Origin of the sequence: Marinifaba aquimaris, from assembly GCF_013328345.1 — a bacterium.
GTDB classification, from domain to species: Bacteria; Pseudomonadota; Gammaproteobacteria; order Enterobacterales; family Alteromonadaceae; genus Marinifaba; species Marinifaba aquimaris.
This window is the reverse complement of sequence record NZ_JABULX010000006.1, coordinates 1-57671: the sequence shown is the minus strand read 5'-3', so window position 1 is coordinate 57671 and position 57671 is coordinate 1. Positions and strand designations below refer to the sequence as shown.

Sequence of the window (57671 nt, the reverse complement as noted above, 5' to 3'; positions counted from 1 at the left end):
TTTGGGCGCTTAGCGGCTTAACCCATCCGTTAATGTCTTGGTTTGGCCCAAAGGCTAAAACCTTTTTTCCACCTCAAATGCAGGTAAACAGTCAGCAATTAGCTAACTTACCTCAGTTGTTAGAGCAGGATAAACTGCCTGATGGCGTTAAAGTTGCCAAACTCGTTCCGAGTGAACAGGGACCTTTATTACAGCTAACTTCAGGTGAGTTAAACCCTAGGCGCTACCTGAATGTGAATACAGGTGAAGAGGTCAAAGAGCAAGATCTTAATCAGGCTATTTGGTTAGGTCAGTACTACTTAGGTAAATCAGCTGATGAAGTGTCTGAAGTGAAGTTTCAGCGTGATTATGACGCTCATTATCCTTGGGTAAATCGCTTACTTCCTGTTTACCGAATTGATTATCAAGATGGCACTCGCGCCTTTTTTCATACAGAAACGATGGCATTAGCTAGCTTAACGAATGACAGTAAAAAAGTTTTACATGCGATATTTGTTCAGCTTCACACCTTTAAATTCTTAGATAATTTAGAATTTGGCCGAGTGATTTTAGTGGCTTTATTTATGCTTTGTCTTTTGGCGTTTTCCGCGACAGGCTTGGCATTGGTGATGACCATTAAAAATCGCAAAATTAAGCAAAAGCGTCGTCGTTACCATCGTATGATGGCTTATGCCCTATGGTTGCCACTACTGGGATGGTCGGTCAGCGGCTTTTATCATTTATTGCAAGCGAGTAATGTAGAGCCTGTATCAGGGATCCGCATTGGGGATGACTTACGTGTACCAACAGCGCTAAGTCGTGATTTCTCTTGGTTAAATCAGTTGCAAAACCAATCGATTAACCAAATGGCTTTAATCAATAGCCCACAGGGTTTGGTTTATCGTTTAAGTATTGCTGAACAAGCTAAAAACATTAGCCGTGAACAAAAATTTAAAGGTCAAGGTGTTGAGAAAAAAGCAATTTATATTAATGCTAACACTGGTCGTTTATTAAAAGAGACCGACTTTAATACCGATAAAAACCAAGCTATTTGGTTAGCGGAAAATTATTTAAAAGCGGATGATACAGTGAATGTTGGGGAGGTTACCCAAGCCAAATTACTAACCCGCTATGGCCCGACTTACGATTTTAGAAACAAACGTTTACCTATTTGGCAGGTTGATATCGATAATGCTGAAAAGAGCTTTTTGTTTATCGACCCCAGTACAGGCCAAGTTGTCGATCAAACCCGAAGAATTGATAGAGCGGAACGCTGGTCGTTTAGCTTATTGCATAAATGGAACCACTTAACGCCGTTTATCGGGCGATTTAATCGCGATGTGTTCATGGTGATATTTATTGTTTTACTGTCTTTTACGAGTGTGTTGGGTATTGCGATGATTAAACGCAAAAAACGCAAAGCTAGACAAGTCGAGCCTACTCCGGCAGTTGATGTAGGATCCGCTAATTAACGCAATTATGGGTTAGTGACCTTAAAAAGGATTTCTTTGTTTTTCTGTTGTCGTTATCATCTTGGTTAAATTAAGTGCCCAGAGGCACAACTATCAAGGATTTAGCCAAGATGATTTTAGATTTTGCCAACTTATCGCCAAATCAAATTTACCACACCTTAACTCAAACGATTGTACCTAGACCTATTGCTTGGGTTTTATCCAAAAACCAGCAAGGTACGTTAAACCTAGCACCGTTTTCTTATTTCACAGCAATTAGCTCAAGCCCAGCAATTTTAATGTATGCGGTCGGTAAAAAACCGACTGGCGAATATAAAGATTCAGCGGTGAACGTTGAAGACACTGACGATTTAGTTATTCATATTGCAGACAGCTCTCTTGCTGATGACGTGACCGAATCAGCGGCGACCTTACCAAATAATGAATCTGAATTAGATAATTTAAATTTAGACTTAGTTGATTTTGACGGCTCAGTTTTACCTCGCATTAAGCAGTGCAAAGTTGCATTTGCTTGTAAGCTACACAAAGTGGTTGAGATGGGCGAATTACCGATGAAGCTAATGTTTGTTGAAGTTAAACAAGCATATTTAGATGAAAGCATTGCTGTGGTCGATGATAAAAACCGCAGTAAAATTGATGCGCTTAAGCTTGATCCATTAGCGCGTTTAGGTGGGGCTGAATACGCCAACTTGGCTGAAGTATTTAAGGTGACAAGACCTGATTAATAAAAAGGGAATGGTCAAGGTTTAACTCGCTTTGAGTGACAGTTTGCCTTGGATAATAACAATAAATAAAAGGATTTAAGATGAAAGCACTTATTCTAATCGCTGCTCTGGGTTATTTAGTTTTTAGCTTTTCTTCGAAAATGAAAATAAAAGCGAACAACCTCAATACACGGTTATTCCTAAATACACTGAATTAAGAGTTCAATATAAAGTCAAATCGAGAGATTTAGATTTTGTCGCTTATATTGAACGAGATGCGGTTGATGGTTGCAATGACGCCAAAGCTTGGTTTGAACAAACTGCACTTCACTGTCTTGAGCAGGGTAATTGTAAAGTGTCGGTTGAGCTGTGTCGCGATGATTTACCGGCTAATTACTAAGCATTATTTGCTGAACAGCCTACTTCCATTTCGTATTTAAAAGTAAATAACCCTTCAATTAAACGCCAAGGTGTATTGGTGATGTGGGGGTAACTAGAGAAAAATCGAAAGACGTTTGTCAAATGATGAAAAGACACATAGATGCCGATATTCAGGGTGATAATGGAATATCCAGTCAATGCATCTAAATTACGCAGACAGGTTATACCTTAAACCAAATGGTTAATGATTCTTAAATAGAAGTTGGTAGAATATGCGCATTTTCAACGCCTATTTTCTTCTTATTACAAAGGAGTATCTAATGAAATTTATCCGTTGGTTTTTAGGTAATATCATTTTATTTTTCGATTTTATTACTACACCTCGTGCCAGAAAATTATCAATTGAGCAAAAATCAGCACAAGATGCTATCACGGCTAACTTCAGTCTTTACCAATTTAAAGCTTGTCCATTTTGTGTAAAAGTGCGCCGTGAAATTAAACGTCAGAACATGCAGATTGATTACAAAGACGCAAAAGGCGATGAAGTTGCGCGTAACGAATTGGCCGAGCATGGCGGAAAAGTGAAGGTGCCTTGTTTGCGAATAGAAAAAGGTGACAGTGTCGAATGGATGTACGAATCTAACGACATCATTGCTTTTTTACAAAAACAAGCCATTTAAAGCTATTCCATAAGGCAGCTAGGGCTGCCTTTTTGCATTTTCCTTCACGTTTATATCTTTGCAATTTGCTATAAAACACCTCCTTTTTTCTAAATCGCCTCGCATTATTAAAAAAAATTAATAATTTGGCGGTATAAGCTTCTAGGCACAGTTAATGCAATTTACCTAGTTCAACTAGCCGTAGAGGTAATGAGTATGACTGCAACGTTAAAACTATTAGACAGTGAGCAAATACAGGCATTTGATGTTGAGTATATCGATGAAAACTTTTTTAAGGTGGTTAAAGCGACCTTTAATCAAATTCATCATGGTTTACCCTTTGAGTTACTCGATATTGGTGGCGGTAATGGGATTTATGCTGATAAGGTGTTGGCCAATTACCCAAAAGCGCAGGTCACTTTAGTTGAACCGGATGATTATCTGCTCAGCCGCAACAGGCAAAGTTATCGAAAAATATTGGTAAAGTCGACTTTTCAGGATTATCGCGGTTTAGCTAATGAATTTGACTATATTCAGCTTAATTGGGTATTGCACCACTTTATTACCCAAGGGTATCAAAATACTGAGCAGCTCCAGCTTAAAGGACTTAAAAAAGCTTATCAGCTACTAAAACCTGGTGGGCATATCGTGATTTTTGAAAATTTATACGATGGCGGTGTGTTAGATGATTTACCTAGTCGGCTAATTTATTGGTTAACAGCTAATAAATCGTTAACTAAATTGACTAAAAAAATGGGGGCCAATACCGCGGGTGTGGGTGTGTGTTTTCACTCTGGCAAAGCTTGGGGGAAACTGTTGAGAAAAGCAGGTTTTCGCAATATTACCGTTAGGCATTGTTATGACTTTGGTAATTTATCGTTAGCGAAGAAGAAGTTACTGACCATCAAAAAACAACACGTTGCTTTTATCACGGCCAGTAAACAGTTGGACTATTCTGATAATTGAATATTTTTAATCGACAGCGACGCTTTGCCGCCTGTTTTATCTGTTAGGTCTGGTACAAAATAAATCGCATCGATGTTCTTTTTGATAATTCCAACATCTGAAGAGTGGTATGGCGTCCATTCTGGTCGAGAAAATTTACTTATATCAACTTCTATTGTTTGCCAGTCATTTGCTTGTGGTACCACTTTTTGATAGTGAGCATAAGACTGGTCACCTTCTTTTCCATAATCTTTTTGGGATAACTTTAAAATAAGATCAGCACTACTCTTATAATTAATTAGAACCTTATTAGTGCCTTCTAAATTACCTGATTCAAGTTGATAAATCAGTTCAACCCAAGAGTTTCTTTTTACATCGACACGTGGAACGCGATCAAATTCAATACTGACAATATCTGTATCTGTTTGTGGTAATTGTGCTTTTGCCGAACTACCGTAAGGGTCGGTAGCATAATGCCATAAGTCTTTGTAACTCATATTGTTATTGGCAGCGAAGCTCGGATTGATTAGCTGCAAAGCTAAACAAACAAAAAGCCCTTTTTTGATAAGGTTATTTTTCATTTTTATTGTCACCTTGTATTCCATTTGTCACAAATTGTAAGACATAATATGTCTTATGCCTAGTATTCTGTGAGTTGTTAGAAAATTAGGTGTATTTCAACAAGGAAAAAAATATGAAAAAAGTAATTTTACCAACGCTATTAGCGTTAACGGTATCTGCGTCTTTTGCTGCTTCTGCGGCACAAGTCTGCGAAAACTTCGGACCACAAACTCCGAGGGATATCGACAGTGTTAACGGAACCAACCCAGTCGTGTATTCAAAAGCTCCTTCGTTTGAAAACATGAATTTATGTAACATCCACTTCCATGAAAATGCCGAGCATAAAGCAAAAGACTTTGCGATTTTTGCAGGTGAAGGCAAAAAAGGTTACGGCACTGGCTATCAATGTAATATCAGTCAGTCCTTATCAAAAGCGGAATTAAAACCTACCAAAGAATCAATTTGTGCAGGTAAATATGGTGATTTACAGCCAGGAGATACGATTGAAGTGCATTGGGTACATACATCATGTGATGTAGAGCCAGGCCCAACATTAGGTGCTTGTGTATCTGATAGCTGTGCTAACCCTAACTTACGTGTTGAGACTCAGGTATTTACGCTAGTTAATGACAGTAGTGCACTGGATTTCAATGAACTACAAACGGCAGGTGCATTACCAAAAAATACGGGTAAGCCAGTGGAGTTTTTAGGTTCGACAACCGGCCCTAGCTTTGATGACCAAACCTGTTCTCCTTATCAGGTAACTTGGAGTGTTAGACCTAAGTGTGCCAAACTTGATATCAATACTGTAGGTCAATGGTGTAAAGACAATATATTTGATGAAGACCATGCGCACGGCGTTCGCAAATTAGTGACTAACCCTAAATTATTATCTGAAATTAAATAGTCACGCTGAAAATTAAAACGGCAGCCCTAGGCTGCCGTTTTTAATTACTCATCTAGAGTTTAGCCTAAATTGCTTGCCAAGGGCCCCATTGGCTTGCACCTGGTGTTTCATTTTTTGTCCACCATTTGGCTTGGTAAACAATACCTTGGTGAATGACTTGATCGCCTTTGGTGTATACCTGAGTACTATCCCAAGCTGGAATATCCGTACCGGCTTCTACAGTGATCACAGTGAATTTTTCTGCCACTGCACCTTGGCTATCCGTTATCCGAACGGTGATACCGTGCGAGCCTGCAACTAAACTAACGTTTACATCCGCTCCTTGAGCAATTTGTCCAGATACAGACGATAACCAAACGATTTGATCAGAAATATTACCGTCTTCATTATCGTATGCATCAGCGAGTAGTTGTACTGTTTCCCCTTGGCTTATTGTAATGGGAGTCGTTGGAGAAACTAACTCCAGCATTGGCAGGGTGTTTGGTTTGATCACATTGACAATTAAGCTGCTGGATGCCGTTCCTGCACCGTTAGTAATGCTTGCTGAGATGGTGTGCTCTCCGGCACTTAGAGCAACGTTATTAAGTTGACCACCCGTGCCCAAGTAACCACCAATACTTGAACTCCATTGAATAGCAGATGTTAAATCACCCGATAAATCAGACGCTTCTGCCACTAAACTCAAGCTGTTATTGCCGAATTTAATCTCCAAATTACCGCGAGGGTAGATGATGTTAATAGTGGGTGTTACAGCAGGAACAGCTGTACCAAAAACTGTCACGTCTTTAAGAGCAAAGAAAGTTGAACTGGCATTAGTAAGATTGATTCTGAAGTCTTTAGCATCGGTAGCTATATTTAGTTCAATATAATTGGCAGCAGGTGTGACAGGTGATAACGCGACCCATTGACCATCTACTAACGCTTCAACTTGGTAATCAGATAGATAGCTAGAATGAAAATCTAGCGCAATGCGATCGACTGTCGATAATTGAGCTAGGCTAAACTCAATATATTCACCTGCTGATGCTGGTGCTGCCCAGAAAGTTTGGTGGTTGTTATCTTTTACATTGTCTACATGCCATTTGTCCGGCGATGTTGGGTTTACATGAGTATTACTCGCTGAGACTGTTTGAATGTTTAAGACATCAGCAATTTGGCTTTTATCTTTGGCATTGACTTCAACACCAATTGCAACCGAACGAGGCTCGGCTATTTGTGTAGCGGTTGAGGCGCTAAACTCTAATTTGTGTAAACCTTTCGATTCACTTGACCATTTTACCGCATAGATACCGTCATTTGCGGCTACGTCATCGTGTTGACCATCATCATGCAACGTTATACTCACATTGGCAGGCGTTTTTGCTATGACAGTGGCTCCGGTCACTGGTTGACCACATGACTCTAAACGAACAACTAAATCAACAAGCTCAGAGCGATTAATCGTGACTTGCTCATTCGGCCATAAACGCAAAATATGGATTTCAGATGCATCACATTGCCCGTGCTGGCGGTATTGTGACACGCGTTGAGTAGAACCAACAAAATAACTCGCATTATCTGCTGAATCTTTAACGCCTTGTGCAATACCTAGCGGTGCAAATAAGTTCGTTTGGTATTCAAAGTCGTTTCTAGGGTTAGAGAACTGAGCAACATGTTGGCAAGGTTCACACCCATCTTGATAATACGCCATGATAGTTTTGAAGTTGTTCACTAAATCTATGTGACCTTTGTTATGGGTACTGTGAGCAGGATCGGTATTGGTATCGTGATTTGAGCCTAAATTATGGCCGATTTCATGTGCAAACGCGTGTAAATTGGGGGCTGCAGCCCATTTTCTTTCCACTGCTGAAAAGGCAGCAGTATCATCAGAGCCGTTGTAAGGGCCGGTAAAGGCTAAGCCGGCATTGGTACAGCCATCTGATAACCAAAGTGAAACTAAATCAGCATTGTAAATTTCACGAAAGCTGGCTGCGTTATCCATTACACCATCATTGCTATTTTGTAGTTCAAATAGAGGGATACTCATACCGTCACAAAATGCAGGATCTTCTTTATAGCTCGTTTTATAGCTGTGCACTAAGTTGAATCTTGCATCAACAGATGCAAGGTTAAAGCTATTGTTTAATTCATTGATGGCTAATTGAATTTCAGAATAGATATCACCATTTGCTTGTTGTAACGCTTCATCTGTATAGACGACTAATAAGTCAATTTCAGCGGTTCCTTGATTAGTTAAAAATGGCGTGAATGCTTGACGAGAAACCTGTAAGTTAGTGTCTGGCAGCGCTACATCAATACTATCATCGTGGTTGATATGTGAAGGTATTTCAGGAATAACCTCGGTAATTTTTACCTGGCCATTTTCTAGTGTAGTCAATGAGAAGCTCTTATTACCGAGTGCGATTTGACCTTTTAATTTGCCTTGGTAAATAACTAAGTTAACCAAACTCTGTTTGTCATCATTGATACGACCTAACCAGTTTATGCTGCCGTTGTTATTTTCACTTAATTGGTAACGCTTAGCGGTAACAATAAAATCGTCGAATAGATTTAATTCAATTTCTTCTACTTGTTGTGTCAGTAAATTTAAATCGATAGATGCTAAACGTTGTCGTTCACCTTTGGCGTTGAGCGACATGGGTGTTGCGTGGTTAAAAAGTGTCGTATTAGCGATTGCATGTGCGGGTAAAAAAGCGCACAAACACAAGAATATGATATTTCGTGTGATACCTTTCACATTACTGAAATTCAAAGTTATACCTCAATGTATCGTTATTTAATTTGTGATTGTTAAATGTGTTTTGACCTTTTGTCCGTCAAGCTTGTCCTGAGCCAAGGAAAAAACGGCCGCTAACATATCAGGAAAAAAATCAATTAAAACAGCTGTTTAATTAAATATTGATGAATATCAAAGTAACTGTTGGTCAGTAGTGAACAGTATATTAACTATGTGTAAAAAAATGAGTTAACTTGTTAATTTATAACGCTTTGCTATGAAGTGACTCTACTACTTTAAAGCAAGTAGTAGAGTAATTTTAGGTTAATTTTTAGTGGTGTACTGACGGTAGACGAGTAGGCCGAGCAAGATAAATAAACTCAATGTTGGTGGTGAAGGTACATCCGTCGTCGGTATTTGGTCGGCCAATGCTGCACCTACAGCATCAATTTCAATAATGAGTGAAAGGATTTCTCCAGCTGGCACGGTAAAGTCGAGTGAAATCATCTCGGTCATTGATCGGGTTTGTAAGCCAGTCCCTAAAGTAGTGGAGTCAATACTGGTTAATTCATCAAAATACACAGGCACGGATGAATCGTCATTGAAAATATAAACATAAGTTTCAGAAAATGCATACTCACTGGCATCGTTAGTAAATATTTCACTTAGCATATTGATACTGAATTTTAGGGTGCCGGATACATCATCGTTGCTGTCATTCATAAAATCAAAAAAGCCATCGATTAAAACCCCAGCATCAATGATTTCTCCAATGGTATTTACTTGGCCGGTAGAAGTTGTGGAGAATGTAAAACTAGAACCGAGTGTTGGTATGCTCACATCGCCTGAACTCGTATTCGTTACACTGGTATCGCCAACACTGTCATCGTAAATATCTAAAACAGCTGACTCAACAGAACCTGAAGTAAATTCTAATGAGGTCAGTTCTACTGATACATCTGAGTTATAACTGGCCAATAGTGGTAACGCTTGTAATTGAAAACACAATAAGCTCAACAATATTGTAAATAGTGATTGGTTTTTCAGTTTCTTAACTTGCTTCATGGTTTTCTCCTATGAACGACTTGGAAAGGTGCCAGTCACAGCAATAATGCAATTTATGTTTAACGAAGGTTGAATGTTAGTGATCTCATTTCCACCACCTTGGCTGGTGATAGAATTTGAGTGTAGAGCATCGAGCCCGTTTTGCACGTTAGAATCATAAACATTGACTCTGCGACGAGTTATGGCAATTGCATTTCCTTGTGGAGATGAAGTTCTTGCTCTCGTCTGTTCCGCATTGAGTGCGTGGCTATGAGAGGACATTTGTGCTGCCGTTAAGGTGCGATTCTCAACACCAAATTTTTCGCCTAAATTTCTGTCCGTCAATGTTGGGCCTTCACCAGCGTGTAGAGGAATTCGACCTCTCATATCTGGCAACGCGAAGGTAGTTCTACCATCACCTCCATAAGTGGTACCCAAAATAGAAAATAACGCTTGGTTCTGATTGATAGGTAATAGCTGGCCGTCACACAACGCCCAACCATCAGGGGCAAAGTTGCCAGCAAAAAAACGGATTTCGCCTATAAATGCTTGGCTAAAAACACTGCCACTTATCAGAGTTAATATAAGTGCTATAACTTTATTCATATTTCCTCCTAGCTCCTACTTGGATACGTGCCTTCAAGTGCAATGATGCAGTTAACAACTAGAGAGGGTTGAATATTATCAATAGGGGCGTTCTGACCCGACGGGCCGATAGATGATGGATGCATGGCAGCATCGGGTGTCTCTGAATTAAAAATGCGCTCAGAAGCGAGGCTATCACCTACTGGTGTTGTATTGTCACCTGAGTCTGTAGAAGCATTTAATGTATGTGAATGGCTGGGTAATTGAGCTGTTGTTAATACAACTTCTTCAACACCTAGCTCTTGTCCTAGCCTTCGAGATGTTAGATCTGGACCATTACCGGGGTGCATTGCGCTCCTGCCTCGCATGTCAGGTAAGCCAAATGTTGTTCTGCCATCCCCACCATAAGTGGTACCAAGAATAGAGAATAAAGCGGAATATTGGCTTATTTGTAGGAGTTGACCATCACATAATGCCCAGCCTCTTGGGGCAAAATTACCAGCAAAATAGCGTATTTCACCGATGAATGGTTCAAAAGCATGTACTTTGTTTACACCAAAGAGGCAGCTTGAGATAACGAGAAAACTACTTAAATATTTGAATAGCTGTTTCATTTTTACTTCCTTTTTCATCAATTTGACGTGAAAAGTAAGTCGCTCAAAACATCATAAACGAGGGATCTAAAATATTTGCATAATTAATGCCTCAAAATAATTATGTATATAAAGTAGTTAGTTAGGTTTTTAGTAACCCACCATAATTTAACTTGTGTAAAAACTATCGACAACTTTTGGATGAACAGCTGTTGCACCAATATAAGTTATTAATGGTTTTATTCCTGCTGCGCTCAGTTTAAAATGCGCGCAATTAAAAAGAACAAATGATTAACTAGGAATGGCTGTGAGCGAATCTATCAGTATCGGTATTTTTGGCGCCAATGGGCGTATGGGACGTGCTTTAATTGAAGCAGGTCATAATGAAGAGCAAGCAAATTTAACTCAAGCTTTAGTTCGTGATACATCTAGTTTCAAGGGTATTGATGCAGGTGAAATTGCTGGCATCGGCAAAATAGATTTAGCGACAGTGGCTCAATCTTCAGCAAATGCTGATGCCGATGTTTATATCGACTTCACTTTACCTGATGCATGTATGGCCAATCTTGGTTGGTGTGTGGCCAATAAAAAACCAATTGTTATTGGCACAACGGGTTTATCAAAAGAGCAATTAGCAAAAATTGATGACGCAGCTAAGCATATTCCAATTGTTTTCGCTTACAACATGAGTGTGGGGGTTAACTTATTGGTGAACTTATTAAAAACAGCTGCTCGTGTGATGGGTGATTACACAGATATTGAGATCTGGGAAGCACACCACAGATTCAAAAAAGATGCACCATCTGGTACAGCGCTTATGCTAGGCCAAGCGATTGCTGAAGAGTTAGATCGCGATTTAGACAAAGTCGCAGTGTGGGAGCGTAAAGGTGATACTGGCGAGCGTGATCGTGATTCAATCGGTTTTGCTACTGTCCGTGCGGGTGATATTGTCGGTGAGCATACCGCAATGTTTGCAGACATTGGTGAGCGTATTGAGATTACGCACAAAGCGTCAAGCCGCTTGACGTTTGCTAAAGGTGCAGTTCGTGCTGCGCTTTGGTTAAAAGGTAGAGATGTTAAGCTTTACGATATGCAAGATGTATTAGGCCTAAAAGGTTAAACAATAACCTGTCGTCTAGAGAGGGCGTTTTTTAGTCTTTTTTATGTTTAAGTCGATCAGTTTAGATCACTGAGCTAAGTTTAACGATCAACTATCTTCAACTAATTTTATTTTTAGGTAAGAGAGTTAAAAGCACTAACTTAAATTGTGACATTTTTATGTAATCGCTTATAGGTTAAAGACTTCATCGATGCTTAGTTTAACTTTGATTCATTAAAAGTATCGTTAAACTTAACGTAAGAAAGCTTAATCAATATTAGTAAAGCGTTATTTTTAAAGGTTTTATCGTGTTTTTCACGGTAAAACCTTTTTTTATGCATTTATGTAAATTTTTATGGCGTTAATCTGAATAATCAACTACAATGCGCAAGATTTACCTAAAGCAAAATTTTTTATCTTAATTTGAAACGGTGCGCCCTAGCAGAGGCCCCGTTTTTTAATGCTCAGGAGGCTGTTTTGGCTGAAACTGCCCTGTTAGTACTCGAAGATGGTACTGTATTTAAAGGCACTTCAATTGGTGCAAAAGGCGTATCTGTTGGTGAGGTGGTATTCAACACTTCAATGACAGGTTATCAAGAGATTCTTACTGATCCTTCATACGCAGAACAAATCGTTACTTTAACTTACCCACACATTGGTAACACAGGTACCAATGATGAAGATGAAGAATCTTCTCAAATCTGGGCTAAAGGCTTAGTGATTCGTGACCTTCCTTTATTAGCTTCAAACTTCCGTAACCAGCAAAGCCTAAGTGATTACTTAGCTCAACGTAATATCGTTGCTATCGCTGATATTGATACGCGTAAGTTAACACGTATTTTACGTGAGAAAGGTGCGCAAAACGGTTGTTTAATTACAGGCACTGAAGATGCGACGGAAGCACTAGGGAAAGCAAAAGCGTTCCCTGGCTTAAAAGGCATGGATTTAGCCAAAGAAGTAACAGTAAAAGAACAATACAACTGGACTGAAGGCTCTTGGCAGTTAGGTCAAGGCCATGTGACACCAGCAGAGGAAGGTCAATTCCACGTTGTTGCTTATGACTTCGGTATTAAACGCAACATCTCTCGTATGTTAGTGGACCGCGGTGTTAAGTTAACAGTTGTACCTGCTCAAACACCTGCCAAAGATGTTTTAGCTTTAAACCCAGATGGTATTTTCTTATCAAATGGTCCTGGTGACCCAGAGCCATGTGATTATGCAATTACAGCTATCAAAGAAATTTTAGAAACAGATATTCCAGTATTCGGTATTTGTTTAGGTCACCAATTACTTGCATTAGCAAGTGGTGCGCAAACTGTGAAAATGAAATTTGGTCATCACGGTGCTAACCACCCAGTTCAAGACATTGAAAAGGGTACGGTTATGATTACAAGCCAAAACCACGGTTTCGCAGTTGATGAAACAAGCTTGCCTGCGAACTTAAAAGCAACGCATAAGTCTTTATTCGATGGGTCACTTCAAGGTATCCACCGTACTGACAAGCCTGCATTTAGTTTCCAAGGTCACCCTGAAGCGAGTCCTGGTCCGCACGATGTTGCACCAGTTTTCGACCATTTCATCGAATTAATGCAAGCGCGTAAAGCCTAGCCCTAATATTGAAAGTTTTGAGAGACGATAATGCCAAAACGTACTGACATAAAAAGTATTTTGATTTTAGGCGCTGGCCCGATTGTAATCGGTCAGGCCTGTGAGTTTGATTACTCTGGTACTCAAGCTTGTAAAGCACTACGTGAAGAAGGTTACCGAGTTATCTTAGTTAACTCTAACCCTGCAACGATTATGACTGACCCAGAAATGGCGGATGCTACTTACATCGAGCCAATTCACTGGGAAGTGGTTGCTAAAATCATTGAAAAAGAAAAGCCAGATGCAATCTTACCGACTATGGGTGGTCAGACTGCACTTAACTGTGCTTTAGATTTAGATAAGCACGGTGTGTTAAAAGAGCACGGTGTTGAGATGATCGGTGCAACGGCTGATGCAATTGATAAAGCAGAAGACCGTGACCGCTTCGACAAAGCGATGAAGAACATTGGTTTAGAAACACCAAAAGCTGAAATCGCTCACTCTATGGAAGAAGCACTAGGCGCGGTTTCGCGTTTAGGTTACCCATGCATCATTCGCCCATCATTCACTATGGGGGGTACAGGTGGTGGTATCGCTTATAACCAAGAAGAGTTCGAAGAAATTTGTACACGTGGTTTAGACTTATCACCAACAAATGAATTATTAATCGATGCTTCATTAATCGGTTGGAAAGAATACGAGATGGAAGTGGTTCGTGATAAAAACGACAACTGTATCATCGTATGTTCTATCGAAAACTTCGACCCTATGGGTATTCACACGGGTGACTCAATCACAGTTGCACCAGCGCAAACATTAACGGATAAAGAATATCAGTTAATGCGTAACGCTTCTTTAGCGGTATTGCGTGAAATTGGTGTTGAAACAGGTGGTTCAAATGTACAGTTCGGTATCTGCCCAGATACAGGTCGTATGGTTATCATCGAAATGAACCCACGTGTATCGCGTTCATCTGCATTAGCTTCAAAAGCAACTGGTTTCCCAATTGCGAAAATCGCAGCTAAGTTAGCTGTTGGTTTCACGTTAGATGAACTACAAAACGATATCACTGGTGGTAAGACGCCGGCGTCATTCGAACCATCTATCGATTACGTTGTGACTAAGATCCCACGTTTTAACTTCGAAAAATTCGCAGGTTCTAACGATCGCTTAACGACTCAGATGAAGTCAGTAGGTGAGGTAATGGCGATTGGTCGTAACCAACAAGAATCTATGCAAAAAGCATTACGCGGTTTAGAAGTAGGCGTATCAGGTTTTGACCCTATTGTTGACTTAAACGATAGCGACGCTAAAACAAAAATTACACATGAGTTAACAGATGCCGGTGCTGAGCGTATCTGGTATATCGCTGATGCATTCCGTTTAGGCATGTCTGTAGAAGATATCTTCAAGTTAACTAAGATTGACCGTTGGTTCTTAGTTCAAATTGAAGACTTAATCTTAAGCGAAAAAGCCATCAGCGAAAAAGGCATGGCTGGCTTAACAAAAGACTTCTTATTTGGCTTAAAACGCAAAGGCTTTGCTGATAAGCGCATTGCAGAGTTAATTGGTGTTTCTGAAAGCGAAGTACGCAAGAAGCGTCAAGCATTAGAGATCTTACCGGTTTACAAGCGTGTTGATACTTGTGCGGCAGAATTCTCAACGTCTACTGCTTACATGTACTCTACTTATGATGAAGAGTGTGAAGCACAACCAACTGATAAAGATAAAATTATCGTATTAGGTGGTGGTCCTAACCGTATCGGTCAAGGTATCGAATTTGATTACTGTTGTGTACATGCTTCTATGGCATTACAAGAAGACGGTTATGAGACAATCATGGTTAACTGTAACCCTGAAACGGTTTCTACCGACTATGACACATCAGATCGCTTATACTTCGAACCGGTTACACTTGAAGACGTATTAGAAATCGTACGTTTAGAAAAGCCAAAAGGTGTGATTGTACAGTTTGGTGGTCAAACACCACTTAAATTAGCACGTGCTTTAGAAGCCGCTGGCGTACCTATTATTGGTACTTCACCTGATGCAATTGACCGTGCAGAAGACCGTGAGCGTTTCCAACAAGCGGTTGACCGTTTAGGTTTAAAACAGCCTGAAAATGCAACTGTAAGTAATATGGAACAAGCGCTATCAGAAGCTGAGAAGATTGGCTTTCCTATGGTTGTTCGTCCATCTTACGTATTAGGTGGTCGTGCGATGGAAATCGTATACGACATTGCTGACTTGAAACGCTACTTAAACGAAGCGGTACAAGTATCTAACGATTCACCAGTATTACTAGACCGTTTCTTAGACGATGCGGTTGAAGTTGATATCGATGCGGTATGTGACGGTGAGCAAGTCGTTATCGGCGGTATCATGGAGCATATCGAGCAGGCAGGTGTTCACTCAGGTGACTCAGCATGTTCATTACCTCCTTATACATTGAGCGCTGAAATCCAAGACCAAATGCGTGAGCAAGTGAAAAAGTTAGCTTTCGAACTTGGTGTAGTGGGTCTGATGAATACTCAGTTCGCGGTTAAAGATGGCGTTATCTACTTAATCGAAGTTAACCCTCGTGGCGCGCGTACTGTTCCTTTCGTATCGAAAGCGACAAGTGTTCCGTTAGCTAAAATTGCTGCACGTGTTATGGCTGGCCAGTCTCTTGAATCACAAGGTTTCACACAAGAAGTGATCCCACCTTTCTACTCGGTAAAAGAGGTGGTGATTCCATTTGCTAAATTCCCTGGTGTTGACCCTATCTTAGGCCCTGAAATGCGCTCTACAGGTGAGGTTATGGGTGTAGGTAATACATTCGCTGAAGCATCTGCTAAAGCAAGCCTTGGCGCAAATGACGTCATTCCTAAGTCAGGTCGTGCGTTATTATCTGTTCGTGATAGCGATAAGAAACGCGTTGTTGAATTAGCGAAGAACTTAGCAGATCTAGGCTATGAGCTAGATGCAACTGGTGGTACTGCTGACGTATTAGCTGATGCTGGTTTAGATGTCCGCAAAGTAAATAAAGTACTTGAAGGTCGTCCTCATATTGTTGATAACATCAAAAATAATGAGTACAGCTATATTGTGAATACGACTGAAGGTCGTCAGGCAATTACTGATTCAGTACAAATTCGTCGTAGCGCGTTGTTAAATAAAGTGGCTTATACAACCACTTTAAATGCAGCATTTGCAGCATGTATGGCACACAAAGCAGACGACAGAAATACAGTTACTTCAGTACAAGAGTTACACGCTCGCGTTAACTAAGGTTATTACGGATGAACCAAGTACCTATGACAGCAGCCGGAGCCGATGCGCTCCGAGCTGAATTAAACGAACTTAAGACGGTAAAGCGTCCTAAGATCATCGCTGATATTGCAGATGCTCGTGAACACGGTGATTTAAAAGAAAACGCTGAATACCACGCCGCTCGTGAACAGCAAGGTTTTTGTGAAGGTCGTATCCAAGAGATTGAAGCTAAGCTATCAAACTCTCAAATTATCGACGTAACTAAAATGCCAAATAATGGTCGTGTTATTTTCGGTGCTACGGTAACGATCTTAAATGTTGAAACAGACGAAGAAGTGACCTACCAAATCGTTGGTGATGACGAAGCTGACTTAAAAGCAAATAAAGTTTCAGTTAACTCACCAATTGCACGTGCCATGATAGGCAAAGAAGTCGATGATGAGTTCACATTACAGTCACCTAGTGGTCCAGTTGATTACGAAGTGTGTGAAGTGCAATACATCTAAGCTTTGATTGCTTTAATTTTTAAAACCCGATGTTAGCAATAACATCGGGTTTTTCTTTTTGTGGTCTAAAATCTAACTAGGTTCGTTAAAACATTCAGCACGATAACAACCTGAGGTGATGCCATGACTACTCCTAGCTACCCATGGGAGCATGATGCGCATAGAGTGTTTAAATATGTCATTCTCGCGCAGTTAGTTCTCGCAATACTTATCGGCTTCTTTACCGATACGCTCTTACAAGCCATATACATTGGATTACCGATCGCTTTATTTCCTTTATTACTACTTTTCAAACAGCCTAACTTGAAGTTGACTAAGCATGCCGTCGCGATTGCTGTGCAACTGATGACGACCCTTCACATTCAGCAAACGATGGGGCTGACAGAATTACACTTTGAAGTGTTTGTAATGTTGGCATTTCTCATTTTTTATCGCGATTGGCAAGTCATACTAACTGCAGTGGTTGTCGTTGCCCTACACCACATCAGCTTTTTTTGGTTGCAAACGCAAAATACAGGGGTTTTTATATTCGAACAAGGCCACTTGATGTTCTACATCTTGCTAATTCACGCCGGTTTTGCTACCGCTGAGGCTTTATTGCTGATGTACATGGCTAACATCAATCGCAAGCAAGCAATCGCTGCATTCCAACTTTCGCATGCCGTAGACTCCATTTTACAAAACCAGGATAAGCTGGATTTAAATATCGATCTTGATAAAGGTAATGAGGAACTAAATGATTTTGGTCGGCTCATTTGTGCATTTCGAGAATTAATTATCAACATTCAGGGTATTAGTCAAAATGTCCACGGTGCATCTGATAACGTCGACTCCATGTCCAATGGTTTACATGATTCGATTTATAATAGCTCTCAACAAATTGAAAATATTGCGCAAGCGATAGAAGAACTTTCGACAACGATTCAAGATGTAGCGGAGCGTTCGCTGCAAGCAAATGTCTATGCCAACCAAGCGTTAGAAAGCTCGTCTTCTGCGAAAGATATTGTGCTCAGTGCTGGCGATAATATTGGCGAGCTTCGCAGTAAATTGTCGACAACCAGTGAAAAACTAAATGAACTCAGTGAGCGTTGTGACTTTATTTCTAATGTAATGGATGCGATCACAGCGGTGTCTGATCAAACTAACTTACTCGCTCTAAATGCTGCTATTGAATCAGCAAGAGCGGGCGAGCACGGCAGAGGTTTTGCTGTGGTTGCAGATGAAGTTAGGCAATTGGCGCAAAAAACCAGAAATAACGCTGAAGAAATCAATGAAGTCAGTAATGTGTTACTGACAGATGCCAAAGCATCGGTTGAATTGATGGGGCAGTGTTTGGAATTGGTCAATGTCGCTGTGGCTAATTCAGATAAAGCGGCAGCCTGCATGCATGAAGTTGATAGCCATATTACCACCGTTAATGACAACATTGCTTCAGTAGCGACTGCTGCCGAACAACAGTCTGCAACCAGTGACAATATCAGTCAGGCAACCAGTTACCTAAATGAATTATCTAATGCGGAAAAAGGGCATATTCAAGATGCGAAAAAACAAATCGATTCATTAACAGAGTCGGCCAGCTCCCTTCGTCATCAATTAGCTCGATTCTCTGTTTAATATGTCCGTTAGGGTATTTTTACTACTGCTTTGTATTTGGCTCGTGTCGATTACACTGCTGCTTGTTAATGACATGAAAACCAAGCTCGTTTGGTTTGACCCTGAATCGGTATTAACTCAGGTGTCGAGTCAACCCGATTTTGATCGTAGGCTAGAACTGTCCTTTAAAGAAAAATTTGAACAGTTAGGCAACACCGTATTTCATATTCATGAGCAAGGGTGTATGTGTTCGCGTTTGACGCAAACTCAAAGAGGAAAAATTGACCAATTAGCGCAAGAGCAAGGAACAATCGTTCAGACATTATCTTTAAGTGAGCAGCCTTGGTTGCGATTTTGGCTACCATCGACACCAGCAATAGTGATGTTTGATGAAACAGAGAAGCTCGTTTATTTAGGTCCATATTCTGAAGGTTGGCTTTGTAATTCGGCCAATAGTTTGGTCGAATCCTTACTACCTAGGTTAAGTAAGACAGTAGGTTCTATCGCTATTGTCCATTCCCAAGCGAAAGGGTGTTATTGCAGTGCCAACTCAAGTTAACATTCCAGTAACGAAAAATTCATTCTCTGTGCTGGCATCCTGTTTTAATGACATCTATATTAAAGCCACGTTTATGTTTGTGATTTGTCACAGTTTTTATTTAAAAAGAGTTTTGCTATGAGCCAATTAACGGATGATATCCAAAAAAATCAGGATGTTTTTGTCAACCAAACCCAAAAAGGTAACCTTGTTTGGGCTTTATGTAATGAGCAAGGCGAGTTTTTATCAGTTGATTCAACCGAATTTGAAGAAACTGAGGTAATGCCGTTTTGGTCTGATGAACAAGACGCTGTGATTCACTGTGTTGAAGAATGGGCTGAGTTTAAACCGACTTCTTTCCCACTTGATGAGTTTGTTGAAGATTGGCTTGTCTCTTTAAATGACGAAAACGTGTTAGTTGGCATTAACTGGAATGCCGAGCTAGATGGTATTGAAATGGAACCTAAAACGGTTGTAGAACTTTACCTCTAATCTATTTTGGCGTTGTATGTTCAACGCCTTTCCCTTCTAGTGTATTGATTATCAATTCTTTTATTTTGGCATGTCCTTTGCTTTAACTTACATATCTTAACTTATTTGTAGACTCGACATTATTTTGACGCTCAATCGTTAATAAGGTCGAAGAAGGAGCAAAGCAATGAAAATTGGTCAATATGATATTGCAGGTAGTCAAAACCTTTTCAATGAAATGCAATCGCTATCAACTCAAGCGCAAAACCCTTTTGCTATCCCAGGACAAACAAATAAACAAATTAACAACACATCATCTGCTAATTTTGGTGATATGCTTAGTAATGCAATCAATAATGTCAATGACTTAGCTCACGATGCTCGCAACAAAACAAATGCTTTTGAGATGGGTGATCAAAGTGTCAGTTTAGCAGAAGTGATGATTACAAAAGAGAAAGCAGGTGTCGCATTTGAAGCAACCATGCACGTGCGAAACAAAGTATTAGAAGCATACGAAAAAATTATGCAAACACCTGTATAAGATTGAGTTTAGGGTAGTTAACTGTGGCAGAACAAGCTGAAACAACCGACATCGCTGTAGCAGACAATACAGCGACGACTGAGGCAGAGAATCAAGAACAAAAATCGGGTTTTTTAGGTGCACTCGGTAATGTTGATATCCTTCGTCAGGTTACCCTGATTTTAGCGTTAACAATTTGTCTGGCGATAGCCCTGTTTATTATCCTTTGGGCGCAAGAGCCTTCATTCAGACCCCTAGGTAAATACGAAACACAAGAGTTAATTGAAACGCTCGACTTCCTCGATCAAAACAAAATTGAATATAAAACCGAAGGCAATGCGGTTTTTGTTATTGAAGATGAATATCAAAAAATCAAACTAATGATGACTCGTGCCGGTATGGAATCTGGCCCTGCTAAAGGCGATGATATTCTTTTAACCGACATGGGATTTGGTGTAAGTCAACGCGTTGAGCGAGAGCGTTTGAAATACTCGCGAGAGCAAAGCTTAGCGCGGACAATAGAAGAATTACAAAACATCAAAAAAGCAAGGGTACTGCTTGCTATTCCAAAAGAAAATGTATTTGCTCGCCATGAAAAGAAACCCAGTGCGACCGTTCTACTTGGCTTGCAGGGTTTAAGACAATTATCTGAAGAAGAAGTCGATTCTGTCGTCGATATTGTTGCATCTGCGGTTCAAGGGTTAGAACCTTCTCGAGTGACTGTTACCGATCAAAATGGTCGCTTACTCAATTCAGGCTCACAAGACTCCCTGGCTTCTCGTTCACGAAAAGAATACGAAATAGAACAAAAACGCGAAGCTGAATACTTAGAAAAAATTGACTCAATTCTTATTCCCATCATTGGTGTGGGCAATTATACCGCTCAAGCTGATGTCACGATGGACTTTACTGCGGTAGAACAAACCCAGAAGCGCTTCAACCCTGATTTACCTGCAGTACGTTCTGAAATGACACTTGAAACAAACTCTGTTGGTGGTGTAAGCGCGGGTATTCCTGGAGCTCTAACTAATCAACCACCTCTTGAATCAGATATTCCAGAAGAAGCTAACGGGGGGCGTGGTAGCTCAGCGAGTCCTGGTAAAAGTCATCGTGAAGCGACACGCAACTATGAGTTAGATACAACGATTAGTCATACTCGTCAGCAAACAGGTACGGTTCGCCGAGTAACGGTATCGGTCGCTGTTGATTATACACAGCAGTTAAATGAAGACTCTGGTGAGATGGAAAGTGTACCGCGTAGTCAAGAAGCACTTTCTAATATCCGTCGAGCCTTGCAAGGTGCAATTGGTTTTAACGTCCAACGCGGCGACTCGTTGGACGTGATCACAATACCATTCAATAAAGAATTACTCGGCGATGTCACCGAAGTGCCTTTCTACATGCAAGAATGGTTTATCAAGATTGCACGTCTGCTGGCGGGCATGATCATCATTATTGTATTAATACTCGCCGTTGTCAGACCTATGCTTCGCAAGCTTATCTACCCAGAAGATACGCCTGAAGATTATGATGATGACACACTGGACTCTGGTGTAGACTTAGGCGATGAAACAATTGATATGCTTTCAAGTGAATTTGACAGCAGTGCAGTTGGCTTTGCCTCGGATGGTTCACTTATGCTACCTGACCTTCACCGAGACGAAGACGTATTAAAAGCGGTTCGTGCGCTAGTAGCTAACGAGCCAGAGTTATCATCTCAAGTTGTAAAAGCCTGGTTGAACGAAGATGCCTGATAATGAAATGCAAGCCATGCCTGGTGCCGAAGGCGTTGGTGGTGCTGAAATTTTTGATGTTAATCGACTCGACGGTGTAGAAAAAGCCGCGATATTACTTTTGAGTTTATCTGAAGAAGATGCGGCGCAAATTTTGAAGCACTTGGAACCGAAACAAGTCCAAAAAGTCGGTATGGCAATGGCTTCGCTTGAAGATTTTACTCAAGATAAAATCACCGCTGTTCACAACCTATTTATTGATGAGATTCAAAGTTTCTCAACGATTGGTTTCCAATCTGAAGAATTTGTTAAGAAGGCCCTTACCGCTGCACTTGGTGAAGAAAAAGCCGGTAATCTTATCGAACAGATTGTCATGGGATCTGGTGCTAAAGGCCTTGATTCACTGAAATGGATGGACTCAAAACAGGTTGCCAACATTATCCGTAACGAGCACCCACAGATCCAAACAATTGTATTGGCATATTTAGAACCAGAGCAATCTGCAGAGATTATGTCGCAGTTCTCCGAAAAGGTTCGACTCGACTTGATGATGCGTATCGCGAACTTAGAAGAAGTTCAACCTGCTGCATTACAAGAATTAAACGAAATTATGGAGAAACAGTTCGCTGGTCAAGCTGGTGCTCAGGCCGCGAAAATGGGTGGCCTCAAAGCTGCAGCTGACATCATGAACTATCTTGATACCAATATTGAAGGCCAGTTAATGGACTCAATCCGTGAACAAGACGAAGAAATGAGTCAGCAAATCCAAGACTTAATGTTTGTATTTGATAACTTGGCAGATGTTGATGATAAAGGTATTCAAGCTATTCTTCGCGAAGTTCAACAAGATGTGCTTATGCAAGCGATTAAAGGTGCTGATGATGGCCTTAAAGATAAGATCATGGGCAACATGTCTAAGCGTGCAGCTGAACTACTGGCAGACGATTTAGAAGCGATGGGCCCCATTCGAGTTAGTGAAGTTGAAGCCTCACAAAAAGAAATTCTATCGATTGCGCGTCGTTTAGCTGATGCTGGCGAGATCATGTTAGGTGGTGGTGGTGGTGAAGAGTTCTTGTAACCACACCTAGATAAGCCAAGTGAAAAGTGGTGAGATGGCGTTTGCTATCTCATACTTATCTTAACAAGCTGTAAAATAACTTTCGCTAAAATTGAAATACTATGTCTAATAAAGTTAAACAAAACCCGCTAGCGGAAGAATTAAAAGCTCACGCAAAAACGTGGGAGCTTCCTATCGTTGAAAATGAACAGACCACCCGCCCTGATGATTACACCAATGCTTTAGGTAAACCTGAAGGTTGGGTTTATGAACCACCAGAACCTGAACCTGAAGCGCCAAAACCGTTAACAGCCGAAGAGATAGAAGAAATTCGCGCTGCTGCGTATGAAGATGGGTTTAATGAAGGTAAACAAGAAGGGATTGAAAAAGGCATTCTTGAAGGTAATGAGAAAGGCTATTCACAAGGCTTGGAGCAGGGACAAGAAGAAGGTTTGGAACAAGGTTTAGAGCAGGCTAAAGGAATCATTGATGAGCGACTTGATGCGCTAAATAAGTTAGTTGAGGCCATGCATCAGCCTTTGCGTGAGTTTGATCAAGCTGCCGAACTTGCGCTTGTCGAATTAGCTGGCGATCTAGCGCGTGCTGTGATTAAAACTGAGCTGTCTCTTAATCAGGATATTCTTTTTAAAACGATAAAAGAAGCAGTCTCTGCTTTACCCTTGAATTCAGCTCAAATTGAAATTCATTTAAACCCTGATGATCTTGCCGTTGTGCAGCAAAGCTATAGCGAAGAAGAGCTGACTAAACGCGATTGGCACTTAATGGCCGAACCGACCATTGAACGCGGTGATTGTGAAGTGAAAACTAAAACGTCTAACATTAGTTACACAATGCAAGATAGAGTATCTGAAATATTGGATAGATTCTTGCAGGATGCTTCTTCAGTCGATTCAAATTCTGCGTAACGTCAAAAAGCTGGCGGCGCAAATGGAGTGTTGTCAGTTTGTTAAGCGAACGCCTTAAATCCTACCAAAAATATATACGTCAAACGTCTCCGAAAGTAGCGGGGCGACTTACCCGCGTGGTTGGTTTAACCCTCGAAGCTGTGGGGTGTCGAGCCTCAGTTGGTAGCTTGTGTGCCGTTGAAACAACCACAGGTTCAATCGATGCCGAAGTTGTGGGGTTTGAAGGTGAGAAAATTTACCTGATGCCAAGTGAAGAAATTCGCGGCATTGTACCGGGTGCTAAAGTGATTCCGCTTGCCGCTGATGAAGGGATTCCTGTTGGCATGATGTTATTGGGGCGTGTTATTGATGGCGCAGGACGGCCACTCGATGGCAAAGGTCCAATCGTTTCTGAGCATCGAACGGCACTTAGAAATACGGCGCCAAATCCACTTGCTCGTCGACAAATATCTGAACATATGGATGTAGGTGTCAGAGCGATTAATTCCATTCTTACCGTTGGTAAAGGCCAACGTATGGGGTTGTTTGCGGGCTCTGGTGTCGGTAAATCAGTATTACTTGGGATGATGACTCGAGGTACCACAGCTGATGTCATTGTGGTTGGTTTAGTCGGAGAGCGTGGTCGTGAAGTAAAAGAGTTCATCGAAGATATTTTAGGTGAAGAGGGCAGAGCGCGTTCTGTAGTGGTTGCAGCACCTGCTGATAACTCTCCTTTAATGCGCCTTAAAGGCTGTGAAACAGCGATGTCCGTTGCTGAATATTTCAGAGACCAGGGCTTAGATGTGCTGCTATTGATGGACTCTGTCACACGATATGCGCAAGCACAGAGGGAAATTGCCTTAGCCGTTGGTGAGCCACCTGCGACTAAGGGTTACCCGCCATCTGTTTTTGCAAAACTGCCCGCTTTAATTGAAAGAGCGGGTAATGGTGGGGCTGGGCAAGGCTCAATCACGGCATTTTTTACCGTTTTATCTGAAGGTGACGACTTGCAAGACCCGATAGCCGATGCTTCACGTGCTATTTTAGATGGACACATCGTACTTTCTCGTGATCTCGCTGATGGCGGCCATTACCCTGCTATTGATATTGGCAAATCTATTTCGCGTGTTATGCCTGCTGTAACGAGCGAATTGCATCAAGAGCAAGCGCGTATTATCAAAGTATTGACGTCTTCATATGACAAGAATAAAGACTTAATCACAATCGGAGCATACAACAAAGGCAGTGATCCAATCGTTGATACTGCTATCGCCCTCAAGCCAACTTTAGACTCTTTTCTTCAACAAAAGATGACCGAAGTGCTGCCATATGATGAATGCTTGAATTCACTTGATCAAATTACAGCACAATTTAAGAGTGATTAGTGATGGCCGTGAATAGACAACTGCAGCTCGTCGCTGAGATGGAGCAAAGAAAAGAAGATAAATTAGCGGCCGATTATGGCCAAGCTCAGCAAGATCTTGCTGAACAAAGTGAACGTCTAGATATATTGCAGACTCACAAAAAAGACTATATCGATAATGTTTTGGCTGAAGGTAAGCAAGGGGTTGTCAGCCAACAGATGATGCGCTTTCAATCTTTTATTTCACAATTAGATAAAGCTTGTAGCCAGCAACAAAACAAAGTTCATACCGCTAATAAGGTTGTCGAGCAAAGACGAGCATTGTGGTTGAACCAACAACGCAAAAGAAAAGCGATTGAGGCTTTACTAGACAAACAAAAACAACAAGCAATTGCTTTTGAACAAAAACAAGAGCAGAAAATGTTTGATGAGTTTGCCATACAGCAGTTTGTTAGGAGAAAGCTGGCTTAAATTTTGCTTTAAATTTTATCAGCGAGCTTAAAAGCCAAAAAAGCGGCAATCTTTGCCAGTCATTAATTTAAGCATCAACTCAAATTTACACAGGGTAGGAACATGCAATCAAGTGTTATTAATCTGCAAGATTTCAATAAGCCAAAAGCGCCTGTTATCGAACGTCCAGAACCCAAAATAGATAACCGCTTAAGAGATGATAGAGCGGATTATGAATTTGAACAATTGATGCGAGAAAAGCAGGCTGAACAGAACCGAACGAATCAAGCTAAGCCACAGAAAAAAACTGAAAACCTTACTCGAACGAACCCTGTATCAGCCTCGAGAAATAATGAACAGGTTGAAGAAAAAAAGATAGAAGATACTTCAATCAAAGGTGCTTCTGAGGTTGAGCAAAGTGAGCAAAGTGAGCAATCTCAATCATCAACTGATGTGGATAAGGCTAATACTGACAATAAAGCTAAAGCGCCAGCAGATAAATCAGTTAAAGCTGAGCCTAATGATAAGCCAGATACACTTGATGAAAATGCTGATAAACATATTGACATTGAAGATGGCGCTAAATCAGTTAGTAAGAAAAAAGATTTAGCGGAGGAGATTTATCAACTATTACATCAGGCCAAAGCAGATAAAAAAGACAACACAGACAGTGAATTAGTTAAAAAAGGCGGTGAGGAAGAAAAACCGACTGCAGATGTGTTGAAACTCAAAGCGGCTAAAAAAGAACAGGTAGAGCCAGATAAACAAAGTGACAAAGAGGTTAAAGCAAATAAGGCTTCTGGTGTAATTGAGAAAATTGATAAGACAGAACAAGACAAAGGCGAAGTGAGGGTAAATGCTCAGTTGGAAGCAAAACCAACTGAGGGGAAAGCGCTAGATAAATCGACTGATAACAACGAGAAAACGATAGTTGTTGATAATAAATCAGCAAAGGCTAGCACTGATGATGAAACAAATGAAAAGTCGGTAAAAACAAAGCTTGATTTAACAGATAAAGCAAAAGAAAGTCGGGCCGAAAAAAACAGCGACGCTGAAACGAAAGCTAAAAAAAGTGAAGTGACAGAACAAGCAGTCAAAACTGAAGCGGTTAACCAGACTCCTAAAACATTAAAAAGTGACTCTGATACTAAGCTAGATGAAAAAAGCGATAACAAGTTAACCGAAAAAACGGAAAAATTAGATAAAGCTGAGCAAAAAGAGACGCTAGTAAATGAAAAGATAGCAGCCAAAGAAGCAAAATTTGCAGAAGTTGATAGTGAGCAAAGTACTACTCGAATTGAAGCGAGTGTTAGTAGCAAGTTTGATGCTAAAGCAGATGATAAACCTGTGGTTAATAAAAAAGCGGAGACGACTGACATCAAACGTGATTTTTCAAAAACTGACACACAAAATGAATTAGCTGATAAAGCGCAAGTCAATTCGCAGATAGAGCAAGCCCAACATCAATCTAAAGCTGAATTAGAAAAAATGGCTCAAGGCGCTGAAAAGTCCCTCGCTAACCCTATGCTAGAAGCCAATCAGAAAAAAGATAAATCTATTAATGAAAATCTGACAGCTGATAAAGATAGCAAATTAGCAGCGAATAAGGACTCGGCTAAAGACAGTGTTGTTAACCAACAGTTTGATACGTTAGTGCAAGATGCTAGGGGAGCTGAACAGTTAAGTGCAGCTGTTTCAGAGCGAAGTAACGGCCAAGAAAGAGTTAATTCTGCTGTTACTCTAAATCAACTTAACAGTAGTGCGGCCAAAGTTGAAACTATGTCTCAAGCAGAGAAGGCTGAACAAAAACAAACACTTGCTCAGCAGTTAAAAGAGGTTGCGATTCCTCTAAATAAGCCTGAAGCCCCAATTGCTATAGCTAATGCAGTTAGGTTTATGACCAACCAAAGAATTCAAGCGGCTGAAATCAGACTCGATCCGCCTGAATTAGGCAGCATGCAAATTAAAGTGAGCATGAATGGCGAGCAGGCAAGTGTGAGTATGATTGTTCAGAATCCACAAGCTAAAGAAATGTTAGATCAAGCTATCCCCAAATTAAAAGAGATGCTCGAAGAAGCGGGTATTGAATTAGGTGAATCTAATATTGAACAACAAGCTCAACACCAAGATGAGCAATCATCGGGAGAAGGGTATAACCGTGCGAACCACGCAAATGCTGGTGAATCTTTACCCGAAGAGGACGTAATTCATACAAATGAAAATAAAATTGTAAATGGTCATGTCGGCGAGGTTGATTATTATGCTTAGGCTTTGTAATCATTAGCAAAATGAAAGGTTAAATTAATGACTTTTTTCATTATTCGTTATACTCAAGGGTATCTGATAATGAAAGTCAGTAAATAATAAAAAGGTCAGACATGGCAGCAGAAGAAGAGTTAAAAGTTGAAGAAGGTGGCGGTGGTAAGGGCAAACTTATCATTGTTATTGCCGCTGTAGTGGTTATCTTAGGTGGTGCAGCCGCATTTTTCATGATGGGTGGGTCAGATGAGCCCGTACCTGAAGAAGGTGCACAGGAATTAACCCTTGATGAAGAACCGGCTGCAGAGAGTGCACCTGCTTCATCAGGTAGCAAAGCGGACATGGGAACGGCCTTGTATGTTGCTATGCCTAGACCCTTTGTTTTTAATGTGCCAGGTGCTTCACGCGATAGACTTGTCCAGATTAAGGTACAGCTTTTAGTTAGAGGTGCCGAACGTGAAGAGCTTGCCAAAAAACATATTCCACTAATTGAAGGTGGTTTATTACGAGTATTTAGTGGCGCTAATGCGGACGACCTTGCGACAGTCGCTGGTAAAGAAGCACTGAAAGTAAGAGCGCTACAAACGGTTCAAGAAGAATTAAACACAATCGTAGGGCAAAAAGTAGTAGAAAATGTCCTATTCACTGGCTTTGTAATGCAGTAACTAATTTATGGCTAACGACTTACTCTCACAAGACGAAATTGATGCCCTCTTACACGGTGTCGATGACGTAGAAGAAGACCCCGTCGGCGGTGGCGAAGACGTAGAAGGTGGCTCCACCTCTGAATACGATTTTTCATCGCAAGATAGGATTGTACGTGGTCGGATGCCAACGTTGGAAATCGTTAACGAACGTTTTGCTCGGCATATGCGCATCAGTTTATTCAATATGATGCGTCGAACTGCTGAAGTGTCGATTAACGGTGTACAAATGATTAAGTTTGGTGAATACGTACACACACTTTTTGTACCAACCAGCCTTAATATGGTTCGATTTAGACCGTTAAAAGGTACTGGCCTTATCACGATGGAAGCCCGCTTAGTTTTTATTCTAGTGGATAACTTCTTTGGTGGTGATGGCCGATATCACGCTAAAATTGAAGGCCGTGAATTTACACCTACCGAACGCCGAATCATTCAAATGCTTTTGAAGCTGGTCTTTGAGGATTACAAAGAAGCTTGGGCCCCCGTCATGGATACCTCTTTCGAATATTTAGATTCTGAAGTTAACCCTGCGATGGCCAACATTGTAAGCCCCACGGAAGTTGTGGTGATCTCATCTTTTCATATCGAACTAGATGGTGGTGGGGGAGATTTCCATATCTGCTTGCCTTATTCGATGTTAGAGCCAATTAGAGAACTACTTGATGCTGGTGTGCAAAGCGATAAGGAAGATACCGATTTACGCTGGAGTAAAGCATTACGTGATGAAATCATGGATGTTAAAGTCGATATGATGGCTAAGTTACTCGATGTCGATTTACCATTGAATGAAATTATGGAATTAAAGGCAGGTGATGTTATTCCGGTAGAAATGCCTGAACATCTGACTGTTTTTGTTGAAGAGTTACCAACTTATCACGCGAAGATGGGGCAATCTCGTGACAATGTAGCGATTCAAATCACAGAGAAGATCAAGCGACCAGCCTCAGTTAAATCTGAATTACAAATGGTCACACGTGGTGGTCGTCGTATCGACGCTGAAGCTGAATTAAGAGAATTAGAAGATTTTGATTAAGTCATTAAAGACTTAATATCCGGAGAGAGATTATGAGTGATGATGCAATGGACGACTGGGCAGCAGCAATGGCTGAACAGGCTGAATCAGAAGCCGAAGATGCCGCTGGTGATGTTCAAGTCGCAGAGTTAGAAGAATTACAAGAACCCGCTGATATCTCTAAAGAAGAAAAGCGTCGACTTGATACAATTTTAGATATACCAGTTACTATATCGATGGAAGTAGGGCGAAGTAAAATTAGTATTCGTAACTTACTTCAGTTGAACCAGGGTTCAGTTGTTGAGCTTGATCGCGTTGCTGGTGAAGCGCTTGATGTATTGGTTAATGGCACCTTAATTGCCCATGGTGAAGTTGTCGTGGTAAATGACAAGTTTGGTATCCGATTGACTGATGTCATTAGCCAGGTCGAGCGAATTAAAAAGCTTAGATAATTCACAAGGCCCACAGGTGAAAATACATCGATTACTATTAGGCATGACTTTTATTGGTTTTGCCTTTCCCTCATTTGCTGAAGTTCCAACCTTAGCCTCTACCATTCCCTCATTATTATTTTCACTTGTTGTGGTAATAGCCATCGTCGTGGCATTGGCAACTATCCTGAAAAAAACGAGTTTAGTGGCTAATAAAAGCAATGGTATGAAAGTTGTGAGTATGTTGCCTCTGAGCACAAAAGAACGACTTATCGTTGTTGAGGTTGAAGGCGAACAGTTGTTACTAGGGGTAACTAATAACCAAATTAACTTGCTAAAAAAGCTCGATTCTCCAATTGCAGAAAAAGCGGGCTTTGCCGAGCAAGGGTTTAAGAATTTGCTACAACAAACAATAAAAAAGAATGCAAATCATGATTAGATATCTGCTTGTTGCGCTACTTGCTATTTTTAGTTTATTTGCTGAACCTGTTTTTGCAGCCGACGGTGGTATAACTGCGTTTACATTAAAAGAAAATGCAGACGGTGAAAAAGAATACACTATAAGATTACAAGTCCTCGCGATTATGACCATGCTGAGTTTTATACCAGCCTTGGTCATTATGATGACTTCATTTACCCGAATCGTAATTGTTTTAGGGATCTTAAGGCAGGCAATTGGCTTGCAGTCAGCTCCTTCAAATCAGGTCATTGTTGGCATTTCATTATTCTTAACCTTCTTTATCATGTCACCTGTGTTTAAGGAAATAAACGACACGGCACTGCAGCCTTATATAGCAGAAGAGATGTCTTCAAAAGATGCTTTTGATGCCGCGCAAATACCACTCAAAGCGTTCATGTTACAACAAACTCGTGTAAAAGATATTGCTACTTTTGCTGATATTGCTGGTGAAACCTTTGATGGGCCACAAGCGGTGCCAATGCATATTCTGATACCTGCTTTTATAACAAGCGAGCTAAAAACAGCGTTTCAGATTGGCTTTATGATTTTCATACCGTTTTTGATACTCGACTTGGTTGTTGCCTCTGTCCTGATGGCAATGGGTATGATGATGCTTTCGCCTATGATGGTGTCTTTGCCATTTAAGTTGATGCTATTTGTATTAGTTGATGGTTGGAACCTGGTTATGGGAACGCTTGCCACCAGTTTCGGGGTTGGGACCTAATGGAACCAGAAGTTTTTGTCGACATATTACGTGAAGCTATGTTTATGGTGGTACTACTCGTATCACTGATCATTGTACCAAGCTTAATTGTCGGCTTAATCGTTTCTATTTTCCAAGCGGCTACCTCAATTAACGAACAAACGTTGAGCTTTTTACCTAGGTTAATAATTACTCTTTTGGCTATTATCTATGGTGGTAATTGGGGTATTAATAAACTGATGGATTACACCATAGAAATGTTCAACAATATCCCTCAAGTGGTTGGCTGATGGTTTTTGATGCCGATGTAGTCATGCAGTGGCTACAAGATATCATGCTGCCATTTGTTCGAATTTCGGCGCTACTTATTGCAATGGTGGGTTTTAGCGGAAAACGGGTGCCGACCAAATTAAGAGTGTTATTCGCTTTATCTGTTGCGTTTATTTTAGCGCCTGTTATACCTCCTGTTCCTCAATATGACCTTGTTTCTATGACGGGTTTTTTACTTGTCTTTCAACAGATATTGATCGGCGTTGCGATTGGGTTTGTCTCGCAAATATTTATGAATACCTTTGTTTTAGCGGGGCAAGTTGTCGCGACTCAAACAGGTCTGGGCTTTTCGACCATAATAGATCCTGTTTCAGGGATTAATATCGCAGCGATTGGTCAGTTTTATTTAATTTTAGCGACATTGATTTTTTGGGCTGTTGATGGGCACTTAATCATGATTCAAATGATTGCTTATAGTTTTGAAGCCATCCCTATTCACCATGAAGGTTGGTTAGAGCCGATTAAATTTATGAAAATTGTTGAGTGGGGAAAATGGCTGTTTATCGCAACCATTACACTTACATTGACCCCAGTAACAGCCATGTTAATCATCACTTTTACGTTTGGTGTGATGACCAGAGCTGCTCCTCAGTTAAACATTTTCTCTATTGGTTTCCCAATTACTCAACTAGGTGGCTTGATTGTTATTTGGTTGAGTTTATCAGCCTTTATGCTGCATTTTGACATTATGTGGGCTTCTGCTTCTCATTTAATGTGTGACATTGCAGGTTGTTAGGCATCAACCTTGCTTAAATATTTGTTTTATCGTGTTGTCTTTAATACATAGTTCGAGAGGTTGCTGATTCATGTCTGCTGAAATGGAAGGTAAAACAGAAGAAGCAACTGAGAAAAAGAAATCTAAAGCCAAAGAAAAAGGCCAGGTTGCCCGTTCACAAGAATTATCTACATTTGTCCAACTAATGGGAGCCGCCCTTTTTTTCTTTCTATGGGGGGAGTTTTTTGTCTCCGGTTTATTCGATCTTACTAAGCACGGTCTCACGTTAGAGCGAGAAGATGCATTCGACCCATCAAGAATGTTTGTTCGCATGAAAGCTGTGGCGATGGATATTTTATGGCCGCTAATTTCGTTTGCCGTAATTATGCTAGTGATTGGAGTGTTAAGCGCCATTGCTGTAGGCGGATTTAACTTTTCAATGAAAGCGGCTAGCCCAAAATTTAATAAACTTAACCCAATTGCAGGTTTAAAAAGAATCTTTGGTATTCAAGGGCTTGTCCAACTCGTTCAATCAATTGCTAAGTTGGTAATGGTAATTGGTGCGGCTTATTTTTTATTTTTTGCTTACTTTGATCAGCTATTACACATTAATGTAGAAGTGACGCCAAATAACATTAAAACCGCCCTAGAGATTTTGCAGTGGGTTTTTATCTGGCTAGCATTTTCTTTAATCGTTGTAGCTATCATCGATGTCCCTTATAAAATCTGGAAGCATAATGACTCACTAAAAATGACCAAACAAGAAGTCAAAGATGAGCATAAAAACGCTGAAGGTGACCCGTTAATTAAAGGTAAGATTCGAAGTTTGATGTTTCAAGCTCACCAAAGGCGGATGATGCAAGCAGTCCCTGAAGCCGACGTTGTAGTAACAAACCCGACGCATTATTCCGTGGCTTTAAAATATGATGCTATTGTTGGAGGGGCGCCTGTTGTTATTGCCAAAGGTGTTGACCAAATGGCCTTTCATATTCGAGATATCGCTGAAGCGCATGACATCCCTATCTTACGTTCTCCTGCTTTAGCGCGTTCTATCTATCACACCACTGAAGTGGATGATGAGATCCCAGAAAAACTGTTTGCTGCTGTTGCTCAAATTTTGGCATATGTTTTTCAGCTTAAAGAGCATAAAAAAGGCCGGGCTAAGAAACCTAAAAAGCCAAAAGAGAATTTAGATATACCAGATGAAGTTAGGTATTAGCCCTTGTTAATAATTGTTTCTGAAAAGAAAATCAGGTTGGCTTAGCATTTGCTTAGCTTAGATAATCTAATTAGAAGTGTTAAATTTTTGACGTAATGCAACTAACCTCTGTTTTTCAAAACTTCAATAAAGATAGCCTCAAGCAAGTATCTGGCTTTGGTGTGGCATTTGTTGTCCTAGCAATTCTAGCTATGGTCATTTTGCCCTTACCACCATTTCTACTCGATATTTTATTTTCGTTTAATATCGCGCTTTCCATTGTGGTGATGTTAGTTGTTGTTTATGCCTTAAGACCCATGGATTTTGGCGCTTTTCCAACCGTTATTCTTATCGCTACAGTTTTGCGTCTTGCCTTGAATATCGCATCAACACGAGTAGTTTTACTCGAAGGTCACCAAGGTGGTGACGCAGCCGGTCAAGTTATAGCAGCGTTTGGTGAAGTCGTTATTGGTGGTAACTACGCGGTTGGTTTAGTGGTATTTGCCATCTTAATGATCATCAACTTCAAAGTTGTTACCGCGGGTGCTGGACGTATATCGGAAGTAAGTGCTCGTTTTACCTTAGATTCAATGCCTGGTAAGCAAATGGCAATTGATGCAGATTTGAATGCAGGTTTTATCACTCAGGAAGAAGCTGTAGCCAGACGTAAAGAAATTACTGATGAAGCTGATTTCTATGGCTCCATGGATGGTGCTAGTAAATTCGTGAAAGGTGATGCGATAGCTGGCTTACTTATCATGCTTATTAATATTGCGGGTGGTTTACTCATAGGTATGATTCAGCATGGTCTTGCTTTTTCTGAAGCGATAGAAATTTATACCATGCTAACAATTGGTGATGGCTTAGTTGCCCAAATACCTTCTTTACTACTTTCTGTTGCAACGGCGATAATCGTAACTCGTCAAAATGATTCTGTTGAGCTAGGAGAGCAGCTCTCTGTTCAATTAGCAAAGCCTAAAGTTTTATATATTGCCGCTGCTATTTTAACTGTGATGGGTATAGTACCTGGCATGCCACATGTGGCATTTTTAAGTCTTGCAGCTATTGTCGCAGGTACAGGCTATTTATTACAAACCCGTGGTAATAGCGCTTCAACTGGGCAAGGAAAGCTTGTTCCTGCAGGGGCGGGTGCCAGTGCGGGTGATGGTTCTGCTGCACCAGCCAATACTGCGCCTACTGAGCCTCAAGAGATCAGTTGGAACGACGTACAACCTATGGATGTCATCGGTCTTGAAGTGGGTTATAGGTTGATCCCACTTGTCGATAAATCTCAGGGTGGCGAGCTTCTGAGTCGAATTAAAGGGGTCAGGAAAAAGCTGTCTCAAGAGCTTGGCTTTTTGGTTCCTGCTGTTCATATCAGAGATAATTTAGATTTATCCCCGAATATTTATCGCATTTCCCTGATGGGAGTTGTTGTGGGGGAAGCTGAGATATATCACGATAAAGAAATGGCGATTAACCCGGGACAAGTCTTTGGTAACGTTCAGGGCATCGTAACTAAAGATCCTGCATTTGGTTTAGATGCAATCTGGATAAACCCAGAACAAAGAGAACAAGCACAATCATTAGGTTACACTGTAGTTGATTCAGCTACCGTTGTTGCTACTCACCTAAGTCAGTTACTGACAAATAACGCATATCAACTATTAGGTCATGAAGAGGCACAAAACCTACTTGATATGCTTGAGAAAAATTATGGCAAACTGGTTGATGGTCTCGTTCCAGACCAATTATCTCTATCAGTCGTTGTTAAAGTTTTACAAAACTTACTGTTTGAAGGGGTCGCAATTAGAGATATGCGTACTATAGTGCAAACATTGGTTGAGTACGCGCCTAAGAGCCAAGACCCAGATGTATTAACCGCTGCAATCAGGATCGCTTTAAGACGTTTAATTGTTCAAGATATCAGTGGCGAGTTGCCAGATTTACCTGTAATTACTTTGGCACCTGAGTTGGAACAAATGTTGCATCAGTCTATGCAGACTGCTGGAGCTGAAGGGGGAGGCATAGAGCCTGGTTTAGCAGAGCGCATACAGACTGCTTTAACTGAAGCTTCACAGCAACAAGAGATGAATGGTGAACCTGCTGTTTTATTGACATCAGGTGTACTAAGAAATGTACTAGCGCGATTCACTAAACATACAATTCCAAGTTTGCACGTGTTGTCGTATCAAGAAATTCCAGATGACAAGCAAATTAGAATAGTGAACGCGATTGGGCAATAAGCTTTGTACTGGCAGGGTTTGTCAAAAAATTGACTTATTCTGCTCACAAGGTTGAGGGTAAAGGTAAACGGTGAAGATTAAGCGCTTTTTTGCAAAAGACATGCGTACAGCGTTAAATGAGGTTAAGGCGGTACTTGGCCCTGATGCTGTAATTATGTCCAATACAAAAACCAGTGAGGGCGTTGAAATTGTTGCTGCGGTCGATAATGACGTAAATCCGACGGCTGCCATGCAAAATACTCCGCCACCTGTCAATAATATGACGCCTGGGCAAGATGCTCAGGCTAACCCAAGCCCCGTAGCGCCAAATTTCCGACAGAATCCAGCTTACCAACAATCCTCAGAGACGAATAATTTCGAGAGTGATCTAAACGAAGAACAAGTTGCCGATAGTTTAAAGGCTTTACTTAAGCGTCAACATGCACAGCTCCATGCGGGTTTAAAAGCACAAGATGCGAATCCCAATGAAGTAAATAATCAAGCGGTGGCTCCACAATTTAAACCTAAGCAATCTGCATATAACCCAAGACCTTTGGAGCCTCAACAACCTGAGCCACCTCAAACATTTGGCAGTCAATTTGTACAGCCTGAATCAGCTGAACAACAAAACGCTGAGCTTCAAGATTTGAAAAATGAAATGGCTGAAATGCGCAAACTAATGGAGCATCAAGTTTCGGGGTTAATGTGGCAAGAAATGGCACGAAGAGAGCCAATGCGGGCATTTTTAGTTGATCGCTTAAACAAGCTTGGGATTTCGAATGACGTAGCGGATCAGGTAGCAAGTTTTATCCCAGAAGAATTATCTCAACATGAGGCTTGGGAACACGGTTTAGAGCTGCTCTCGGGGCAATTAAACGCCACTAATAATGACATTTTACGCCGTGGAGGAATTGTTGCTTTATTAGGTCCGACAGGTGTAGGTAAGACAACTACGATTGCAAAACTTGCAGCACACTTTGCTCAAATTCACGGTGGCGATCAAGTCGCGATGGTGACGACAGACACGTTCAGAATTGGTGCACATGAACAACTTCAAACGTACGCAAAGATTTTAGGTTGCCCGTGTAAAGTTGTTAAAGATCAGCAAGAGCTTGCTGAAACTTTATATCACCTTAGAAATAAAAAATTAGTGTTAATTGATACCGCGGGTGTAGGGCAAAGAGATATTCGTTTAGCCGAGCACCTAAACACCTTAATGAGTAACAATAATGTGAAAATTAGAAGTTACCTCGTGCTGCAATCCACGGCGCAAAGACGTGTATTACAAGATGCAATTGACCAATTTAGAAGAATCCCTATCACAGGCTGTATTTTTACCAAAGTTGATGAATGTACCAGTTTAGGAGAGATTATAAGTGTCGCAATTCAAAATGCACTGCCTATTGCCTATGTTAGTGAGGGGCAAAGAGTGCCAGAGGACATTAGAGCAGCAGAATCTAACTATTTAGTGAGCAAAGCCGCTAAATTAATGGAAGAACGCAATATTTCTCAACCAAATTGGTTTACAGATGACAGTCTACAGCCTATAAATAAATAGAATTTATGAACAATATTAATCATTTAGGTGATCAGGCAAACGGCCTTAGAAAGATGCAAAAGTCACAAGTAACAAACACTAACCACAAAGTTAAAGTTATCGCTGTTACCGGCGGTAAGGGCGGCGTTGGTAAAAGTAACGTGTCTTTGAATATGGCTGTTGCCCTTGGTCAACAAGGCAAACGAGTATTGGTTTTTGATGCTGATTTAGGCTTGGCGAATGTCGATGTCATGCTAGGTTTAAGAGTAGAGAAAAACCTTTCGCACTTACTGGCAGGTGAGTGTGAACTAGAAGACATTTTAGTTGAAGGCCCGCATGGTATTCGAATTGTTCCTGCAACATCAGGTACGCGCAACATGGTTGAGCTCACGCCGAATGAACATGCAGGGCTAATTAGAGCTTTCAGTGAACTAGATTCAGACTACGACGTGTTAATCGTTGATACGGCTGCTGGTATTTCAGATATGGTACTTAGCTTCTCTCGTGCCGCTCAAGATGTCATGGTTGTGGTATGTGATGAACCAACGTCGATCACAGATGCTTACGCTTTAATAAAAGTTTTAAATAGAGATTATGGTGTATTTCGGTTTAAAGTAGTTGCCAACATGGTTCGCTCTTTAAGAGAAGGTCAAGAATTATTCGCTAAACTTTCAAAAGTAACTGATAGGTTTCTGGATGTAGCTTTAGAGTTAGTTGCGATTATACCATTTGACGAAAATGTGCGAAAAGCGGTGAGAAAGCAGAAAACAATTGTGGATGCTTTTCCTAAATCACCAGCAGCCATTGCTTTTAAAACATTAGCCACTCGCTCATCAGCTTGGCCTGTACCAGATAAAGCGGGTGGACACTTAGAATTTTTTATTGAACAGCTCGTTGTACCTGACGCGTAAGGTGGATTAGTGAATAAAGCTGCAGCGTATCAAACGGTCGATCAAAAACAGGTTTTAATTGAGCAACACGCAGGTCTTGTTAAGCGTATTGCCCATCATATGATGGTACGTTTACCAGCTAGTGTCATTGTAGATGACTTAATTCAAGCTGGCATGATTGGTCTGTTAGAAGCGTCGAGAAACTTTGATGCTTCGAAAGGTGCGAGTTTTGAAACTTTTGCTGGTATACGTATTCGTGGAGCCATGCTCGATGAAATCAGGCGAGGTGACTGGGCTCCGCGTTCAGTACACAAAAACAGTCGCCTAATATCTGAAGCGATTTCTCAGGTAGAAAAAGAAACAGGCCGCGATGCTCGAGACAGCGAAGTAGCGGATAAACTAGGTATGAGCTTGCCGGAATACCATCACATATTAAATGACGTTAATTCCGGGAAAATCATTGGTATTGAAGATTTAGGCGTCTCTGAAGACGTAATCGGAACCGGTGATAATGAAAATGACGAGTTGTATGGAGACGCTGAAAATAGCGCATTCCAAACTGCTTTAGTGCAAGCAATTAAAACATTACCTGAACGAGAAGCGTTGATTTTATCACTTTATTACGATGAAGAACTAAACTTAAAAGAAATAGGGGCCGTTCTTGATGTGAGTGAATCACGTGTGAGTCAAATTCACAGTCAAGCCATGCACAGATTAAAGTCTCGCATGTCTGCTTGGCATAGTTAATTTTTACATAGATTTTTTGGCATTAAAAAACCCTAAGTGGAGGATGCTTTGGATAAAAACATGAGAGTACTTGTTGTTGATGATTTCTCAACAATGAGACGAATTATCAAAAACTTGTTACGAGATTTAGGCTTTACAAATGTATCTGAAGCTGATGATGGCGCGACTGCTTTACCAATGTTGCAAAGTAGTGAGTTTGACTTTGTTGTGACTGACTGGAATATGCCAGGCATGCAGGGTATTGATTTACTTCGTGCTATCCGTGCCGACGACAAGCTAAAACACATTCCTGTTCTTATGGTGACAGCTGAAGCTAAAAAAGAGCAAATCATAGCTGCTGCTCAAGCTGGTGTTAACGGCTATATTGTTAAGCCTTTCACGGCTGCTACGTTGAAAGAAAAGCTAGATAAAGTATTTGAACGTTTAGGCTAATAGCCATCTGTTAAAGGAGATTAGCCTTGAGCACAACTGCTGCTTATATCAGCTTAGAAGATGCCAAACGCGTTGTTGCTATGCTAGAAGCAGGCGATAACGATGGCGCCAATAATGTTTTAGAACAATGCACTAAAGCTGCTTCTGAAGAATTATTTGCTGAAGTCGGAAAGTTGACTCGTCAATTGCACGACTCACTCAGAGACTTTCAGCTTGATCCACGTATTTCTAATTTAGCTACAGAAGATATTCCTGATGCTAAAAATCGTCTTGAATACGTCATGACTAAAACGGAACAAGCTGCTAATAAAACAATGGATGCGGTAGAAGCCAGTATCCCAATTGCTAACAAGTTACACGATGATATTCAAAACGTGATCCCGTCTTGGGATAAATTAATGACTCGCCAGATAGATCTGAGTGAGTTTAAGCGTTTATGTCACAGTGTTGATGAAATATTGAAAGCTGCAGAGGGTGACTCTGAGCAGCTTAAAGAAAAATTAAATGAAGTCTTAATGGCTCAAGATTTCCAAGATCTGACTGGTCAGGTTATCCGTCGAGTTATTGATTTAGTGAGAGAAGTTGAAGACAACTTAATTCACTTATTAACTGTTTTTGGTGCTTCTGAGAGTCAAGAAAATCAACAAGCTGCCGAAACAGAGGTTGGTTTAGACGAAACCGCCGAAGGTCCCATCATAGATGCCGAAGAAAGATCAGATGTGGTATCCGGTCAAGATGATGTTGATGACTTACTGTCAAGTTTAGGGTTTTAAATAGAGGAAGCGTTGCATGGGCTTTGATTTAGATGAGGATATTTTGCAGGACTTCTTAGTTGAAGCCGCCGAAATTCTTGAACTGCTTTCTGAACAGCTTGTTGAATTAGAAAATAATCCTGATGATGCCGATCTGCTAAATGCTATATTCCGTGGTTTCCACACTGTTAAAGGTGGTGCAGGTTTCTTATCTTTAACTACTTTAGTTGATGCCTGTCACGGTGCGGAAAATGTGTTTGACACATTGAGGAATGGCCAGCGTTCAGTAACGCCTGAACTCATGGATGTCATTTTACAAGCATTAGATACTATCAATGATATGTTTGCTCATGTGCAAAATCGTGAAGAGCCTGATGCAGCTGATCCTCAATTACTAGCAGAGCTACACCGTTTAAGTGAACCAGAAGGTGCTGAAGCAGCTGCACCTGAGCCTGTTGCAGCTCCAACTCCTGCCCCAGCACCTGCAAATGAGCCTGAGTTATTTGATACGCCAGCTGCTCCAGAGGGCGATTCATCAGTTGATGAAATAACAGATGATGAATTTGAAGCATTGCTTGATGAGCTGCATGGTGCTGGAGGGGGCCCTACTGCAGAGCCGACTCCTGCTCCTTGTCCTGCGCCAACGCCTGCTCCAGCTGCGAGTGGCTCTGATGATATCACTGACGATGAATTTGAAGCACTGCTTGATGAATTACACGGTCAAGGTCAATTCAGTGCCAGCAATGAAACAGCTCCTGCTCCAGCACCAGTTTCGGCTCCTGCTCCTGCGGCATCGCCTGCTTCTAGTGATGAAATAACGGATGATGAATTCGAAGCTTTACTTGATGAGCTTCACGGTTCTGGAGGTGCACCTTCAGGAGCGAATACTACTGCTCCGGCTCCGGCACCAACTCCAGCTCCGGCACCAACTCCAGCTCCGGAACCAACACCGGCCCCGGCACCAACGCCGGCTCCAGCTCCTGCACCTAGTGCTAAACCTGCTCCAGCAGCAAAAGCAGCACCAAAACCAAGTGCTGCTGCAGCCGATAAGAAAAAAGCTGCACCACCTGCTCCAACACAAGAAACAACTGTTCGTGTAGATACTAAGCGTTTAGATCAAATAATGAACATGGTTGGTGAATTGGTACTGGTTCGTAATCGACTTGTCAGTTTGGCAGTAAACGGCGCCGACGAAAATATGGGTAAAGCCATTGCAAACCTTGATGTTGTTACCGGGGATTTGCAAGGTGCGGTTATGAAGACCCGAATGCAACCAATCAAGAAAGTATTCGGTCGTTTCCCTCGCGTTGTTAGAGACTTAGCTAGAAGTTTAAACAAAGAAATTACGCTTGAGCTAGAAGGTGAAGACACAGACTTAGACAAAAACTTGGTTGAAGCACTTGCCGATCCGCTTGTTCACTTAGTTAGGAACTCGGTTGATCACGGTATTGAAATGCCAGACGACAGGGAAGCTAAAGGAAAACCAAGGTGTGGTGTTGTTAGATTAGCTGCCTCTCAAGAAGGTGACCATATATTACTTACCATCACAGATGATGGTGCGGGTATGGATGCCGATAAGCTTAAAAATATTGCTATAGATCGTGGTATTTTAGATGCTGACGCCGCTGCGCGTATGTCAGATAATGAAGCTTATAACCTTATTTTTGCACCTGGTTTTTCAACTAAGACCGAAATTTCAGATATCTCTGGTCGTGGTGTAGGCATGGATGTTGTGAAAACTAAAATTTCTCAACTCAATGGCTCGGTAAACATTACTTCTGAATTAGGAACGGGAACTCGCTTAGAAATTAAAGTTCCACTTACGCTTGCTATTTTACCTACCCTAATGGTGGTTGTTGCACAACAAACTTACGCCTTACCTCTTGCGGCAGTAAACGAAATTATCAACTTAGATATGAGTAAAACCAATACGGTTGATGGTCAGTTAACGATGATTGTTCGCGAAAAAGCTATTCCACTGTTCTATTTAGAAAAATGGTTGAACAGGTTAGGTTTAGAATCTAACGGCGAAGAAGAAGGCCACGTAGTTGTTGTACAAATTGGTGCCGGCAAACAAATAGGTTTTGTAGTTGATTCTTTAATCGGTCAAGAAGAAGTGGTTATCAAGCCACTTGATTCATTGTTACAAGGCACGCCAGGTATGGCAGGTGCAACGATTACAAGTGATGGTGGTATCGCCTTAATTATCGATATCCCAAGTTTATTAAAGAACTATGCTAAACGCGGTTAATTAACCAAGTTATTGAGATATTTAAATGCCAATAAAAGTACTAGTCGTAGATGACTCTAGCTTTTTCCGCCGTCGGGTCTCTGAGATTATCGATGGCGATAAAGAGCTTGAAGTAATAGGTACTGCTAATAATGGCAAGGAAGCAATAGAGCAAACCTTAGCCTTAAAGCCGGATGTCATCACTATGGATATAGAAATGCCAGTGATGGACGGTATCACTGCTGTACGTGAAATCATGGCTAAATGTCCTACCAATATCCTGATGTTTTCCTCTTTAACGCATGAAGGAGCCAAAGCAACGCTGGATGCTTTAGAAGCAGGTGCATTAGACTTTTTACCTAAGAAGTTTGAGGATATTGCAAGGAACCGAGATGATGCGGTTGAGCTTTTACTCAGTCGTATCAGGCAACTTGGCAAACAAAGAACCTTTAGAAGAGCACCAAGCTTGTCTCAAACGACCACTGCTCGGACAAGTTCAATCACGCCAAGTCGAAAACCTGCTGACCGACCAAGCAGTGTTCCAAGCTCCCGATTTGGTGCTGCTAATAAAACATCAACGGAAAGAACAACGTCAATACCTTCTAGAGAAGCAGTAAAGCGCAGTGCCGTCTCTGCTCCTGTAAGAAGCAAACCTTATCGACTTCTTGCCATCGGTACCTCAACGGGGGGCCCTGTAGCCTTACAGAAGGTTTTAACTGAATTACCAGGCAATTATCCTGTTCCTATTATTATTATTCAGCACATGCCCGGCGCGTTTACGCCTGCCTTTGCTACCCGATTAAATAATATGTGTGCCATTACGGTTAAAGAAGCTGAAAATGGTGATATTTTAAGGCCCGCCCATGCTTACTTAGCGCCAGGTGGTACGCAAATGCTTGTTGAAGGTAGTGCAAACCAAGCCAAGCTTAAAGTAATGAAAGATGATTCATCGCGTTTGACTTACAAGCCAAGTGTTGATGTGAGTTTTGGTTCTGCTGCAAAAATTTACGGTGATGGTGTACTTGCTGTTGTCCTTACCGGAATGGGAGCCGATGGAAGAGAAGGCTCTCGACTCCTTAAAAAGGCAGGCTCTACTATATGGGCTCAAGACGAAGCTTCTTGTGTTGTTTATGGTATGCCACAAGCAGTCGCTAGTGCCGGTATTTCTGAAATGGACATTCCATTGGATGAGATAGGTGGTCGAATCAAGCAACATTCGTGTCGTTAATTCAAGGATGTTGTCGTAAATTAATATGATTGTTTGGGCGCTAGCAAATCAAAAAGGTGGAGTAGGGAAAACAACTTCAACTGTAACTTTAGGTGGCTTACTTGCACAAAGAGGCCATCGAGTACTGCTAGTCGATACAGACCCTCATGCATCGTTAACCTATTATTTTGGTATCGACTCAGAAGAGCTCGATAATAGTGTTTTTGATTTATTTGTGCAGGGTAAAAACTTACAGAAAGAGCAGCTTTGCCAATCTTTATGTCCATCTTCAATTGATGGTTTAGATATACTTCCTGCGACAATGGCTCTGGCCACTTTAGACCGACGCTTGGGTAACCAAGGCGGCATGGGACTTATTTTAAAAAATGCGCTGAATCTAGTTGCAGATGAATATGATTATGCACTTATTGATTGTCCTCCTGTACTGGGGGTTTTGATGGTAAATGCATTAGCGGCGTGTCAGCGTATTTTGATCCCTGTTCAAACTGAGTTCTTAGCTTTAAAAGGTTTAGATCGAATGATGAGAACTCTTAAGTTAATGGCTCGCTCTCAAAAAAGAGATTATCAGCACACAATTATTCCAACTATGTTCGATAAACGAACCAAAGCATCACTGGAAGCCTATAAAGAGCTCAAAACGCTCTATAAAGACAAAGTGTGGTCTAGTGTGATCCCAATTGATACAAAATTTAGAAATGCTAGCTACGAGCAATTACCACCCTCCGTTTATGCGCCTAAATCTAGAGGCGTTTTTTCATACAATACTCTGCTCACTTACTTAATGCAGTTAGATGGAGTTGAGTAGCGTGGATAAGCATTTATTTGCAAGTGAAAAAGTCATGGAAGATTACTTGTCTGAATTATTGACTGAAGATGCAACTGAAACAGTTGCTGAAGTTGAAAGTCCAGATGTAGTCATTGACAAAGCGCCTGCTGCCAGTAGAGCGAAAGCTCAAGCAAGTATAGAGCAAGTTGAAGCTAAACCTCAGTTTGTAGCTAAACCTAAACCACAATTATTACCACTTGCGACTAAAGAAAGAGAAGAAGAAGCAGATACAGATTTAAAGCCTGTTGCTAAACTTTTGGAAAAAGTAAATCTGCTAACGTCGGAGCAACAAGCCGAAAAAGTTGAGGCTAGAGTTGAGCCTGTCAGTGAACCGATTATAGAGGCTGAACCTATACCCGTTGCCGAAGTAATTACTGCTGAACCTGTAGTTGCAGAAGAGGTAAATACAGCTGATATCGCTGGTGTACCGCCGGCAAAGACAGCAGAAGAGTCTTATCGAGAAGGTAATTTCCAAGCTCTTTTTTTTAGTGTTGCGGGTTTAACTGTTGCAGTACCTTTAACTGAGCTCGGTGGTATTCACAATTTAGATAAAACTAATAGTTTATTCGGTAAACCTGAGTGGTTTATTGGTGTAATGGTTCACCGTGAAGAGAAACTTAATGTAGTTGATACTGCATTGTGGGTAATGCCTGAAAAGTACGATGAGCAATTGAAAGAAGAGCTCGATTACAAATATTTAATTATGTTAGGCGAAAGTCAGTGGGGGTTAGCTTGTGAAAAGCTAGTTAACACAGTGACGCTAACACAAGACGATGTTAAATGGCGCGAGAGAGCAGGTAAAAGACCTTGGTTGGCTGGCTTAGTTAAAGAAAAAATGTGTGCCTTATTGAATGTAAATCAACTAATAGATTTGCTAGAACAAGGTTTAGGTAGTTAACTTATAAAAGAATTATTTAATTCTCAAACTTATTTCTTATTTGGAGCTGAAGAATGAGTGATGAAAGAAATTTATCATCTGATGCAATGGCAACTGACGACGAAGTTCTACAGTGGGTAACCTTTAAGCTTGATGAAGAGGTTTATGGCATAAATGTAATGCAAGTACAAGAAGTATTGCGTTACACTGAAATTGCACCTGTTCCAGGTGCACCATCTTATGTACTCGGTATCATTAATTTACGTGGTAACGTTGTTACTGTAATTGATACTCGCTCTCGATTTGGTTTAATGTCTGCTGATGTCACAGATAACTCTCGCATTGTAATTATTGAAGCTGAAAAACAAGTAATTGGTATTTTAGTAGACAGTGTTGCTGAGGTCGTTTACCTGAAAGCATCTGAAATTGATACTGCACCAAATGTTGGTACTGATGAAAGTGCCCGATTTATCCAAGGAGTAAGTAATCGTGATGGCGAGCTATTAATTCTAGTTGACTTGAATAAGTTGCTAAATGATGAAGAATGGGATGAAATAAGCGGATTCTAATAAAAATCCGATTGCCCAATGCCAGATAACGACATTATTGTTTATGCTCTTATTGCCGCCAACTTTCTTTTGTTGGCGGTGCTATTCTTGCTATTTTTCTCCTCAAAGCAACAAGCTGATCGCTTTAAAGCACAAATTCTTGATTTAAGAAAACAACTAACTCAATCTCAGCTAGGTATTGACGAGTTACGTCAAGGTGCCATTGGGATGGGTAAAGCTATTCAGCAAACTAAGCTTGAGCAAACGAATATGTTGCAACAAATACAACAAAATACGGCTTCACAAATAGCCTCTGTTACTGACAAAGTGAACGAAGTCGCGATGCAAGATGCTGGTTCAAAACTCTACTCAAGAGCAGCTAAGATGGTAGCTAAGGGCGCAACTATTGAAGAGATCATGCAAGAGTGTGAGATCCCTCGCGCAGAAGCTGAATTGGTTTTCTCGATGCATGCGAATAAAGCATAACAAGCTATTTATGCCTTATGGTCAATTCGGCCGTGTATATTATTGAATTTATCTGGCTGCTTACCCCTAATCACATAAGACCAAGCAATTATCTCTGCGATAATATAATAAACATCTTTGGGTATTTGATTGCCGACATCAAGCCGAGCTAGGTAATTAGCTAATTCATCGTCTTTATGGAGCATCACACCACTTTGCTCTGCTAAACTTGCAATTTCTTCAGCAAGTTCGCCAAACCCTTTTGCAACCACCTCCGGCGGTTTAGGTGCAGAGTATTCAAGTGCGACAGCCTTTTTATCAGATTGCTTCATTTATAATTTCCGGTATTGAGAGGTGAGAGCGTTTTCAGACCACAAGTTATCAGGGATTTTACCTTTAGTAATTCGACTATCTACCAATGTGATACCTGCATTGGCTAATTTATCTCTCAGTTGTGGTAAAAATTTATTTGTTCGGTTTTCGGTAATATTATTTTCGGTATAAATGTTTAACTTTAATTCATGGTCGATTAAGACTGCTTTGGTTAACATTTTTCCTAGTTCAGCTAAATCAAACTTTAATGAAAACTTGATGAGTTTGTGATTATCGTTTTTATCTGCTTCCTCTCCAGGCTCTACCTCGATGGCAATATCTAAATCTGAAAACTGACCATCAATATAAATAGGCAAATTGATAAATAAGGTATTTTGTTCTTTGAGCTGACTCTGGGCTGTTTTAATTTGTTTATGCTGACTCGCCTTGATGGTATCGGCCAAGCTTTGTTCTAATTTATCTAGTTTATTGCCTTTATCAGTCGTAATGTCCTTATCAATTGGTTTACAGGTATTGTGATTAATTGCCCTGTTAACTCGACCTGTCATCAATAGTTGAAAAGCTTGGGCTAATTGATTAAGTGGGTTGCTACTATTGACCACGCCTTGAAAAAGACTGGGAAGCTGTAATTGATTGGTAACAAAGTTCTGTACTTGCTGTTGTTGAATGTTTTGATTAATTTGATTCAAAGCACTTATCGCACCTTTCGATAACCTTTTTGCTTCTTCTGTAAAAGTCCCCATGGGTAAATCAATTGATGAAGCGGAGTCGGTGAGCTGCTGAATATCATTGAGTGAACTGGCAATACTGACTGATGTTTGAGCATTGATTTGCTTGGCGAGTTGGTTCACCATTTGTTGAATATGATTGTTACTTAAGAGTGTTGAGTTAGCATTATTTGCACTTGTTGAAATTAAGTTCAATAAGCTAGTTATGTTTTGGCTTGCTAGGTTTTGTTGCTCTTTAGGTATATTACTTGGGGCAGGCTGAGTATTTACTTTATCGTTAATCAACCCTAATTCAATTAATTGGCTTTTGATTTGTGTGGTCAGTTTTATTTTTATGTCACTTTTAATGAGTGGCGTGACTTGCAATGAACTAAGGTCTGAGGCGGCTTTGACTTCATAGTTTTCAGCTAGCTTTGTTTGTTTAAGTGATGAACTGAGGCTGAGTTGTTCAATTAACACTTGCCAAGTCGCTGCACTTTTAGATTGAGTTAACTGATTAAAAAATTGATTGCTGAGGTTGGCTATCGCTTGTTGATTAGCAGGTTTTTTCAATAAGTCAGTCAGGTTAAACGTCAGATCTTTGATTTCTGCTTGAGTTGCTAAGGATAAGATTAGCTTGTCATCTGTAATTTTTAAATTGGCGATGTTAGCAGTGAGTTTAGGAATTGTGGTTGTTGGATCACTTTTTACCTTTTTAGTTAACCAAGGTTCGTTTGGTTTTTTCGTTTCAGGTAAGACTAATAATAACTTTTGATTGCCTAAATTTAATTCTAATTGTTTATCAGTTTGTTTTATGCTGACGAGTGTTTCAGCTATTAAAGTTGTTTTATTGGGGTCGGGTTTTAAAAATGTATAGTTATGACTCAGAAGCTCCTTTACATTTACTGCGATGTTTCTACCTTGGACGTTTAATTTCTCATCGAGCTTTAAAAAAACGTCTCCTTGCTGAGATACAAATTTAGCGCTCCCTGAATAATCAGCAAGTTGCGGTGGTAGTTGATAACTTTGACCTGCTATTTCAACTCTACCTGAGTTGATTTTAAGCAATTGGTTAAACTGTTTTTGGTCAATAATATGGCTAATTAATGGTACCTGCCATGTTTTAGCTGGACTTTGAGTTAACTTGGACAATGCTTCAGGAGCAAGGCTCCCCAGTTTTATTTGCCCTGATTCCTGTTGTGCTAATAACGGTATAGTTACAGGTTTACTTCCTGTATTTACTTCATTCGTTTTATTCGCTTTATCGAGAGGCAAATCGATGACCTTATCGAAGATTTTAATCGCCAACTTACTCTCATTTTGACTATTGAACTCTGCTGTTAATAAAGCACCTTTTGGGTTTTTACTTGTTTGAAGTAATAAGCTCTGTTTGACTAAGGCAAGTAATTGCTCCTGAGTGAGCGTTTGTGTTTGTGTTTTATTTTCGTTAGAGCGGATAACAATATAGTTTTGTTGTAATGCAAGCTGAAAATGGGCATTTTGTTTGAGTTGCTCAACCTCTGTTCTTGATACAGGCAGGCTAATAACTTGGTTGGCATTTTGTGGCAGCTTTATTTGTGCAACTTGTTGTTCCAAGCTCTGAATAACTGCAGGTTTGAACTCTATCGATAAATTTTTGGTCGCGGTGTTAACCGAGGTTGAAGGCGATGGTGTATTTACCACTTGATCAACGGCATTTTTTAGTAAGTTCGGGTTTACCATTCCTTCTCCGAGTAAAACAACTTTTACTACTGATATAAATATAGCTTTACTGATACTAGCTATATTTTAGTGCTAAATATTTGATCTGATCCTATATTGCACAATCGCTAATATGTTAATATTCGACAAATTATGTCAAACATGAGCTTGTTCTTTGTTATCGGTTCAGCAGCTAACCTGCATTAGAAATAATCGCGTTTTATTTGAAGATTTAAGTTTTCAGCTTGAAGCAGGACAACTTATGTATCTAACCGGCCCGAATGGCGCCGGTAAAACGACATTGTTGAGAAGCGTTTGTGGCCTTCATCAAGTTCAATCTGGTCTAGTATCACTTAACGGCCAACCTATCTCTGAACAACTCAGTCAAGTACTCTACATTGGCCATAAACCGGGCGTTAATGAATGGCTCAATGCCGAACAAAACATTGCGCATTGGCTAACTTTAACGAATCAGCAAGCCGATATCCAAACATTGGTCAGTAAAGTTGGGTTAACGGGTTTAGGACATGTACCTGTTCGCTATCTTTCGGCGGGTCAAAAAAGGCGAGTCGCTTTAGTTCGTTTATGGGTATCAAAAGCCAAGCTTTGGGTTCTGGATGAACCTTACACATCTATCGATCAAAAAGGTATTGAAGTACTCAATGCGTTATTTGATAGGCATAAGAAAGCGGGTAATCATGTGTTAGTGACAAGCCATCAGGCATTACCAACTGATATGGTTGATATCAACTTTAATCTGGAATATCGCTTTTAACACCATGAGTTATTTTTCATTCTTTCGTCAATTCTTACAAAGAGACTTTCAAATAGCTGTTAATCAAAAGCACGAGCTAGGTTTACCGCTTGTTTTCTTTGCGCTTATTTTAATTTTATTCCCTTTATCTGTTGGCCCTGAGCCAGGCACGTTAAGCAAGATTGCACCAGCAGTGGGTTGGGTAGCCGTTATTTTATCTTTTTTGTTGGCATTACCGAGAATGTTCTCCGAAGATTTTGAAAATGGCTGGTTAGAACAAGTGTTTTTATCTGGTTACCCAAATGTACTTTCGGTCTTTGCTCGTATTGTCAGTTTTTGGTGTTTATACGGTATTCCACTGGTTATTGTCACTTGGCTGTTAGTGCCTTTTTTCCAGTTTCCTCTAGATTTATGGTGGGTACTGGCGAAAACGCTCATATGCGGCAGCCTTCTGCTTGCAAGCTTAGGCTCTATTGCCAGCGCGCTACTGTTATCTTCTCGCAAGGGCAGTAGTGTTTTATCTTTGTTGGTACTGCCTTTTTTAATTCCTGCATTGATTTTTGCCGCTGCATGTATCGACGCTGCAAGTCAATCTTTGCCTTACAATGCACCATTTATGATGTTAAGTGGTATAACTATTATTACATTAACGTTAGCGCCTTTTGCCACGGCCCAGGCGTTGAAATTGAATTTAAGTTAATAGATATAAATAACAATGTTTAAATTTTTACACCCGTATGCCAAACCTGAGGCTGCATTTGACCTGTCTGAAAAAATTTATCGTTACACTATGCCTATTGCCATCCTGTTCTTTTTGGTTGGTTCAATTTGGGGTTTAGTTTATGCACCCGTTGATTACCAGCAAGGTGATTCTTTTCGACTAATTTATTTTCATGTTCCCTCGGCAGTTTGGTCTATGGGAGCATATACCACAATGGGGATACTTGGTTTCTGTGCATTAGTTTGGCAGTTGCGAATGCTCGAACTGGCGGTTGTTGCGATAGCACCTATTGGTGCTGTGTTCACGGCATTAGCCTTAGCAACCGGAGCCATTTGGGGTAAACCCATGTGGGGGGCTTGGTGGGTGTGGGACGCTCGCCTGACTTCAGAACTCATTTTATTGTTTCTGTATCTAGGCGTCTTTGCCTTGTTTTACAGTTTCGATGATAAGCGAACAGGCGCAAAAGCCGCTTGTATTTTAGCCGTAGTAGGTATTATCAATGTACCTATCATTCATTACTCAGTTGAGTGGTGGAATACCTTACATCAAGGTGCAACCATCACTAAGTTTGCCGCGCCATCTATTTCCGGCGATATGTTATGGCCGTTGCTTATCAATTTGACCGCATTTTTCATTTTTTTCACTGCTTTAACTAGCTATCGTTTTTCAACTGAGTTGTTAAAAGCCGATAGTCACCGAAAATGGGCTCAGCAAATTTTGCTGAAGTCAGCAAAATAGGGGAGCGATTATGGGACAATTTGCATCATTTGCTGATTTTATAGCTATGGGAACTTACGGGGCTTATGTATGGTCTGGTGTATTTTTGTGTTTGGCCTTACTGGTTGGATTGATCTGTTGGTCTAAGGCGCAACGTAAAGCCTTAACCAAAGAGGTTTTGCAACAACAGGAAATCGAGAGTTTACGTAAAGAGCAGCATAACTCGGAGATGTCTCTATGAATCCAAGGCGCAAACAAAGGCTTTTTATCGCTTCTTTGCTGTTTTTAGGTTTAGCTGCAGGTGCAGCGTTAATTTTAACGGCACTTGACGAAAACATTGACTTTTTCTACTCACCAACTGAAATCCTTCACGGTAAAAAAGAAACTGGCCTTAAACCCAAAATTGGTCAAAGACTGCGTATTGGCGGTATGGTCAAAGAGGGCTCTGTCGTACGCTCTGAAAAAGACTTAAATGTAACCTTTGCCCTGCAGACTAATGGCGATGTCGTTTATGTAACTTTTGATGGTATCTTGCCTGACCTATTTCGCGAAGGCCAAGGTATTGTGGCCCAAGGTCACTTGCGTTCGCCTAATAAAGTCGAAGCATTTGAAGTATTAGCAAAACACGATGAGGAATATATGCCACCTGAAATTGCTGAAGCAATGAAAGGGATTAAACATGAAAAACCTCAATACACAGCTGAGCAGTTAGAAACACTAGAACAAAAGAAGAGTTACTAGGACTTTATTATGTTGCCAGAAATAGGCCATTTCGCCCTGATTTTATCGCTGTTTTTTACGGTGGCGCTCGCAATTTTCCCTATGTGGGGAGCTCAGAAAAATATTCCAGCTCTGATTGCACTCGCTAGACCACTGGTATGGGGATACTTTGTCCTTGCCAGTATTTCTCTTTTTTGTTTGAGTTGGGCTTTTTATCACAATGACTTTTCCGTTGTTTACGTTGCTAAAAACTCCAACTCTATGCTGCCTTGGTATTATCGCTTATCTGCGGTGTGGGGTGCGCATGAAGGCTCCTTATTATTGTGGATTTGGATTTTAGCCCTTTGGACAGCAGGTGTTGCCTTATTTAGCCGGAAATTGAAAAAATCCGATGTGGCACGTGTACTCGCGGTACTTGGCTTTGTTTCCATTGGCTTTTTACTATTCACATTGATTACCTCGAACCCGTTTGAAAGAACTTTGCCTTATTTTCCAATTGATGGCAGAGACTTAAATCCGCTATTACAAGATTTTGGCTTGATCATTCATCCGCCAATGTTATATATGGGCTACGTTGGTTTTTCAGTCGCGTTTGCTTTTGCGATTTCGGCCCTAATTAGTGGTCGTATGGATTCAAGTTGGGCAAGATGGGCTCGACCTTGGACATTACTCGCTTGGGGGTTCTTAACAGCAGGTATCGCGCTTGGTAGTTGGTGGGCATACTACGAACTTGGCTGGGGTGGCTGGTGGTTCTGGGACCCAGTTGAAAACGCATCATTTATGCCATGGCTAGCAGGTACGGCATTGATTCACTCTTTAGCCGTAACTGAAAAACGCAATGCCTTTAAATCTTGGACCTTACTCCTTGCAATTTCTGCCTTCTCGCTGAGTCTACTGGGTACATTCTTGGTACGCTCGGGGATTTTAGTTTCTGTTCATGCCTTTGCGAGTGAACCAGAGCGAGGTATTTTCATCTTAGGTTACTTGATTGTTGTGATTGGTGGTGCACTAACCTTATACGCATTACGTGCCAATACGCTTGTCAGTAGCCACAGGTATAAGCTTTTCTCAAGAGAAGTGTTACTGTTTTGCAACAACGTCTTACTTGTCGTCGCACTAGCTGTTGTGCTTTTAGGTACTTTATTACCACTTGTTCACAAAGAATTAGGTTTGGGTTCTATATCGATAGGCGAACCTTTCTTTAACAAGCTTTTCTCTTATCTTTATATACCATTTGCATTGATACTTGCTTTCGCACCGTTAATTCGTTGGAAGCAAGACAAAATTCAACGCGTTAAAAAAGATATTCTTTTAGGTGCAGTGGCAACTGTCTTTACGCTAGCACTTTGCTATTTCACCTACAGTATCGATAACCCATGGACTTTAGTCGGTGTAGGTTTGGCACTTTGGGTCGCTATAATGACGTTTGTTGAGCTTAAATCTAATAAACAAATCGCTAAATTGCCTATGTCTCATTGGGGAATGGTATTTGGACATTTAGGTTTTGCCGTGATGGTCATTGGTATTGCTATGACAACGTTTGGTAGTGTTGAGCGTGATGTTCGGATGAAAGCTGGTGACCAAGTCGAGTTGAGCGGTTTTACTTTTACGTTTGAATCTATAGAGCAGGTACAAGGCCCTAACTATTCATCACATCTTGCTGATTTTACGGTACAAGGTGGTGATAAAACCTATGAGCTTCATGCTGAAAAGCGTTTTTACCCGGTACAAAAATCAGTGATGACAGAAGCGGGTATTGATGATGGTTTAATGCGTGATTTGTATGTTGCACTAGGCGAGCAAATTGATGACGATTATTGGGGCGTTAGGGTTTATGTTAAACCCTATGTTCGTTGGATCTGGTTAGGCTCTATCTTTATGTGTATTGCTGCTGTTTTCTGTATTGCAGATCGACGTTACCGCCATGTTTTATCGTGGCGCAGTAGCGCTGATAAAGCGACTAGCCAAGCTTAAACAAGGAGTGTTAGGTGAAATTTAAACTGATAATTCCCGGCATCTTTTTGGTGTTCTGTGGCTTTTTCTATTCGGGGTTATTTTCTGACCCTATGAATATCGAGAATGTCCAAGTAGAGCGTCAATTTCCAAGCTTTAAGCTTAAAGACTTAATGGATGACAGCATTGAGTACACAGCAGCAGATGTAAAAGGCCAAGTCACATTAGTAAACGTATGGGGCGTTTGGTGCGTGACTTGTCGCATTGAGCTACCTTTTTTAACTCAGTTAAGACAAGTGCAAGGTATGCGTATTGTTGGTGTGTATTACGACAATGCGGCTGACGCTGTTTTTGGTGATGTCGATATAAACCAAACTAGAAAAGAAGTTGTTCAAATGCTGGGGCAATACGGTGACCCGTTTGTTTTTAATATCTATGATGCTAAACGCGACTTATCATTAGATTTAGGTATTACTGGGGCACCCGAACATTTCCTTGTTGATGTTGATGGCACAATTGTTTGGCATAGACGAGGGGATATCAACCCTCGAATTTGGCAAGATGAATTAGCACCTATCTATCAAGGTTTACTCAGCAAGCAAGCAAAAGGAGCGAACTGATGAAATTTATCTGGTTGTTCGTGTTTATGACTTTTTCTTCATTTGTTGCCAATGCCAATCAGCAGCAGGCAGCTGAAGAGGTTGTTGAGCATTATCCGTTTCAATCAAAAGACAAAGAAGCCATGTTTTTACAATTAACCAAAGAGCTTCGCTGTCCTAAATGTCAAAACCAAAATATTGCAGATTCCAATGCCGGTGTAGCAATGGATCTGAAAAATAAAACTTACCAACTGGTTCAGGAAGGTAAAAGTAAACAAGATGTCATCGATTATATGATCCAGCGATATGGCAACTTTGTTCACTACCAGCCGCCAATGAATTGGTTAACTATTTGGTTGTGGCTTTTACCCATTTCACTCGTTTCTGCTTTAGCTTACGGTTTAATAAAGCGCAAGCAAGTGAACGAAAGTAAACCTGCTGCTGAGGATAGACCTCAACAAAATGCAGATTTATTAGCGCAAGCAGAGCAAATTCTTGCTAGTAAGCAGTCGGCAAACAAAGAGCCGAGAGAGTAATTATTCATGACAGAGTTATATTTAGTTTTATCTTTGCTTTCATTGGTTGCCTGTCTATTTGTTGCAGTGCCATTAATGAAGATGCGCCGTTATCAACAAACACAGGTAGAGACAGGCTTATCAGCTGAACAGCAAAGTATTTATCAAGACAAGCAGCAAGAACTAGAAGCTGACTTAGCATCCCAAAAAATTAACCAAGAAGAGTTTGAGCGAGCAACAGCCGAACTCAAGGTCGAATTAGCCAGTGCATTGCAACAATCGGTTACACAACAAGGCCAGCTAAAAAGCTATAAATGGTTCGCGCTTGTTCCTGTTGTGCTCGTGGCCGCGTCGGCTGGCTTTTACATTTGGCAAGGTAAAGTTGATCAGGTAAGTCAATGGCTGGATGTGGTTGATAGAACCTCAGAGCTAGGCACCAAAATAGTCATGGGCAATGGTAGTGATATCACTGAGCAAGATTTAAAGGATTTTTACCTAGCACTCAGAACAAAATTAGTTGAAACACCGGAAGATGCCACAGGGTGGTTATTACTGGGACGTGTTTCTTCAGCTTTAGGTGATTATGAAGCGGCGATTGGCGCATTTGATCGCTCACTTAAGTTTGAGCCAAATAAAGCTTCGACAATGATGAGTTATGCTCAGGCTTTATTAGCAACGCATGATGAAAATAATATCGCCAAGGCGAAATGGTTACTCAAAGGTGTATACCAGCTAGAGCCTAATAATTTAGATGCCTTATTAATGCTAGGTTATATTGAAATGCAAATGGGCGATCCTAAAATGGGCATTGCCTTACTCGATGAAGCCTACCGCAAGTTGCCCAAAGCGGATACTCGCAGACAAGCTGTTGAAGAGCTTTTACAGCAACAAGGTCAAATGGCGCACGGTGGAGAGTCTGAGCTAGCTGAAATACAAGAAGCTACTTCATCACAAAGCACTGAAATACTGCCTCAAGTAAAAGTTGATGTGGCTGGCCTTCAAGCTCAAGCGAAAGGGTTCAGTTATGCTTTTGTTTTTGCCCGTCCAGGTAAAGCCGGGCCACCGTTTGCAGTTAAAAAGATTGCACTTGAACAAGCAGGTCTACCCGCACACGTTATTTTAACCGACAATGATGCGATGATGGCTAACATGAATTTATCTGCGCTGACTCAAGTTCAAGTCACGGTTAGATTGTCTAATGATGAGAATGTAGCGCTTGGCAGCGATGAGAAAGAGTGGCACTCAAACCTACTTAATTTCAACAAAGAAGAAGTACTGGTTGTTACGTTTTAAACGTTTAAACTGACAGTACAAAACAACATGGACACATAAGCAAGCATTCGCTTGCTTATGCATTTTAAGAAGAGAAAATATGCTTTCCAATACTAAATCATGGCGTTTAATCTTTGCTCTTAGTCTGAGCATTCTGGTTCCTGCTTGTTCTACTGTTCCAGAAAAGCAAACAGAGCAAGATACCAATGATATTACTTACACTGATGAAAGAGATCCCCTTGAAGGTGTAAACCGTGCTATTTGGGACTTTAACTACAATGTTCTGGATAAACATGTACTTCGTCCAACCGCTGTTGTTTATCGTGATTACATGCCAACACCTGCTCGTAAAGGTTTACTAAATGTTGTAAATAACCTTGATGAGCCTTCTGCATTTGTTAACAACACACTGCAGGGAAAATTTGCCAATGCAGGCATTAGTGCAGGGCGGTTTTTGATCAACTCTACATTGGGTTTGTTTGGTTTATTTGATATCGCAACGCCCATGGGGATTACTGAGCACCAGGAGGACTTTGGTGAAGTACTGGGGTCTTATGGTGTCGGCAATGGACCTTACCTTATGGTACCCGCTATGGGCCCAACGGATGTTCGAGATTTATCAGGTAGTGTCGTTGATGGCATGTACTTTCCGCTCAGTGATTTGACGATGTGGGGCAGTATTGGACGCTTCACTGTAAAAGCATTAGAAGGTCGTATCCAACTTATGGATCAAGAGCAATTGTTAGAAGATAGTTTTGATTCATATATTTTTGTCAAAGAAGCGCATTTTCAACGCTCTGAATTTAAAGTCTATGATGGAAATGTTCCTCAAGAAGAGGAAGAAGGGTTTGATGACTTCGATGATTTTGAAGACGAATTCGATGATGAAGAGTTTGATGAAAGCTCAGTTGACGAATCTAGCCAAGCGGAAAGTGTTGAAAAAACAGAATAACCATCACGTTTGAAATTCTACAAAAAAGCCGCTTATTAGCGGCTTTTTTATTTAGTTTGACCCGTCCTGAATAAGGTTGACACTTTTCCAACTTCAATTTGGAGAAGATAATGAAACCAATAACCAAGCGTACACAAAAAGATTATTCACTTGCCTTTAAATTATCCGTCGTTGATAAAGTAGAAAAAGGCGAATGTACTTACAAACAAGCGCAAGACCACTACGGTATTCAAGGTGCTTCAACCGTTTTAACTTGGCTTCGCCGATATGGTCAACTAGATTGGAGTAAAGGTACTCCCAATCATATGAATGAGCTCCCCCTTATGTCTAAACCCAATGACTTAACACCTGAGCAAAAAATCAAAGCCCTCGAAAAAGAGTTAGAAGATACCAAGATAAAAGCACAATTCTTTGAAACGATAGTCGATGTACTTGATAAAGATTTCGGGGTACGTATTACAAAAAAGCAACGCAACGCGTTATTGAAGAAAAAAACATAACCAAGCTATCTGTCAGTAGAGCTTGTCGTTATCTC

56 protein-coding genes and 1 pseudogene (1 of these 57 running past the window's edge) are annotated in these 57671 nt (G+C 40.8%); 50 read left to right on the top strand and 7 right to left on the bottom strand.

Annotated features, from left to right (window positions below; genetic code table 11):
- The 4 genes from HR060_RS05985 to HR060_RS05970 all read left to right on the top strand — a co-directional run.
- Nucleotides 1–1451, top strand: partial view of a PepSY domain-containing protein gene (locus HR060_RS05985; protein ID WP_174199377.1) — the 3' portion only. Its footprint begins 70 nt before the window's first position; 1451 of the gene's 1521 nt are visible here — the last part of the coding sequence; the start codon falls outside the window, past its left edge; it ends in the stop codon at nt 1449–1451.
- 110 nt (nt 1452–1561) lie between these two features.
- On the top strand, nt 1562–2176 hold the full coding sequence (locus tag HR060_RS05980) for a flavin reductase family protein (RefSeq protein WP_174199376.1): 615 nt from the start codon (nt 1562–1564) through the stop codon (nt 2174–2176).
- Between the two features lie 680 nt (nt 2177–2856).
- Nucleotides 2857–3216, top strand: coding sequence for a glutaredoxin family protein (locus HR060_RS05975; RefSeq protein ID WP_174199375.1), 360 nt, complete (start codon nt 2857–2859; stop codon nt 3214–3216).
- 195 nt (nt 3217–3411) lie between these two features.
- On the top strand, nt 3412–4161 hold the full coding sequence (locus tag HR060_RS05970; protein ID WP_174199374.1) for a class I SAM-dependent methyltransferase: 750 nt from the start codon (nt 3412–3414) through the stop codon (nt 4159–4161).
- Here HR060_RS05970 and HR060_RS05965 read toward each other — a convergent pair.
- Complete coding sequence (locus tag HR060_RS05965; protein WP_174199373.1) at nt 4146–4721, bottom strand: CIA30 family protein; 576 nt, start codon at nt 4719–4721, stop codon at nt 4146–4148. The two genes, HR060_RS05970 and HR060_RS05965, sit on opposite strands and share 16 nt — an antisense overlap.
- Nucleotides 4722–4834: 113 nt before the next feature.
- Between HR060_RS05965 and HR060_RS05960 the strand changes: the two genes are divergently transcribed.
- On the top strand, nt 4835–5608 hold the full coding sequence (locus tag HR060_RS05960; protein ID WP_174199372.1) for a delta-class carbonic anhydrase: 774 nt from the start codon (nt 4835–4837) through the stop codon (nt 5606–5608).
- 64 nt (nt 5609–5672) lie between these two features.
- On the opposite strand, the gene HR060_RS05955 is transcribed toward HR060_RS05960, so the two are convergent.
- From HR060_RS05955 to HR060_RS05940, 4 genes are all read right to left on the bottom strand, one after another.
- Nucleotides 5673–8360, bottom strand: a complete 2688-nt coding sequence (locus HR060_RS05955; protein WP_174199371.1) for a M12 family metallo-peptidase — start codon at nt 8358–8360, stop codon at nt 5673–5675.
- A gap of 288 nt (nt 8361–8648) precedes the next feature.
- Nucleotides 8649–9389, bottom strand: coding sequence for a hypothetical protein (locus HR060_RS05950; RefSeq protein WP_174199370.1), 741 nt, complete (start codon nt 9387–9389; stop codon nt 8649–8651).
- A 9-nt stretch (nt 9390–9398) separates the two neighbouring features.
- A complete protein-coding gene (locus HR060_RS05945) occupies nt 9399–9974 on the bottom strand; it encodes a phage tail protein (protein ID WP_174199369.1) in 576 nt (191 codons plus the stop codon).
- Between the two features lie 8 nt (nt 9975–9982).
- On the bottom strand, nt 9983–10567 hold the full coding sequence (locus HR060_RS05940; protein WP_174199368.1) for a phage tail protein: 585 nt from the start codon (nt 10565–10567) through the stop codon (nt 9983–9985).
- 298 nt (nt 10568–10865) lie between these two features.
- Between HR060_RS05940 and dapB the strand changes: the two genes are divergently transcribed.
- From dapB to HR060_RS05770, 34 genes are all read left to right on the top strand, one after another.
- Nucleotides 10866–11666: a 4-hydroxy-tetrahydrodipicolinate reductase gene (gene dapB / locus HR060_RS05935; RefSeq protein ID WP_343044179.1), complete on the top strand. Its 801-nt coding sequence runs from the start codon at nt 10866–10868 to the stop codon at nt 11664–11666.
- Nucleotides 11667–12122: 456 nt separating this feature from the next.
- Complete coding sequence (carA, locus tag HR060_RS05930; RefSeq protein WP_174199366.1) at nt 12123–13253, top strand: glutamine-hydrolyzing carbamoyl-phosphate synthase small subunit; 1131 nt, start codon at nt 12123–12125, stop codon at nt 13251–13253.
- A gap of 30 nt (nt 13254–13283) precedes the next feature.
- Nucleotides 13284–16502 carry a carbamoyl-phosphate synthase large subunit gene (gene carB, locus HR060_RS05925; RefSeq protein ID WP_174199365.1) on the top strand — a complete coding sequence of 1073 codons (3219 nt, stop codon included), beginning with the start codon at nt 13284–13286 and terminating at the stop codon, nt 16500–16502.
- Between the two features lie 11 nt (nt 16503–16513).
- On the top strand, nt 16514–16990 hold the full coding sequence (gene greA, locus HR060_RS05920) for a transcription elongation factor GreA (RefSeq protein ID WP_174199364.1): 477 nt from the start codon (nt 16514–16516) through the stop codon (nt 16988–16990).
- A gap of 123 nt (nt 16991–17113) precedes the next feature.
- A complete protein-coding gene (locus tag HR060_RS05915; protein ID WP_174199363.1) occupies nt 17114–18604 on the top strand; it encodes a methyl-accepting chemotaxis protein in 1491 nt (496 codons plus the stop codon).
- A 43-nt stretch (nt 18605–18647) separates the two neighbouring features.
- Nucleotides 18648–19142 carry a DUF6436 domain-containing protein gene (locus HR060_RS19735; RefSeq protein WP_174199362.1) on the top strand — a complete coding sequence of 165 codons (495 nt, stop codon included), beginning with the start codon at nt 18648–18650 and terminating at the stop codon, nt 19140–19142.
- A gap of 117 nt (nt 19143–19259) precedes the next feature.
- Nucleotides 19260–19613 carry a DUF2750 domain-containing protein gene (locus HR060_RS05905; RefSeq protein WP_174199361.1) on the top strand — a complete coding sequence of 118 codons (354 nt, stop codon included), beginning with the start codon at nt 19260–19262 and terminating at the stop codon, nt 19611–19613.
- Between the two features lie 166 nt (nt 19614–19779).
- Nucleotides 19780–20133 carry a flagellar hook-basal body complex protein FliE gene (gene fliE, locus HR060_RS05900; RefSeq protein WP_174199360.1) on the top strand — a complete coding sequence of 118 codons (354 nt, stop codon included), beginning with the start codon at nt 19780–19782 and terminating at the stop codon, nt 20131–20133.
- Nucleotides 20134–20156: 23 nt separating this feature from the next.
- Entirely contained in the window at nt 20157–21866 is a 1710-nt protein-coding gene (gene fliF / locus HR060_RS05895) for a flagellar basal-body MS-ring/collar protein FliF (RefSeq protein ID WP_174199359.1), read from the top strand.
- Nucleotides 21859–22923, top strand: a complete 1065-nt coding sequence (fliG, locus tag HR060_RS05890) for a flagellar motor switch protein FliG (RefSeq protein ID WP_174199358.1) — start codon at nt 21859–21861, stop codon at nt 22921–22923. Before fliF ends, fliG begins: the two co-directional genes overlap by 8 nt.
- A 101-nt stretch (nt 22924–23024) precedes the next feature.
- Nucleotides 23025–23828 carry a flagellar assembly protein FliH gene (gene fliH / locus HR060_RS05885; RefSeq protein WP_174199357.1) on the top strand — a complete coding sequence of 268 codons (804 nt, stop codon included), beginning with the start codon at nt 23025–23027 and terminating at the stop codon, nt 23826–23828.
- Between the two features lie 38 nt (nt 23829–23866).
- Nucleotides 23867–25192 carry a flagellar protein export ATPase FliI gene (gene fliI / locus HR060_RS05880; RefSeq protein WP_174199356.1) on the top strand — a complete coding sequence of 442 codons (1326 nt, stop codon included), beginning with the start codon at nt 23867–23869 and terminating at the stop codon, nt 25190–25192.
- Between the two features lie 8 nt (nt 25193–25200).
- Nucleotides 25201–25641 carry a flagellar export protein FliJ gene (fliJ, locus tag HR060_RS05875; RefSeq protein WP_174199355.1) on the top strand — a complete coding sequence of 147 codons (441 nt, stop codon included), beginning with the start codon at nt 25201–25203 and terminating at the stop codon, nt 25639–25641.
- 102 nt (nt 25642–25743) lie between these two features.
- A complete protein-coding gene (locus HR060_RS05870) occupies nt 25744–27888 on the top strand; it encodes a flagellar hook-length control protein FliK (protein WP_174199354.1) in 2145 nt (714 codons plus the stop codon).
- A 110-nt stretch (nt 27889–27998) separates the two neighbouring features.
- Nucleotides 27999–28544 carry a flagellar basal body-associated protein FliL gene (fliL, locus tag HR060_RS05865; protein WP_174199353.1) on the top strand — a complete coding sequence of 182 codons (546 nt, stop codon included), beginning with the start codon at nt 27999–28001 and terminating at the stop codon, nt 28542–28544.
- Between the two features lie 7 nt (nt 28545–28551).
- Nucleotides 28552–29619, top strand: a complete 1068-nt coding sequence (gene fliM, locus HR060_RS05860) for a flagellar motor switch protein FliM (RefSeq protein ID WP_174199352.1) — start codon at nt 28552–28554, stop codon at nt 29617–29619.
- Between the two features lie 32 nt (nt 29620–29651).
- Nucleotides 29652–30050: a flagellar motor switch protein FliN gene (fliN, locus tag HR060_RS05855; RefSeq protein ID WP_174199351.1), complete on the top strand. Its 399-nt coding sequence runs from the start codon at nt 29652–29654 to the stop codon at nt 30048–30050.
- Nucleotides 30051–30066: 16 nt separating this feature from the next.
- A complete protein-coding gene (gene fliO / locus HR060_RS05850; protein ID WP_217434880.1) occupies nt 30067–30468 on the top strand; it encodes a flagellar biosynthetic protein FliO in 402 nt (133 codons plus the stop codon).
- The gene (gene fliP, locus HR060_RS05845; protein WP_174199475.1) at nt 30461–31213 is read left to right on the top strand and encodes a flagellar type III secretion system pore protein FliP; all 753 of its coding nucleotides are present in this window, start codon (nt 30461–30463) and stop codon (nt 31211–31213) included. The genes fliO and fliP overlap by 8 nt, the downstream gene beginning before the upstream one ends.
- Nucleotides 31213–31482, top strand: a complete 270-nt coding sequence (gene fliQ, locus HR060_RS05840) for a flagellar biosynthesis protein FliQ (protein WP_174199350.1) — start codon at nt 31213–31215, stop codon at nt 31480–31482. The genes fliP and fliQ overlap by 1 nt, the downstream gene beginning before the upstream one ends.
- Nucleotides 31482–32258 carry a flagellar biosynthetic protein FliR gene (gene fliR / locus HR060_RS05835; RefSeq protein WP_174199349.1) on the top strand — a complete coding sequence of 259 codons (777 nt, stop codon included), beginning with the start codon at nt 31482–31484 and terminating at the stop codon, nt 32256–32258. Before fliQ ends, fliR begins: the two co-directional genes overlap by 1 nt.
- Nucleotides 32259–32328: 70 nt before the next feature.
- Complete coding sequence (flhB, locus tag HR060_RS05830; protein ID WP_174199348.1) at nt 32329–33456, top strand: flagellar biosynthesis protein FlhB; 1128 nt, start codon at nt 32329–32331, stop codon at nt 33454–33456.
- Nucleotides 33457–33551: 95 nt separating this feature from the next.
- Nucleotides 33552–35681: a flagellar biosynthesis protein FlhA gene (gene flhA / locus HR060_RS05825; protein WP_174199347.1), complete on the top strand. Its 2130-nt coding sequence runs from the start codon at nt 33552–33554 to the stop codon at nt 35679–35681.
- 70 nt (nt 35682–35751) lie between these two features.
- On the top strand, nt 35752–37218 hold the full coding sequence (gene flhF / locus HR060_RS05820) for a flagellar biosynthesis GTPase FlhF (RefSeq protein WP_174199346.1): 1467 nt from the start codon (nt 35752–35754) through the stop codon (nt 37216–37218).
- A 5-nt stretch (nt 37219–37223) separates the two neighbouring features.
- Entirely contained in the window at nt 37224–38108 is an 885-nt protein-coding gene (locus tag HR060_RS05815) for a MinD/ParA family protein (RefSeq protein ID WP_174199345.1), read from the top strand.
- Nucleotides 38109–38117: 9 nt separating this feature from the next.
- The gene (locus HR060_RS05810; protein ID WP_174199344.1) at nt 38118–38834 is read left to right on the top strand and encodes an RNA polymerase sigma factor FliA; all 717 of its coding nucleotides are present in this window, start codon (nt 38118–38120) and stop codon (nt 38832–38834) included.
- Between the two features lie 48 nt (nt 38835–38882).
- Nucleotides 38883–39266, top strand: coding sequence for a chemotaxis response regulator CheY (gene cheY / locus HR060_RS05805; RefSeq protein WP_174199343.1), 384 nt, complete (start codon nt 38883–38885; stop codon nt 39264–39266).
- Between the two features lie 26 nt (nt 39267–39292).
- Nucleotides 39293–40039 carry a protein phosphatase CheZ gene (locus tag HR060_RS05800; protein WP_425487452.1) on the top strand — a complete coding sequence of 249 codons (747 nt, stop codon included), beginning with the start codon at nt 39293–39295 and terminating at the stop codon, nt 40037–40039.
- A gap of 16 nt (nt 40040–40055) precedes the next feature.
- On the top strand, nt 40056–42269 hold the full coding sequence (locus HR060_RS05795; RefSeq protein ID WP_174199342.1) for a chemotaxis protein CheA: 2214 nt from the start codon (nt 40056–40058) through the stop codon (nt 42267–42269).
- A gap of 25 nt (nt 42270–42294) precedes the next feature.
- The gene (locus HR060_RS05790) at nt 42295–43476 is read left to right on the top strand and encodes a protein-glutamate methylesterase/protein-glutamine glutaminase (protein ID WP_174199341.1); all 1182 of its coding nucleotides are present in this window, start codon (nt 42295–42297) and stop codon (nt 43474–43476) included.
- Nucleotides 43477–43501: 25 nt separating this feature from the next.
- A complete protein-coding gene (locus tag HR060_RS05785; protein WP_174199340.1) occupies nt 43502–44281 on the top strand; it encodes a ParA family protein in 780 nt (259 codons plus the stop codon).
- Nucleotide 44282: 1 nt separating this feature from the next.
- A complete protein-coding gene (locus HR060_RS05780) occupies nt 44283–45200 on the top strand; it encodes a chemotaxis protein CheW (RefSeq protein ID WP_343044176.1) in 918 nt (305 codons plus the stop codon).
- A 53-nt stretch (nt 45201–45253) separates the two neighbouring features.
- The gene (locus HR060_RS05775; protein ID WP_174199338.1) at nt 45254–45748 is read left to right on the top strand and encodes a chemotaxis protein CheW; all 495 of its coding nucleotides are present in this window, start codon (nt 45254–45256) and stop codon (nt 45746–45748) included.
- An 18-nt stretch (nt 45749–45766) separates the two neighbouring features.
- Nucleotides 45767–46213 (top strand): DUF2802 domain-containing protein, encoded by a 447-nt coding sequence (locus HR060_RS05770; RefSeq protein ID WP_174199337.1) that lies wholly within the window; start codon nt 45767–45769, stop codon nt 46211–46213.
- 8 nt (nt 46214–46221) lie between these two features.
- On the opposite strand, the gene HR060_RS05765 is transcribed toward HR060_RS05770, so the two are convergent.
- Nucleotides 46222–46524 carry an EscU/YscU/HrcU family type III secretion system export apparatus switch protein gene (locus HR060_RS05765; protein WP_174199336.1) on the bottom strand — a complete coding sequence of 101 codons (303 nt, stop codon included), beginning with the start codon at nt 46522–46524 and terminating at the stop codon, nt 46222–46224.
- A complete protein-coding gene (fliK, locus tag HR060_RS05760; RefSeq protein WP_174199335.1) occupies nt 46525–48954 on the bottom strand; it encodes a flagellar hook-length control protein FliK in 2430 nt (809 codons plus the stop codon).
- Between the two features lie 154 nt (nt 48955–49108).
- Here fliK and ccmA point away from each other — a divergent pair, with 154 nt between their 5' ends.
- From ccmA to HR060_RS05705, 11 genes and pseudogenes are all read left to right on the top strand, one after another.
- Nucleotides 49109–49708, top strand: a complete 600-nt coding sequence (gene ccmA, locus HR060_RS05755) for a cytochrome c biogenesis heme-transporting ATPase CcmA (protein WP_174199334.1) — start codon at nt 49109–49111, stop codon at nt 49706–49708.
- A gap of 4 nt (nt 49709–49712) precedes the next feature.
- Entirely contained in the window at nt 49713–50387 is a 675-nt protein-coding gene (gene ccmB, locus HR060_RS05750; RefSeq protein ID WP_174199333.1) for a heme exporter protein CcmB, read from the top strand.
- A gap of 15 nt (nt 50388–50402) precedes the next feature.
- Entirely contained in the window at nt 50403–51146 is a 744-nt protein-coding gene (locus tag HR060_RS05745) for a heme ABC transporter permease (RefSeq protein WP_174199332.1), read from the top strand.
- A 10-nt stretch (nt 51147–51156) separates the two neighbouring features.
- Nucleotides 51157–51366, top strand: a complete 210-nt coding sequence (ccmD, locus tag HR060_RS05740; RefSeq protein WP_174199331.1) for a heme exporter protein CcmD — start codon at nt 51157–51159, stop codon at nt 51364–51366.
- The gene (gene ccmE / locus HR060_RS05735; protein WP_174199330.1) at nt 51363–51866 is read left to right on the top strand and encodes a cytochrome c maturation protein CcmE; all 504 of its coding nucleotides are present in this window, start codon (nt 51363–51365) and stop codon (nt 51864–51866) included. Before ccmD ends, ccmE begins: the two co-directional genes overlap by 4 nt.
- Nucleotides 51867–51875: 9 nt before the next feature.
- The gene (locus tag HR060_RS05730) at nt 51876–53819 is read left to right on the top strand and encodes a heme lyase CcmF/NrfE family subunit (protein ID WP_174199329.1); all 1944 of its coding nucleotides are present in this window, start codon (nt 51876–51878) and stop codon (nt 53817–53819) included.
- Nucleotides 53820–53833: 14 nt separating this feature from the next.
- Nucleotides 53834–54418 carry a redoxin family protein gene (locus tag HR060_RS05725; protein WP_343044175.1) on the top strand — a complete coding sequence of 195 codons (585 nt, stop codon included), beginning with the start codon at nt 53834–53836 and terminating at the stop codon, nt 54416–54418.
- Nucleotides 54418–54933, top strand: coding sequence for a cytochrome c-type biogenesis protein (locus HR060_RS05720; RefSeq protein ID WP_425487451.1), 516 nt, complete (start codon nt 54418–54420; stop codon nt 54931–54933). Before HR060_RS05725 ends, HR060_RS05720 begins: the two co-directional genes overlap by 1 nt.
- A gap of 6 nt (nt 54934–54939) precedes the next feature.
- On the top strand, nt 54940–56205 hold the full coding sequence (ccmI, locus tag HR060_RS05715; protein ID WP_174199328.1) for a c-type cytochrome biogenesis protein CcmI: 1266 nt from the start codon (nt 54940–54942) through the stop codon (nt 56203–56205).
- Between the two features lie 79 nt (nt 56206–56284).
- Nucleotides 56285–57136 (top strand): MlaA family lipoprotein, encoded by an 852-nt coding sequence (locus tag HR060_RS05710; RefSeq protein ID WP_174199327.1) that lies wholly within the window; start codon nt 56285–56287, stop codon nt 57134–57136.
- A gap of 110 nt (nt 57137–57246) precedes the next feature.
- A pseudogene (locus HR060_RS05705) lies at nt 57247–57671 on the top strand (IS3 family transposase); the annotation flags it as partial.

What these genes read in the sequence shown, in the direction of transcription:
- HR060_RS05980 (WP_174199376.1), top strand. Translation starts at nt 1,562, where the DNA reads ATGATTTTAGATTTTGCCAACTTATCGCCAAATCAAATTTACCACACC.
- HR060_RS05975 (WP_174199375.1), top strand. Translation starts at nt 2,857, where the DNA reads ATGAAATTTATCCGTTGGTTTTTAGGTAATATCATTTTATTTTTCGAT.
- HR060_RS05970 (WP_174199374.1), top strand. Translation starts at nt 3,412, where the DNA reads ATGACTGCAACGTTAAAACTATTAGACAGTGAGCAAATACAGGCATTT.
- HR060_RS05965 (WP_174199373.1), bottom strand. Translation starts at nt 4,721, where the DNA reads ATGAAAAATAACCTTATCAAAAAAGGGCTTTTTGTTTGTTTAGCTTTG.
- HR060_RS05960 (WP_174199372.1), top strand. Translation starts at nt 4,835, where the DNA reads ATGAAAAAAGTAATTTTACCAACGCTATTAGCGTTAACGGTATCTGCG.
- HR060_RS05950 (WP_174199370.1), bottom strand. Translation starts at nt 9,389, where the DNA reads ATGAAGCAAGTTAAGAAACTGAAAAACCAATCACTATTTACAATATTG.
- HR060_RS05945 (WP_174199369.1), bottom strand. Translation starts at nt 9,974, where the DNA reads ATGAATAAAGTTATAGCACTTATATTAACTCTGATAAGTGGCAGTGTT.
- HR060_RS05940 (WP_174199368.1), bottom strand. Translation starts at nt 10,567, where the DNA reads ATGAAACAGCTATTCAAATATTTAAGTAGTTTTCTCGTTATCTCAAGC.
- carB (WP_174199365.1), top strand. Translation starts at nt 13,284, where the DNA reads ATGCCAAAACGTACTGACATAAAAAGTATTTTGATTTTAGGCGCTGGC.
- greA (WP_174199364.1), top strand. Translation starts at nt 16,514, where the DNA reads ATGAACCAAGTACCTATGACAGCAGCCGGAGCCGATGCGCTCCGAGCT.
- HR060_RS05915 (WP_174199363.1), top strand. Translation starts at nt 17,114, where the DNA reads ATGACTACTCCTAGCTACCCATGGGAGCATGATGCGCATAGAGTGTTT.
- HR060_RS05905 (WP_174199361.1), top strand. Translation starts at nt 19,260, where the DNA reads ATGAGCCAATTAACGGATGATATCCAAAAAAATCAGGATGTTTTTGTC.
- fliE (WP_174199360.1), top strand. Translation starts at nt 19,780, where the DNA reads ATGAAAATTGGTCAATATGATATTGCAGGTAGTCAAAACCTTTTCAAT.
- fliG (WP_174199358.1), top strand. Translation starts at nt 21,859, where the DNA reads ATGCCTGATAATGAAATGCAAGCCATGCCTGGTGCCGAAGGCGTTGGT.
- fliH (WP_174199357.1), top strand. Translation starts at nt 23,025, where the DNA reads ATGTCTAATAAAGTTAAACAAAACCCGCTAGCGGAAGAATTAAAAGCT.
- HR060_RS05870 (WP_174199354.1), top strand. Translation starts at nt 25,744, where the DNA reads ATGCAATCAAGTGTTATTAATCTGCAAGATTTCAATAAGCCAAAAGCG.
- fliL (WP_174199353.1), top strand. Translation starts at nt 27,999, where the DNA reads ATGGCAGCAGAAGAAGAGTTAAAAGTTGAAGAAGGTGGCGGTGGTAAG.
- fliM (WP_174199352.1), top strand. Translation starts at nt 28,552, where the DNA reads ATGGCTAACGACTTACTCTCACAAGACGAAATTGATGCCCTCTTACAC.
- fliN (WP_174199351.1), top strand. Translation starts at nt 29,652, where the DNA reads ATGAGTGATGATGCAATGGACGACTGGGCAGCAGCAATGGCTGAACAG.
- fliP (WP_174199475.1), top strand. Translation starts at nt 30,461, where the DNA reads ATGATTAGATATCTGCTTGTTGCGCTACTTGCTATTTTTAGTTTATTT.
- fliQ (WP_174199350.1), top strand. Translation starts at nt 31,213, where the DNA reads ATGGAACCAGAAGTTTTTGTCGACATATTACGTGAAGCTATGTTTATG.
- fliR (WP_174199349.1), top strand. Translation starts at nt 31,482, where the DNA reads ATGGTTTTTGATGCCGATGTAGTCATGCAGTGGCTACAAGATATCATG.
- flhB (WP_174199348.1), top strand. Translation starts at nt 32,329, where the DNA reads ATGTCTGCTGAAATGGAAGGTAAAACAGAAGAAGCAACTGAGAAAAAG.
- flhA (WP_174199347.1), top strand. Translation starts at nt 33,552, where the DNA reads ATGCAACTAACCTCTGTTTTTCAAAACTTCAATAAAGATAGCCTCAAG.
- HR060_RS05815 (WP_174199345.1), top strand. Translation starts at nt 37,224, where the DNA reads ATGAACAATATTAATCATTTAGGTGATCAGGCAAACGGCCTTAGAAAG.
- HR060_RS05795 (WP_174199342.1), top strand. Translation starts at nt 40,056, where the DNA reads ATGGGCTTTGATTTAGATGAGGATATTTTGCAGGACTTCTTAGTTGAA.
- HR060_RS05790 (WP_174199341.1), top strand. Translation starts at nt 42,295, where the DNA reads ATGCCAATAAAAGTACTAGTCGTAGATGACTCTAGCTTTTTCCGCCGT.
- HR060_RS05785 (WP_174199340.1), top strand. Translation starts at nt 43,502, where the DNA reads ATGATTGTTTGGGCGCTAGCAAATCAAAAAGGTGGAGTAGGGAAAACA.
- HR060_RS05775 (WP_174199338.1), top strand. Translation starts at nt 45,254, where the DNA reads ATGAGTGATGAAAGAAATTTATCATCTGATGCAATGGCAACTGACGAC.
- HR060_RS05770 (WP_174199337.1), top strand. Translation starts at nt 45,767, where the DNA reads ATGCCAGATAACGACATTATTGTTTATGCTCTTATTGCCGCCAACTTT.
- HR060_RS05765 (WP_174199336.1), bottom strand. Translation starts at nt 46,524, where the DNA reads ATGAAGCAATCTGATAAAAAGGCTGTCGCACTTGAATACTCTGCACCT.
- fliK (WP_174199335.1), bottom strand. Translation starts at nt 48,954, where the DNA reads ATGGTAAACCCGAACTTACTAAAAAATGCCGTTGATCAAGTGGTAAAT.
- ccmB (WP_174199333.1), top strand. Translation starts at nt 49,713, where the DNA reads ATGAGTTATTTTTCATTCTTTCGTCAATTCTTACAAAGAGACTTTCAA.
- HR060_RS05745 (WP_174199332.1), top strand. Translation starts at nt 50,403, where the DNA reads ATGTTTAAATTTTTACACCCGTATGCCAAACCTGAGGCTGCATTTGAC.
- ccmD (WP_174199331.1), top strand. Translation starts at nt 51,157, where the DNA reads ATGGGACAATTTGCATCATTTGCTGATTTTATAGCTATGGGAACTTAC.
- ccmE (WP_174199330.1), top strand. Translation starts at nt 51,363, where the DNA reads ATGAATCCAAGGCGCAAACAAAGGCTTTTTATCGCTTCTTTGCTGTTT.
- HR060_RS05730 (WP_174199329.1), top strand. Translation starts at nt 51,876, where the DNA reads ATGTTGCCAGAAATAGGCCATTTCGCCCTGATTTTATCGCTGTTTTTT.
- HR060_RS05720 (WP_425487451.1), top strand. Translation starts at nt 54,418, where the DNA reads ATGAAATTTATCTGGTTGTTCGTGTTTATGACTTTTTCTTCATTTGTT.
- ccmI (WP_174199328.1), top strand. Translation starts at nt 54,940, where the DNA reads ATGACAGAGTTATATTTAGTTTTATCTTTGCTTTCATTGGTTGCCTGT.
- HR060_RS05710 (WP_174199327.1), top strand. Translation starts at nt 56,285, where the DNA reads ATGCTTTCCAATACTAAATCATGGCGTTTAATCTTTGCTCTTAGTCTG.